Here is a 53,867-nt window from a genome sequence, read left to right on the forward strand (position 1 = left end):
CGTCGCAATCGGTGTGGCGGACGTCCAGTAGAGGTCCCTCGGGGCCGAGCGCGTATGCCTCGCCCCACTGAGTCAGTGCCATCAGGACGGGCCACAGGTCCCAACCCTTGCGGGTCAGGCGGTATTCGTTGCGGGAGCGGCTGCCGGGCTCCTGATAGGGGACGGTCCTGAGGATGCCGGCCGCGGTCAGCTTGCGGAGACGGTCGCTGAGGACGGCCTCCGACAGGCCGATGTGGCGGCGGAAGTCGTCGAAGCGACGGACGCCGTTGACGGCGTCACGCAGGATCAGCAGTGTCCATTTCTCGCCGATCACGTCGAGCGTGCGCTGGACGGGGCAGTTCTCGGTGCTCGCCTCAAGCCACTCCATGCGGCCATCGTAAAGCTCTGGCTTCGCCATTGACAGTCAGGTGCGCAAAAGTCTAGCTTCATTTGAAAAAGTCAGCTGACGGGCAGAGGGAAGGGCACTGGACCGTGGGGCGAACACGTACGTATCAATGGGACGATCCCGCGATCTTGGCGGAGGCGGCCGGGCGCATGGCCGGCATCGACTTCCTGCGCGAGCTGATGGCGGGGCGCCTCCCGGGTCCGCCGATCAACTACACCATCGACTTCACACTGGACGAGGTGGAGCCGGGCAGGGCGGTGTTCTCGCTGACGCCGGGGGAGGAGCACTACAACCCGATCGGTAGCGTGCACGGCGGCATTTTCGCCACCCTGCTGGACTCGGCGGCGGGGTGCGCCGTCCAGTCCACCCTCCCGCAGGGTGTGGCGTACACCTCGCTCGACCTGACGGTGAAGTTCCTGCGGCGGATCACCGTGGACACGGGCCCGGTGCGCGCCATCGGCACGGTCGTCAACAAGGGCCGCCAAACCGCCCTCGCCCAGGCCCAGTTGGTCGACGCGACGGACCGACTGCTGGCCCACGCCACCAGCAGCTGCATGCTCTTCCCGGTACCCGCCCCTCAGCGATGACTCCGCAGGCGGAGCCTCGGTTCGTGGGGCGGTCGGGACAACCGGGAGCGCATCGATGTTCCGCCCGGCGGCGGCCCGCTCTCCCTTGGTGACGTGTGAGGCGCCCGGGCGCAGATGTCAGTGAGGGCCCGGCACACTGGACGAGTCGCCGCCCGGCGCTCGCTCCGCCCCCCGGGCCGAGGAGGAACGCGGCCAGGCCGGCGACCTCGTCGGGAGGGGAGACCCGGTCGAGGGGCGGGTGCGCCGGGTGCGGACAGCGTCGGTGTGCCGAGTACGTGACCGGCCCGGCCCGCGCCTTCGTCCCCAAGCCTGGTAGGCGGTCAGGGCGGCGAGCGGGAGAGCGCCGCCCTGGATGTGGTCGATACCGGCGGGGTCCTCATCCATGCGGCGGCCGGCGGCGTCGGACATCTCACCGTGCAGATCGCGAAGTTCCGTGGCGCGTACGTCATCGGCACCGCCTGCTGCCAAGCCCGACTTCCTGCGTTCCCTGGGCGTGGACGAGGCCATCGACTACCGCACGGTCGACATCGCCGAACGGGGCGTCCCCTACGAGGCCCTCCTCGTCGAGGCCGACCGCGTCGGCATGCAGGCCATCGCCGTCCTCGTCGCAACCGACGCCCTGCGCTCGGCTGAGTATCGGAAAGTAAACTTAAATCGGTTAGAATCGCTCCCATGGATGCGTGGACCGAAGTTCTTCAAGGCACCGGCATGGACCCCCGACTCGACCGGGACACGTCCAACTGCTCGATCGCGCGGACTCTCGAGATCGTGGGTGAGAAGTGGACGATCCTGATCCTGCGCGAGGTCTGGTACGGCTCGTCCCGCTTCAGCGACTTCGAACGCGTCCTCGGCTGCCCCCGCAACCTCCTCGCGACACGGCTTCGGATGCTGGTGGAGCAGGGGATCCTGGCGACCGAGACGTACAAGGAGCCCGGTGCGCGGAGTCGGCCGAAGTATGTGATCACTGCGAAGGGCATGGATCTGGTGCCGGCCGTGATGGGGCTGCTCCAGTGGGGCGACCGTTACCGCGCCGACCCGGAGGGGCCGGCGGTACTGGCGCGACACCACGAGTGCGGGGCACACGTCGATGTCCAGATCCGCTGCGAACTGGGCCACCCGGTGCAGGCGCAGGACATCGAGAGCGTCCCCGGCCCAGCGTTTCGTATGAAGTCGTCCGAGTGAGCTGGGGCTCCTCCGTCAGCTTTCCGGGTGGGGTCGGCGGCGAGCAGAAGAGCCTGACCGTCCGGGCGGTTGGCTCACGTGATGTCAGGAAGGCCTATCCATGGGACAGCCGACGGTAAAGACCGGAGTGACGCAGGTGGACGGGGTCCGTCTGCACTACGTCCGAGCCGGGTCCGGACCCCTGCTCGTCCTGCTTCACGGCTGGCCGCAGACCTCCGAATGCTGGCGGCCGGTCCTGGCGGATCTCGCCGCCGACCACACCGTTGTGACGCCGGACCTGCGCGGGTACGGACTGAGCGACAAGCCCACCCACGGTTACGACAAGCGGCGTATGGCCGCCGACATGGCAGGCCTCGTCGAGGCGCTCGGCTTCGAGCGGGCCATGGTGGTGGGCCACGATCGCGGCGCTCGCGTGGGGCACCGCTGGGCGCTGGACCGCCCGGACCAGGTGGAGCGGCTGGCCGTGCTCGACATCGTTCCCACCCGGGAGATGTTCCGCCGCCTGGACGCCTCACTCGCCTCCGGGTACTGGCACTGGCTGTTCCACATGCAGCCCGATCTGCCCGAGCGCCTGGTGGGGCAGGACATCCGTGGGTATCTCGAGTACTTCTTCGAGCGGTGGACCTACAACCGCCACGGCCTGACCGCCGACGCGGTCGACGGCTACGTCCGTGCCTTCTCCCGCCCGGGCGCCCTGCGCGCGAGCCTCGACGCCTACCGCGCCATGGAGGAGGACACCGCGCTCGACGACGTCGACGCCGCCGAAGGCCTCCGCCTCAGCATGCCGCTGCTGGCGCTGTGGGGTTCCGTGGGACTCCCTGCCCGCCTGCCGACACTGGAGATCTGGCGTGGCTACGCGGACGACGTCACCGGTGCCGAGATCCCGGAGTGCGGCCACTTCATCCCGGAGGAGCAGCCGGAGGCGATGTTGGCGCACCTGCGGCCCTTCCTGGCCGGCAGGGCCGGCCCGTGATCTCCCCAGCGTGACCGAAGCGGTGCCGGCCCGAGGGGCCGGGCCGGGCCGCCCCTCGGTACGGGCTTCAGAGGGCCGGGGCGCTGGCCGGAGTGCCACCCGAGAGGGCGGGGGCCGGGCCGTCGGCCTTGCGTCGGCGGGGCATCAGGAGCGCCAGGGCCGCCGCCAGGGCGACCGCTCCGGCACCGACCCAGAGCGCCGGGATCAGCCCGTCCACGAACAGCGAGGCGGACCCGTACCCGCCCTGCGCGGAGAAGACCGCCGCCAGCGACGCGACGCCGATGGCGCCGCCGACCTCTCGGATGGCGTTGTTCGCGCCGGAGGCGATGCCCTGCTCCTGCGGGCGGACCGTGCTCATGACGAGGTTCGCGGACGGGGCGAAGAACATGCCCATACCGATTCCGCAGACGATCAGCGCCGGCAGCAGGGCGGTGTACGACACCTGCGGCTCGACCGTCAGTGCCCAGAGCCCGAGGCCCACCGCGTTGAGGGCCATACCCACGGTGACGACGGGTGCGCCGCCGATGCGGTCGGAGAGCGCGCCTGCGAGCGGTCCGGCGATCATGGGCATGGCGGTCCAGGGCAGCATGCGCACGCCGGCTTCCATCGGTGAGTAGCCGCCGACGGTCTGCAGGTACTGGCTGAGCAGGAAGATGGCCCCGAACATGCCCAGCAGCATCAGCAGGCTGGCGGCGTTGATGGCACTGAAGGAACGGTTGCGGAACAGGCGCATCGGCAACATCGGGTGCTGGGCGCGCAGTTCGTAGAAGACGAAGCCGACGAGGAGGGCCGTACCCGCGAGGAAACCGCCCAGCACCGTTGTGCTGGTCCAGCCGTCGGCGTTGCCGCGTATCAGGGAGTAGACGATGCCGAACAGGCCGCCGCTGGCCAGGACCGTTCCGACGAGGTCGAGGCTCGGGTTGGGGCCGTGGCTCTCGTCGAGCCGCAGCAGGGCGAGCGGGATCAGTGCCAGGCCGAGCGGGACGTTGACCCAGAAGATCCACTGCCAGGAGAGGTGCTCGGCGAGCGCGCCGCCGATGAGCGGTCCCATGGCGACGGCGATGCCGCTGGCCGCGCCCCAGACCCCCAGGGCCGCGCCGCGCCGTTCGACGGGGACGGCGGCCGACAGCAGGGTGAGTGTCAGGGGTGTCACGATGGCGGCGCCGACGCCCTGCGCAGCTCGGGCGGCGATCAGCTCACTCATGCCCGGGGCGAGTGCGGCCGCGGCGGAGGAGGCGGTGAAGATCGCGAGCCCGATGGCGAACAGTCTCCGGCGGCCGAAGCGGTCCCCGAGGGAGGCGCCGAACATGAGCAGGACCGCGAAGGTGAGCGTGTAGGCGCTCACCGTCCACTCAAGGTCTTCGAGGCCGCCGCCGAGGTCCTCGCGGATGGAGGGGAGGGCGGTGGTGACGATCAGGTTGTCGAGCGCGGTGATGAATCCGGCCATGCTGGTGATGGCCACGGCCCAGAAGGCGCCGCCGCCCCGGGCCGGTTGCTTGCGTTGCCCCGGTTGGCTCCGGTGACGAGGGCGGTGCTGGCGGAGAGGTCCATGGAGGGTCCAAGTGCAGCAGGTAATTAAATTACGAACGTAATTCTAAGCAGGTGGAGTCGGTGCGCGCAAACACTTGGCGCGGCCGACGGTGTGCAGGACCAACGCGAGAGGGGCCTGCCGCACGGGCGGCAGGCCCCTCTCGCGGTCCGTCGAAGGTGGACTCAGAGCTTGACGACCATCTTTCCGACGCCCTCGCCCCGCAGCATCGCGAGGAAGGCGTCCGAGGTGTGGCGGTGCAGCTCAGGAAGCCGCTGCGCCCTGCTGGGTCTCATGACCGGACGAACCTATGCTGGGGTTCATGAGGCGGACATCCTTTGCGCAGTGGCCCTGCTCGATCGCCCGGACGATGGACCTGCTCGGGGACTGGTGGACGCCCCTGGTGCTGCGCGAGGCGTTCTACGGGATCCGGCGGTTCGACGCGTTCCAGGAGTCGCTGGGAATCGCCCGCAACACGCTGACGGACCGGCTGCGCCGGCTCGTGGATGAGGGGTTGCTGGAGAAGCGGCCCTACCAGACGGAGCCGGTTCGCTACGACTACGTGCTCACCGAGAAGGGTCGGGACTTCTACGACGTCCTGCTGGTGATGAACCGGTGGGGGGACCGCTGGCTGGCCGGTGAAGCGGGCCCGCCGGTGACCATGCGCCACGAGGTGTGCGGGCAGGAGACCCATGCCGAGGTGGTGTGTGCCTCCTGCGGCGAGCCGATGACCGCGGAGAACACCCGCCCCCGGATGGGGCCCGGTTATCCGCCGCACCTGGCCGTCCGGCCGGACGTGCGGGAGCGATTCGCGGACTGACCCGACGTCTGGGCCGGACCTGTGTGTGCCCTTGACATGTAAGTCTATCTACGCAACTTTACTGGTCAGGTCTGGTCAGAAGAGTTCTCGGGTGAGGCAGGGAGGCCACGGGATCGTGGAGTGGACGGGTGCGCGCTATGCGGACAAGCCGACGGTTGAGGTCCACACCTGGATCGCCGCTCCGCCGGGGCGGGTGTGGGCGCTGGCGTCCGACGTCGAGTTGATGCCGCGTATGAGTGCGGAGCTGCGGTCCGTCGAATGGCTGGACGGCAGAACCGGCCCTGCTCTGGGAGCCCGGTTCATCGGCCGGAGCAAGCACGAGTCGCTGGGGGAGTGGGCCACCACGTCCCACATCGTCGAGTACGAGCCCCCGAGGGCGATCGCCTGGGCGGTCGAGGATCCGCTCAACCCGACGGCGATCTGGCGGTTCGCGCTGGAGCCGCAGGACGGCGGCACCCTGCTGCGGGAGTGGATGCAGATGGGGCCGGCCCGCTCGGGCCTCTCCTTCGCCATCGACCGTATGCCGGACAAGGAACAGAAGATCGTCTTCGTACGCATGCGGGAGTTTGAGACGAACATGACCGCCACCCTCGAAGCGATCAAGAAGCTGGCCGAGGGCGCCCCGACCGCGAGTGAGGCGAGTCTGTGATGCGTACCTCCACCACGATCGAAGCCTCCGGTGGCGACTGGCGGGAGATCGTCGACTACGTCACCGAGGCGGAGAAGCTCGGGCTGGACATCTGCTGGGTGGCGGAGGCATGGGGCTCCGAAGCGCCCTCGCCGCTGGGCTACCTCGCCGCGAAGACCGAGCGCATGCTTCTCGGATCCGGAATCATCCAGCTCGGCACCCGCACACCGATGGCCATCGCCCGCGCCGCGATCACCCTCTCTCAGATCTCCCAGGGGCGCTTCCTCCTCGGACTGGGCCCCTCGGGGCCGCAGGTGATCGAAGGACTGCACGGCGTGCCCTTCGATCGGCCGCTGTCACGGATGCGGGAGACCGTCGAGATCGTGCGCCAGGCCGCCTCGGGCGCCAAAGTCTCCTATTCCGGGCGGGAGTTCAGCATTCCGCTGCCGGGCCGGGAGGTGAAACCCATGCGTCTGTCGATGCGCGCCGAGCATGACATTCCGGTCTACCTCGCCACCCTCTCACCGAAGATGCTGCACCTGACCGGTGAGATCGCCGACGGCTGGCTGGGTACCAGTTTCGTGCCCGAGGGCGCCAAGGAGGCGTACTTCGACCATCTGGACCAGGGCCTGGCCGCCGCCGGTCGCGCCCGCACCGACCTTGACATCTGCCAGGGCGCCGAAGTCGCCTTCGCGGACGACGAGGACGCGCTGCGCCAGATGGTGGCGGGTCGCAAGAAGGAACTGGCCTTCAGTCTCGGCGGCATGGGCTCCGCGACCACGAACTTCTACAACAACGCCTACAGCCGCCAGGGTTGGGCTGACGTGGCGGCCGAGGTCCGCACGCGTTGGCAGGCCGGCGACCGGGACGGTGCGGCCGCGCTGGTCACCGACGAGATGGTGCTGGCGACCACTCTGATCGGCACCGAGGACATGGTGCGCGAGCGGCTGCGGGTGTGGCGCGACGCCGGTGTCGACACCGTGCGGTTCTATCCCGCCGGCGAGACCCTCGACGTCCGGCTCGCCACCCTGGGCCGGGCCATCGGCCTGGTCCGTGACATCGAGGACGAGGTGGCACGGTAGCGAGACGGTCGGGCCCGGTCGCGGAGAGCCGTCGCGAGGTGTGGCCCGAAGGCGTCGGCCGACCTCGGCCATGGGCGCCGACGCAGTCCGCCGCGGCGATGATCCGGTTGCCCTGGCACGGGCCGGCCAGCAGTAGCCGCGCGACGGTGGTGACGGGAACGTCCGATTGCAGGTCGCCGTGTTCGGTCGGCGCGGTCAGCAGCAGTTCGATCGGCGGCCGGGCCACGGCGTCGGGGTACCGCTCTCTTGGGACCTGGGGCGCCTGGGCCGTCAGTTCTCGATGCAGTGGATCGTCGAGGAGGCGCCGCAGCAAGGCGTGCGTGAGGTTCGGCACGGCGTTCTGACGGGCCCGTCGCCGGCGTGGGGCGCAGTGAACGCGGCGGCGCCGGACGCCGTTTCCAAGCCGGGCGTCCACGGTCCAGTCGCGGCCATCGGGCTGGACATCTTCGGCCTGGGTGACACCGAGGCCGAAGTACGCGGAGTCGACGAGCCGTCGTCCCGCCGTCCATGATTGCCGCGCGGGCATAGATCACGGCATCGCGACGCTGAAGCGAGCGTCTGGGTGACTGCCGCCGAGCTGGTGACCCTGTGGGCGACGTTCACTCGCTCCGGTGGTCTCCTTGCGGCAGGCGGTGGCACAGGCCGCCGCTGCTCAGTCGGTGAGCAGGAACAGGTTGTTCGATCGGGAGCACGTCGGCCCCTCGCGGGAATCGGCCGCCCCAACGGAAAGGAACCGTCCATGGATGAGCAGGGTGAGCGCTTCGACGTCGTGGTACTCGGCGCGGGCCCCGGCGGATACGTTGCCGCCATCCGGGCCGCCCAACTGGGAAAGCGCGTAGCGGTCGTCGAGGAGAAGTACTGGGGCGGCGTCTGTCTGAACGTGGGCTGCATCCCCACCAAGGCCCTGTTGCGCAACGCCGAACTCGCGCACGTCTTCACCCGCGAGGCGAAGACCTTCGGCATCAAGGTCGACGGGCAGGTCTCCTTCGACTACGGGGAGGCGTTCCGCCGTAGCCGCAAGGTCGCGGACGGCCGGGTCAAGGGCGTCCACTACCTGATGAAGAAGAACAAGATCACGGAAGTCAGCGGCCGGGGTACGTTCCTGGACGCCCACACGCTTCAGGTGACCGATTACGAAGGCAACACCCGCACCATCGGCTTCGATCACTGCATCATCGCCGCCGGGGCGACCCCGAAGCTGCTGCCCGGTACCCGCCGTACGTCGCGCGTGGTGACGTTCGAGGAGCAGATCCTCGCCGAGGACCTGCCGCAGTCGATCGTGATCGCGGGCGCCGGTGCCATCGGTATCGAGTTCGCCTATGTCCTGCACAACTACGGCGTGAAGGTGACGGTCGTCGAGTTCCTGGACCGGATCGCGCCGCTGGAGGACGTCGAGGTCTCCGCCGAACTCGCCAAGCAGTACCGCAAGTTGGGCATCGACGTCCTCACCTCGACCCGCGTCGAATCGATCGACGAGTCCGGCCCGCAGGTGCGGGTCACGGTCACCGGCAAGGACGGCACCCAGCAGGTACTGGAGGCGGACAAGGTCCTTCAGGCGATCGGCTTCGCGCCGAACGTCACCGGCTACGGCCTGGAGAACACGGGCGTCACGGTCACCGAGCGCGGCGCGATCGACGTCGACGGACGGTGCCGCACCTCTGTCCCGCACATCTACGCCATCGGTGACGTCACCGCGAAGCTGATGCTCGCGCACGCCGCCGAGGCGATGGGCGTGGTCGCCGCGGAGACCCTCGCGGGCGCGGAGACGATGGAGTTGGACTACGTGATGATCCCGCGGTCCACCTTCTGCCAGCCCCAGATCGCCAGCTTCGGCTACACCGAGGCGCAGGCGAGGGAGAAGGGCTTCGACGTCCAGGTGGCCAAGTTCCCGTTCACCGCGAACGCCAAGGCCCACGGTCTCGGTGACGCGACCGGGTTCGTGAAGCTGATCAGCGACGCCAAGTACGGTGAACTCCTCGGCGGCCACCTCATCGGCCCCGACGTCACCGAACTCCTGCCCGAGCTGACCCTGGCCCAGCAGTGGGACCTGACAGTCCACGAGGTCGCCCGCAACGTCCACGCCCACCCCACCTTGGGAGAGGCAGTCAAGGAAGCCGTCCACGGCCTCGCCGGCCACATGATCAACATGTAGCGGTGCGGCAGGGGCCCCTGGTGATCGGGTCGGTTTCGCGTCCTGGAGCTGCCAAGGGGTCCTGCCGTCACACGTTCGGGTGCGCGGCGGTTCCCTCGGTGATGAACCGGACGCCTTGCGGTCGCGGGGAGGGCTCGGTCTGCCCTTTGTTCCGTGCGTCAGTTGAAGCCGAGCATGGAGCAACGCAGGGGCGTGATCAGGCGGAGTGCGACGTTTCCTGGCCGGCAGCGTCGCCCGGCGTCCGTCGAGCAGGCGTGATTCAGCCGCGCGGACCGGCGCCGCGCGGCAATGTGTCGACGATGCGCGTTGCCGGTGCGTCCGGGTTCTGGCGCGGAATCGCTCCATGCGAGGGCGGCTGCGACGGCCGGGTGGAACGGGTCTCGACCAGGAAGACGACTCTGCCGTCCTGCGGCGTGCGCACGGCCCGTGACGGAAGGGCGTCGACGGCACGAGGCCGCCGACGGCAAAGGGGCGCTGCTCAGGCTGTGGGTACGGCGGGCTGGGTGATGAGGGAGGCGTCGCCGCCCTGGACGGAGTCCCGGGCGCCGGCGGAGGCCTCGTGGGGCACTCCGAGGGGGACCGCACTGACGTCGGACAGGCGCGCGAACTGCTCAGGGGTGAGCTGGACGTCCAGGGCGCCCAGGTAGTCGTCGAGCTGGTTGAGGTTGCGCGGGCCGATGATCGGGACGAACGAGGTGGATGCCTGCGCGGCACGCTCACGTACCCAGGCCACCGACACCTGGGCAGGCGTCGCGCCGGTCTCCTCGGCGACGGCCAGGACGGTGTCGACGACGGCCGTCTTCTGTTCGGTGCTCTCGGTGTGGATGACCGCCTTGAGATCGGTCAGCCGTCCCTCGGCGCTGCGGCGGTACTTGCCGGTGAGCAGTCCGCCGCCGAGCGGCGACCACAGGGCGGCGCCCAGCCCCAGACTCTCGGCCATCGGCAGCAGCTCGCGGTCGGCGGTCCTCTCGACGAGGCTGTACTCGATCTGGATGCCCGCGACCGGTGCCCAGTTCTTGAGGTCCGCGAGGGTCGCGGCGCGGGAGACGCGCCAGGCCGGGAAGTTGGACAGGGCGGCGTGGAGGATCTTGCCGGAGCTGACCAGGTCGTCGAGCCCGCGCAGGATCTCCTCCATGGGCGTGAGGTCGTCGGGGAAGTGGACCCAGTACAGGTCGACGTAGTCGGTACCGAGGCGCTTGAGGCTCGCTTCCAGTGAAGCGACCATGTTCTTGCGGCTGTTGCCCGTCCTGGAGATGCCGGGCTGCGGACTGGCCCCGTTGGTGAACTTGGTCGCCAGGACGAAGTGGTCTCGGTCGGCGGCGACGAACTTGCCCACCAGTTCTTCCGACTCGCCGAACTGGTAGCCGTCGGCGGTATCGAGGAACGTTCCGCCGGCCTCGGCGAACCGGTCGAACATCCGGCGTGCCTCGTCCGGTTCGGCGCCGGCACCCCAGCCGGTGCCGAAGTTCCCTGTGCCGAGCGCGTACTCCGAAACGCGCAGTCCTGTGCGTCGTCCGAAGGTCGTGTAACGCATCAGGTCTCCTTGGTGCTGATTTCGCATCGGCGCAAGCGGCGGCCGGCGCGCCCGCCGACCGGCTATGCCCTCCGGCGCACCATCGCGCCCGCGGTCCCGTCGGTGGGACCAGGCAGGGCGGGCGGTCTCCGGTCAGGCGCGACTCCGGACGATGGCGCGGCGCCGTGGTCGGGGGCGTCGACCGCGCCCGGATCCGGTGCGCGGCGCCGACGAACCACCCAACCGTTGCGATGCGATGCCGGGTGCGGCTAAGTAAGACGATCTGTCTACTTAAGGTTTCACCGTAGCTGGCTCGCCGCCTTATGTAAAACGATCGGTATCCTTAACGCTGTGATCGAAACTCAGCCCGTACGTCGGCGTCGTGGGCGTGGCGCCCGGGAGCGGATCCTCAAGGCGGCAACCGAGCTGTTCATCGCGCAAGGGATCAATGCCACCGGGATGGATCAGTTGTCGACCGTCGCCGAGGTCTCGAAGCGCACCCTCTACGCGCACTTCCCCAGCAAGGACGAGCTCGTCGGGGCATACCTGGAGTCGCTGGTGGAGCCTCTCCTGCCCGTAGCCCCGTCATCCACCCAGCCGACTCTCAGCCCGCGCGAGCAGCTCCTCGCCATCTTCGACCGGAAGCCGGCGGAAACCATCGCCCCGTTCCGGGGGTGCCCGTTCCTCAACGTCAGCGTCGAGGTGCCTGACCCCGAGCACTCCGCCCACCAGCTGGCTGTGGCATACAAAAGGGAGTTCGCCCACCGCCTCACAGACATCGCACGGCAGGCCGGGGCCGCCGACCCGGAGAAGCTCGGGGAGCAACTCGCGCTGCTCTTCGACGGCGCGGCCGCACGCGGCACCGCACTCAACGACAACCGCACCGGCGCGTGTGCGCGATCCATCGCGGAGTTGGTGGTCGATGCCGCCCTCGCCGAGGCCGGTCCGCCGTCCTGATCTGGTCGCGAAGGTGACAGGACGCCGACGTGGAGCGGTTTACTGAAGGTCTGTGCTCGGTTGGCGACGCCAGTCCCATCCAGGGTGCCGGTCCATCAGGGTGAGGAACTCACTCGCCCGCAGGATCTCGTAGTGGTTGGTGTCGAGAAGACCGTCGACACCGGGCAGGACGTCGCGGAGGAAGGGCCGGGCCGCGTCCATGGACTGGCACGACAGGTAGACCGCGTACGGTTCGCCGATCTGGGTCCTCACCTGCTCGAGCTCCTCCGGCTCGTAGTCGGCCAGGATCCCACCCGAGAGGTCGATGTAGTACGAGTACCCGTGCTGGTGCAGCTTTTCGTCGCCCGTCACGGGATCCGGCACGAGCCCAAGGGAACGGATTCGCCCTTCAATCGACGGGCGTCGCTCCGCGGGGACCAGAATGATCACAGATGGCCAGGACACGCGGTCACCTCCCCGGCGACCGTAGTCGAGCGGCCCCCTCGGAGCGCCAGGTTTTCCGTTCGCCGGAGCCTGGCAGATCTCAACGTCGCGCGGCGGTGCCGCTCAGGTCGCCGAAGGCCGTGGCTGCTCCGGCGGAACCGAGCTCTCGGCAGCCGCCATCCACTGGTCGAGGTCGGTCTGGGTGAACTCTGTCCAGGGTGGGACTCCGGGGAGCTGGCGGAGGAGGTCGTAGGCCTCGGGGATCTGGGCTCCGCGCAGGACCGGGCAGTGGCAGCCGGCGATGACCTCGGCGTCCAACTGTTGGAAGCCGGTGACGACCTTCCCGAACTTTTGGGCGTCCAGCAGGGCGACCCAGGGGGATACCAGGCGTCCGCCGAACAACTGGCCGTCGCGGAACTCGTCCGGCGACAGCGCGGCCATTTCGGGCACAGGGGTCGGCACGTTCGTGGCGAAGGTGTCGACGGCCCACAGGACGTTGGCCTTCGAATCGAAGAGGGCTCGGGTGGTGGGGTTGTCGTACAGGGGCGGTCGCTTGGCGACCAGGGTGCGATCGCCCGCGTCGATCGTGTCGCCGTCGGTCATGAAGCGGCACCGGTTGATGGGAATCTCCCACTCCTCGGCCATGCGGCCGATGGAGAACCATGTCGTCAGCAGGGTCGCGCTCGGGCATTCCGCGAGGACCGCCAGGAGGTTGCCGGCGTGGTCGCGGTCGTCGTGGGTGAGAAAGATCCACCGTACGTCCAGGGGATCCACGACGGACCAGGCCGCCTCCAGCCACTGCGAGCGCACTGCGGGCGCCCCGGTGTCCACAAGGACCGGTTCGGCTCCCCGAATCACCATCGAGTTCATCGGGAAGTGGCCGACCGGCGGTGCCTCAAGGGCCCACGGGATGACGAACGTCTCCTCGGCGATCTTGTACGGCTGCAGAAGGTCGAAACTCTCGATGGTTGTCATCGCTGCTCTCCCCAGGACGGAGTCGCCCCCTAGGACGGAGTCGCCGCAGCCTCCATGAATCAAGTGCAGCCCCGTGCGGGGCTGTCGTCAAACGCAGAGGTCGTGACGGTGGGGTTCGGTGAGCGACGAGGGGTGCGCGGTCGGCGCCGGACGGTCCCGGGCCGTGCTCAGGCGGGCGGTCGACTGCCGCCGCACCGGACTGGCCGCTTGCCATCGACCGGCGCTCGGCATATGGTCGTACGAACGTAAGGCATACGACCGTAATGTAAATGCAAGGAGCTCATAATGACGACAACCCGGCCCGTCGCGCTCGTGACAGGTGCCTCATCGGGGATCGGCAAGGAGACGGCCCGCGCCTTCGTGGAGGCAGGTTTCGAGGTGATCGGAACCGGCCGCAAGACCTCAGGACTCACCCCGCCCCCCGGCGTGACGTACCTCGACCTCGACGTCGGCAGTGACGAGTCGGCCGGCGTCGCGGTCGGAGAGGTGATCGACCGGTTCGGGCGTATCGACGTGCTGGTCAACAACGCGGGCATCGGCTCGTCGGGCGCCGTCGAGGAGAACTCCGTCGCCCAAGCCCAGAACCTCCTGAACATCAACGTCCTCGGTGTCATCCGCATGACGAAGGCCGTCCTGCCGCACATGCGCGCCCAGGGCGGCGGACGCGTCATCAACATCTCGTCCGTCCTCGGGATCGCCCCCCAGCCCTTCATGGCCCTCTACGTCGCGTCGAAGCACGCCATCGAGGGCTACTCCGAGTCGCTGGACCATGAGGTCCGCGAGCACGGCGTCCGGGTCCTGATCGTCCAGCCCGCCTACACCAAGACCAGCTTCGACACCAACGCCGCGCAGCCCGACACCCCGCTGCCCCTGTACGCCGAGCGGCGGCGCGTCTTCGACGAGGTCATGGCGGAGGCGATGAAGGCCGGCGACGATCCCGCCGTCGTCGCCAAGGTGATCGTCACCGCGGCCACCGACAGGAAGCCGAAGCTGCGCTACACCGCCGGTCCGCTGGCCTCCCGTGTCACCACGGCGCGCCGCCTCGTCCCCGCCGGAGCCTTCGACAAGCAGATCCGCAAGAACAACCGCCTACCTGCCTGACAACCCGCGGACCTGGCCAGCGGCAGCTTGGAGGCAGGCCCCGGCTGCGACGGAGGAACACACAAGTGCGGTACGCGAAGGAATACAAGCAGGAGACACGGCAGCGGATCATCGCGACGGCGGGCCGCCGACTCAAACGGGACGGCATCGACGGCTCCGGGGTCGCCACCCTCATGAAGGACGCGGGCCTGACCGGCGGCACCTTCTACGCCTACTTCGACTCCAAGGACCACCTCGTCGCCACCGCCATCGCCGACCAGATGCGCGCCCAGCACGCGACCATCGTCGCCCAGGCCGCACCCGGCCGTGCCGGCCTCGAACAGATCATCCGCTGGTACTTCTCACCCCAGCAGCGCGACAACATCGAGGACGGCTGCCCCAACGCCGCCCTCCTCGACGAGATCGCCCGCGCCACCGACCCCACCCGACAGGCCTACACCCACGGCGCCCTCGTCCTCATCGACGGCTTCGCCGCCCGCCTGGCCCCCCACGATCCACCCTCGGCACGCCTGACGTCACTCAGCCTCCTCGCCATGATGGCCGGAACCCTCCAACTCTCCCGCGCCCTGACCGACCGCCAACTCGCCGACCAACTCCTCGAACAAGGCATCCGTAACGCCCTCGCACTGATAGACACCGAACACCACAACTGACGAGTGCCATCTCCATGAGGCCCGTCCCGACGCTGATGACCTACCATTAATCATCCATGGAAGATAATTCTCCGGAAGATGAGTGATGGCTGACCTGAAGCTGCTGTACCGGGAGCTGGTCTCGCTGGAGATCGAGCTGTGGAACGGCATCGAGGGGCGGTTGAAAGCCGAGTACGACCTGCCGCTGACCTCGTTCGAGGTGCTGCACCTGCTGTCGCATCGGCCCGGGCCGCGGATCCAGGACATCGCGGAGGAGTTCTCCATCACGGTGGGCGGCACGAGCAAGGTGGTCGACCGTCTGGAGTCGGCGGGCTTCTGTGCGCGGCGGGCCAATCCGAACGACCGCCGTTCCTCGATCGTCGAGTTGACGCCTGAAGGACGGAAGCTGGTGGACGGGGCGCTGAAGGTCTTCGAGGACGAGCTGGAGCTGCGGATCGGGTCGGTGATTCCCGCGGAGTCCGTGCGCGAGGTGACGGCGGTCCTCAGCATGCTGCGGGCAGCCGGAAGGGCCCTGGACTCGGAGCGGAAGGCCGCCGGGCAGACGTCGGCGCCGGGCGCGCGGGCGCCGAAGTAGCCTGGCCGGCCTGCGTTGTGAGCCACGACGGCCGCGCGGTGCCCCTGGGCTGACAGACCGCCGACGGGAGACCGTGTTTCCCCGACCCCGCCCCGTCAGCCCACCGTCAGTCGGCTATGCCGTCGAACGCGATGACTTTGTCGATGTGGCCGTGGACGAGGAGGTTTCCGGGGCCGCCATTGCGGGCGGCGTACTCCTCGGTGCGATCGGCACCCATGTAGCGGGCGCCGAGCAGGCCGCCCCAGCGCAGCGTGTCGTCGGGGTCCTCGGAGATATCCGCGCGTCCTTGGAGCAGGACGAAGGCATACGGTGGCCGGTCCTCGTCGACGCAGAGGGCGAACCGTCCATCGCGGGCGAGGTTGCGGCCCTTGACCCCGTTCTTCTCGGTGGTGAGCACGATGTCGTCACCATCGAGGAGGAACCAGACCGGTGTCACATGGGGGCTGCCGTCGGCGCGGACGGTGGACAGCTTCCCGGTGCGGGTTCCGTGCGTGACGGACGTACGCCACTGCTGCTCGGTCATCTTCCGCATGCGGGTGCCTTTCGTGTGCGTACGGATCGACTCACATGTGCCCGAGGCCGAGTTCGGCCTCGGGCACCGCGGGTTCTAGCCCCAGAAGGCGTCCTCGGCGGCCGGATCGGCGGAGAAGAGCCACATTTCGGTGATCTTGCCGCTCTCGACGCGCAGGAGGTCTACGCCGTCCATGCTCATCGATGTGTCGCCGCGGCGGCCGGTGAAGTGGATGGTTGCGGTGACCAGGTCGCCGTTGCCCATGAGGGTGTGGACCTTGTCGATGGCGAAGGTGCCCTGGCTGGTCTCCATCATGCTGCCGAGCATCTGGAAGACGGCGGCCTGTCCCTTGTGCTCGCCGGAGAACTGGTTGGCGCCGGGCTGGTGCCAGACGATGTCGGCGTCGAGGAGTTCGCCGAGAGCGGCCATGTCTCCGTTCTGGACGGCCTGGAAGTAAGTGCGGGCGATGTCGATGTTCGTGCTGGTCATGCCGTTTGCTCCTGGGTTCTTGTGCGGGGGATGGGTGGCTAGCGGGCGAAGTGGAGGCGGTCGGCGAGGCCGGCTTCGGCGAACGCGGCCTCGATCTCGTTTCGTCCTTCCTTGAAGTGGGCCCAGCTGTCGAAGTGGGCGGGGACGACCCGGCGGGCGCCGAGTATGCGCGCGGCCTCGGCGCCCTGGGCGCTGTCGAGGGTGAGCAGGGCGCCGTCGAAGGCGAACGCCATGCGGGCGCCGCCGAGGAAGAGGACCGCGGTGTCGACGGGAGCGAACTTCTGGGCGATCTCCTTGACGTGCTCCAGGGCTGCGTTGTCGCCGCTGACGTAGACCGAGGGCAGGTCGTCGGAGGTGAGGACGAAGCCGATGACGTCGCCGGTGACCGGTTCACAGCCGATGGGACCGTGCCGAGCGGGCACACCCGTGACGGTCACGGTGGTGCCGTCGGGGCGCTGGATCTCTGCGGTCTCCCAGAAGGCCAGTCCTCGTGCGTTGCCTCCGAGGCGGCCGGCGCCGCTGTCGGTGGTGAGGACGACGGGGACCTCGGGCAGGAAGGCGCGGCCGGCGTAGTCGAGGTTGTCGTCGTGGGTGTCGTGGGAGAGCAGGACGGCGTCGACGCGGCCCAGGCCGGCGGCGGTGACAGGTGACGGCTCGGTCTTGACGAGCTTGTGGTCGCCGGGGAGGGGCATGGGGTAGTCGCCCGGCGGGTCGAAGGTCGGATCGGTGACGAACCTCAGCCCGCCGTATTCGATCACGGTGGTCGGACCGCCGTAGACGCGGACGGGGATCTTTTCGCTGGTGGCGCTGGCGCCGGACATCGGGAACCTCCAGGCGGTGAACAGTGCGGACGCGGCCCTGCGGAACCGGTCAGGCGGCGGGTGCGGAGAACACTCCGAAGTGGTTGCCGGTGGTGTCCTGCAGCCGGGCGAAGGTGAAGCCCGCGGAGTCGGAGACCGGTTCCATGAGGACCTTGGCGCCGAGCCCTGGCCACGCTTGACGGTCTCGGCGACGCCCTGGACGTGGACGTAGAAGACCGCGTAGTTCGGGAAGGTGCCCTGGGATTCCCATACGCCGCCGGCCGGTTGCGGGGCTTCCGGCGTCATTACGGAGTGGAGGCTGGTCGGTGCCGAACTCGAACCAGGCGACCGAGTTGAACGGGGGAACGGTCATGACACTCACTCCTTATATCCCATAAGGGGATAAATCTGACTCTCCGAAGCGGCCTGAGCCCAGGTGGGTGACCACCGCCGACCTGTGTCCAGCAAAGCATTTACATTCCATGGAAGCAACTTCCATAGATTATTGTTCCATGGATGTGGGTTTGGTCGTCATCGGCCACTCGGCCCTTGGGCAGCAGAAGAACCCGGCGTCCCGGATGCGGACGGTCGGGTCGGCAGGGGCGCCAGTTCGGCCGGTCGGTGAAGGAGTGGGGCGACTACCTGTACGTGAAGAAGAACGCGGTCGAGCTCGCCCGCGAGGAGCTGGCGAAGATGCCGGAACACAAGCGGCGGGAGCCGGCCTGCCCCGCGCCGAGGTCGGCATCACCGTGACCACCACCGATGACAAGGTCAGCCGCTGGCTGGGGGTACGCGCCCCACTCGCCTCCCGCCGCCTGCGCACCCTTGCCGAACTCACCGAGGCAGGCATCCCCGCCTATGCCTTCGTCGGCCCGCTCCTGCCCCACTTCGCCACCCAGCCCGAGCTTCCGGACGACCTCTTCGGCCGACTCGTCGACGCGGTCGTCTTCCCTGTCAAGTCGTCGAGTTCGGCCATCGAAGAAGGCGCAGGCATACCCCGAAGCCGCCCAGGCGGCCCACGCCGACTTCGTCGCCCTCCAGTCCGACGGCGCCACTGCCGAACCCACTGGACGGGAAGGCTGATCAACAAGCCAGGCCACATCTGTGCCGTTCAGGGAGGTCCGGTGTTTTCGGCGATTACTACGGGGACACTAAGGGTTTGCGGGGATCCAAGGTGTTGCTTCCCGTCCTGGGAATCGTTGGTGTGGTATGCGCATTTCGGAGGAGACTCGTGACCAACTCGCTGTGAAGTTCGCGGTGTTGCTCCCACATCTGGATGAGCGGCAGCGACGGCTGCTGATGGCTGCGGAGGCCCGGGTGCTGGGGCACGGCGGTGTCCGGGCCGTGGCGCAGGCCGCTGCGGTCAGCGAGACGACGGTCCGCAAGGGTGTGTTCGAACTTGAGGCGGGTGAGGAACCTCTGGGGCGGGTGCGTCGTCCGGGCGGGGGCCGCCAACGGGTCGTGGATCTGGATCCGGGGCTGCGGCCGGCACTGTTGGCGCTGGTCGAGCCGGATGTGCGGGGGGATCCGATGTCGCCGCTGCGGTGGACGGTCAAGTCCACCCGCACGCTGGCGCAGGAGCTGACCCGGGCCGGGCACCGTGTCAGTGCCGACACCGTGGCCGACCTGCTGCGGGCAGAAGGCTTCAGCCTGCAGGCAGGCGCCAAGACGATCGAGGGCAGCCAGCACCCGGACCGCGATGCCCAGTTCCGCTATCTCAACGAGCAGGCCTGCGAGCACCGGGACGCCGGCCAGCCGGTCATCAGCGTGGATACCAGGAAGGTGGCCCGTGCTGTACCGCGCCGCGTGGTGATGCGTGCTGCCGCGCCGTCGGCCAGGCCGAGCCGCTCGGCGTCGTGCGGACTGATCCGGAGCGCGCCGCCTGCGTCAAGCTTGCGCCAGGTGGTGTCACGGAAGATCACGTTCGCGGTGAACGCCCGGCGCTGTCCGGCGGCCAGGACGAAGGGGAACTCCGGCGTGGTGTGCACGGAGGGCGTCTTGTCCAGGGCGTCGATGAGGTCGAGCAGTTCGGGAATGGGCAGCGGGATGCGCTGGTCGGCGTGCGGCACGTACTGCCAGGCGTCCTCGTACTCGTCCTCGGTGAAGGTGACGCCGGAGCGGCCGGCCAGCATCGCGTCGAACAGGGCATCGGCATTCGCGTGACCGGCCCGGCGCACGGCCTTGGGGTACGCCCACCCGATGCGCTGCGCGAGCCCCCACAGGACGGCGGCCGACCGGCCGCCGTTCGGGAGCGTCGGGCCCAGGGTCTCGTACAGCAGGTAGGGCGCCAGGCCGAAGACCTTCTTGTCGACCGCCGCGAGGGCCGCGAAGGCGAACTTGAAAGAGGTCCGGCCCAACCGTGCCGCCGTGCGGAGCACCGCCAGGTGGGTACGGGGAACCCCGTCGAGTTCCCGGATCAGGCGTGCGTGGATCTCGGAACAAGCAGGGGTGGTTGACCGTCCATCTGTCTGTGGCTGCGGAGGGGACAGTGTCCCCGGGCCTCACCTACAGCCCGTGGGGACGATCGTCCGGCTGAAGCCCCACGGAGCCTTCCGCCGAGAGGCGACCGCCCTCCGGCCGCCACCGCCACGGTCCCGGCTGGTCTCCCCCGACCAGCCGGGGCTTCGCGTTGTCGCCCGGCAGCCTGTCCCGCCGCCGAACGGCCAGCGCTACTGGGCGAACGTATCCGTGACGGGCTCGTTCGGGCAGCGGCTGAGATCCTCGAAGAGCGCGGCTTCCTCGCTCGGGTCCACCGCGAGCCGGTAGCGAGTCTTGTCGGCGACTCAGTCGCCGACATACCCGCGCGGACGACGCCGAGGTCGGCCCGGGCCTGGTTTCCCAGCCACGCGTACCCGGACCAGGAGAACCACACCAGGGCCAGGAGCAGCACGCCGTGCAGCACGCCCGTGGCAGTGTGCTCGTGGGCCATGTACTCGGTGATCTGAGTGAGCGTGAAGACGTAGACCAGGTCGGAGAACAGCTCGAAGGTGGTCACGCGGCTGCTCGTCAGCGCGGTACACACTCCGGTCGCCGGGCTGCCTCGCGACGGTCCGGACTGCTCGTTCTCCAACTAGTAGGGCTCCGTTAGGTCTTTCCGTTGGGCCTGATCAAGAGCATGTTGGGTGTGTGGACGCACATGAAGTGAACCGAGCTCGGGCGAAGTTGGCGTTATTCGTCGCTGATGTGTTTGCGTCGGTGTCGCGCAAGGATCAGCGGGCGAAGGGTGACTGCTATCTGCGGGGGCTGATGCTGGACGGGCGGCGCAAGTCGATCCAGCCGATGGCGGAGCGGCTGCCGGATGGCAACGAGCAGAACCTGCAGCAGTTCGTGAACCAGTCGACCTGGGATCCGGTGCCGGTGCGGCGCCGGATCGCGCAGCGGATGGTGCCGAGAATCGGGCCGGATGCCTGGGTGGTCGATGACGTGTCGTTTCCCAAGGACGGGAAGATGTCGGTGGCGGTCGCCCGCCAGTACTGCGGGGCGCTGGGCAAGCGGGCCAATTGTCAGGTCGCGGTGAGTGTGCACGCGGTCTCCGATGCTGCGTCCTGTCCGCTGCAGTGGCGGTTGTTCGTGCCCCAGGAGTGGGCGGACGATGCCGGACGGCGGCAGAAGACCGGGATACCGCAGGAGGTCGGGCACCGGGAGAAGTGGCGCCTGGCCCTGGACAGCATCGACGAGTTGGCCACGTGGAATCTGGTGCCGCCGGTGGTGGTGGCGGATGCCGGCTACGGGCAGAACGCCGACTTCCGCGACGGCCTGGAGGGCCGGGGCATCGGCTATGTCGTGGCGATCCGTTCGGATGTGAGCGTCCACCCGCACGATGCGCGGCCCGCCGCCCCGGCATGGTCCGGCAACGGCCCCAGGCCGCAGTCTCGTTACCGGGACAAGCCGTCCTCGGTGGCCGCGCTGGCGGCCGGCCGCGGGCGGCAGGCCTTCTCCGAGGTGACCTGGCGGGAAGGCTCCCGCGGACCGATGCGTTCGCGCTTTTCGGCACTGCGGGTGCGGCCGGCCGGGGTGCGGGCCCGCCGTCTGGCCCAGGCCGCCGCCATGGCCGAACACGGCCACTGGGACGGCGTCCTGCCCGAGGTGACGCTGCTGGCCGAATGGCCCGAAGGCGCCGAAGCACCCACCGACTACTGGCTGTCCAACCTGCCCGCCGACACCCCGATCGCCGAACTCGTCCGTCTGGCCAAGATCCGCTGGCGCATCGAGCACGACTACCGCGAACTCAAGCACGGCCTGGGCCTGGACCATTTCGAGGGACGTTCCTGGAACGGCTGGCATCACCACGTCACCCTGGTCACCGCCGCCCACGCCTTCCTCACCGAACAGCGCCTGGCCCCAAAAGCCGATACAGCGGACTCACCCTCTATCAGATCCTCGACGCCATCCAGGACCTGCTGAACTGCTGGACCGGCACCTGCACCACCTGCCACCGGCCGCTGCCCAGCAGGACCACACCAAGATCCAGAACGACCTAACGGAGTCCTACTAGGCGTCCTCGGAACGGGGCACGAGCCGCATGGTCGTTGAGCTCGCCTCGGGGCTGGCGATGGCCTTGATGATGTTGACGGCGTACTGGCCGGATTTCGTGCGGTAGGCGGCGTCAACGGCGTCGTCGATCTCGTCGTCGGCGTGGTTGCGGGTTGTGCCCCGTTTGGCCCAGCGTGCGAGGGAGAGCGCCCGTCACGAGCACGCCAGTGAGCTCCCCCGGACGGGGGCGTAGCCGCTGAACCGGGGCGGGTCGTCCGGCCGGGGCGACTGTCCACGAGGGATCAGCGGACGGTCGTCGCGCAGCTTCCCGAACTCCTGGTCCACCTTCTTGTCGTCCCAGCGCAGCGTCGAACCGACGCCCGCGATGAGCGGGTTGAACCCGGCGACCGGCACCGTGGCGAACTCCGTCGACGACAGGGGGATCCGGCTCAGCGACGACGCCAGGTCCACCAGTTCCCCGACACCGAAGCCGGGGTCCGCCTGCGCGGAATCGAGCAGCGCGTGGGCCACGCGCGCCATCGCCACCGGATCCCTGGTCAGGTGCTTCAGCTCGCGCATCACCGACACCAGGAACCGTTGCTGGCGCTGGATCCTGCCGAGGTCGGCGCTGCCGTCGACGTGCCGCGAGCGGACGTACTGCAACGACTGTCCGCCGCCCAGCCGATGCTTCCCGGGCGGGAGGTCGAGCTTGGTGGCGGAATCCTTCAGCGGCCGCGCGGTGCACACCTCGACCCCGCCGATCGCGTCGACGGCGTCCATGAAGCGCCGGAAATCGACCTGCAGATAGCGGTCGATGTTCACATGCGTCATGGCCTCGACGGTGCGTACGGTGAGGGGGGCACCGCCCTCCGCGAACGCGTTGTTGAGTTTCGCCGGACGCGCCGGGAACTCCTGTCCGGAGGAATCGTCGCGATACTCGGGAATGTCGGCGAGGGAATCCCGCGGCAGGCTGACGACGCTGATCCGGTCCCGGCGTGCCGACACGTGGACGAGCATCATGACGTCCGTGCAGTCGCAGGCGACACCGCCCGCGTGGAATCTCTCTTTTTCCTCGGGGCTGATGGTGTCGCGACCGTCGGTTCCCATCAGCAGGATATTCATCGCGTGCGGCGCTCGTGAGGGCGCCTGGAACGCGGAGATGCCGAGCACCGATCCGGTGACCAGCATGACGACTCCCGGAATCATCGAACGGCGAAGCCATTTCCGGGGGCGGGGGGATGTGGAGCAGGAAGAAGGGGGGCTTTTCTCCATGGGGAGAAGGTAAGCCAGCGGGCTGCCGAGAATTCGGCGGCCCGCTGTGCGTGTCGGCAGATCAGCTGCCGCTGGCGGCGTTGCCCGAAAGGACCGGGATGTTGTCCAGGATGTGCGAGAGTGGCTCGTCGCCCTTTTAGGCCGTCCTGGTCCTGCGTCACGCACGACCTGAGGAAAAGACTCCGGTCAAGCATCTCCTGAGACGCACGCCAGTACGTCAAGCGCCACCTGATGACGAACTGTCAGCCATGCCCCAAGACCTCGCGCAGCCAGTGCAGATCGACGCGATGTCGAAAGTCAGCCGGTCACCTCTCTGGCCGGTACCGGTTCTCGCGATGCCGGGTGGGTCCTGGGCTGCGGCGGCCGTCACTGTTGCTCTTCCTCCCTTTCCCCGGCCGCCCCGCGCCAGCTGGTGGCGCCCGCGATCGCCCTGGCCGTCACCCTCGGCCTGCACCACTGGCGGCACAACGCTGTGCTGAGCATCTTCGGCGGCACCGCCGTCCACGTAGCCCTCGCCACCACCCTCACCCCCCACTGACCTCACCGGGTCGGCCGCGAACGCCGGTACCCCGGTGTCCGTCGCGGCATCCAGCAGCGTCGCGGCCCTCCTTCCGGCGAGGCGACACGCGGGCAGATCGTCGCCACCACCGTAGGCGGCGAACCCGGGGAAAGCGACGATGAAGGCCGGCCAACAGCTGCCCCACCGCCCGGCAGAAAACGGGGCCGTCCCGGGCAAGCAGCTTCTCGGCCACACCCACGACCGGAGCCAGGTTGGCCCGCTGGCTTCGGCAGACGGTCTGCGGTCGCCACCCACCGCAAGGGCCTGGTCGTAGCCTTTCGCCGTCAAGCAGTGGTCGGGGTGGTGGCAGACGTCATCCAACGAGGCCGCGGCGAGGCAACCGGATGCGCCCCGGCCGTCGTTCAGGCCCGGGTATAGCCACCGTCGGCGAAGAGTTCGGCGCCGGTGACGAACGACGAGGCGTCCGAGGCCAGGAAGAGGGCGGCCTCGGCGATTTCCTCGGCGTCGGCCAGCCGCCCCAGGGGTACGACGGCCTCGGCGAACCGGTCGACGTCCGGCCCCGCGGCGCCCAGCAGGCCGGGGGTCCGGGTGGGTCCCGGGCTGAGCACGTTGACCCGGAACCGGCGCTTCCGCGACTGCCGGGCCCAGTTGTGCACGAGGTTGCTCACCGCCGCCTTCGAGGCGCTGTACACCTCGAGTTGCTCATTGGGCCGCACGCTGTTGCTGGATCCGATGACCAGGATGGAGGCGTTCTCCGCCAGCAGGGGGAGCGCCTTCTGAACGGTGAACAGTGGGCCCTTGATGTTGACGGCGAGCGTCAGGTCGACGTTCGCCTCGGTGTGGGCGCCGAGCGCGGCGTCCGCGGCGATTCCCGCGTTGGCCACCAGCACGTCGATGTGGCCGGCCTCCTCGCGGACTCGTGCGTAGAGGGCGTCCAGGTCGGTCAGGACCGAGACGTCGGATCGTACGCCGGTGGCCGCGGGGCCCATCTCCTTGACTGCCGCTTCGAGGCGGTCGTTGTCCCGGCCGGTCACGAAGACCCGTGCGCCCTCCCGGATGAAGCGGTGGGCGATGGCCCGCCCGATCCCGCTGGTCCCTCCGGTGATCACGGCCACCTTGTTCTGCAACACGCCTGGCATGTCGAACTCCTTGAGTTATGGAATCGATCGTCCATAACGTAGGCAGTAATGGACGATCGAGTCAAGAATGGCTAGGGTGAAACCATGCCCAGACCACGCGCATTCGACGAACGCCAAGTCCTGGAGCGGGCCCGGGAACAGTTCTGGGCGACCGGCTACTCAGGAACCCGGATGGACGACATCGCCCAGGCGACCGGCCTGGGCAAGGGCAGCCTGTACGGCGCGTTCGGCGACAAGGGCAAGCTGTTCCACAGGGTGTTCGACGAGTGGTGCACCGCGGTCGTCGAGGTGGCCGAAGGGCGGCTGGCAGGTGGCCCGGACGCGGAGGCCTTGGCCCGGCTGTCGGGGTACGTGCACCTCATGGCGGAGAACACCGCCTCCGACACCGAGCGCCGCGGGTGCCTGCTGGCCAAGGGCGTGGCGGAACTGGCCCAGCACGATCCGACGGTCGCCGGGCGGTCGGCCGAGACCATGACGGCGCTGCTGACCCTGCTGCGGACGGAGATCAGCGCCGCACAGCGCCACGGCGACATCGCCAGCGCTGCGGATCCGCAGCAGCTGGCGGCACTGCTGCTGACGGTGGTCCGCGGTATCGAGGCGGTGGGCAAGGCCGGCCTGGACCCGGAGACACTGCGGAACATCGCAGACACCGCACTGGCGGTCCTGCCCATGCCCGAGGGGCGGAATCACCTCGCAACTGGGCGCGGTCCGGCCCGCGAGAACTGACTCGGTGCCCTCACGGTCACCTGACCCGCCGGGCAAAGCCTGGCCCTGCCTAGTCCGTGACGGCCACCATCGCGATCGACACCAGGATCCCTGGCCGGTCGACACCCAGCTTGCTCACGCAGCGAGGCGGCCGTACGTCAGGGAAGAACTCGTCGAAGACCTCGATGATGCCGTCGGCGTCCTCGGGGTGCATGAGCAGGGTGTGAACCATGACGGCGTCGCTCAGCTCGGCGCGGCCGGCGCGCAGGATCGCTTGGCAGTTGAGCAACGACTGGCGGGTCTGCTCCTGGATCGTGGGTCCCGCGAGTTCGCCGGTCGCCACGTCGACTCCGACTGTTCCCGCGACGTAGATCGTGTTGCCGACCTTGACCGCCTGGCTGTAGCCGGGATATTCCGGCGCTTCGGGGGTGGAGATGATCTCTCGGGGCATCGCACGGGCTCCTGCCTGGAGGGCTTCTGCTCGCTGAGTACAGATCGACCTTGGACTTCGGTGGCGCCGTCGCACCCTCATCCCGCAGGGCGCCTTCAGGCTCCCACCGCAGGACCCCGGGTGTTGCCAGAACCGCGATGACGGCACGTGTCCGGCGGGGCAGTCGGGGGTCGGACAGGTAGGGGAGGACCCAGGCGGGGCTGCCGTCCTGAACGCGGCTACCTGCCGGTGACTTATGGGGTATGGCATAGAACATGTAAGGGGAAGGGCAATCCTCGCGAGCGTCGTCTCCAGCGGTGGCTCATAGGACAAAAGTTGGCCTACACGCCACCTAACGTCAGACGGACCACACGCACTCAGGAGGCAGCGGATGACCGTGAGGCCGATCCCCGACGGCTATCACACCGTCACGCCGTGGATCATCTCGCGCGACACGGCTGGGCTCATCGACTACCTGAAGGAGGCGTTCGAGGCAGAGGAGATCGCCCGGGTCGTCGGGGACGACGGCCGGATCGGGCACGCGGAGGTACGGATCGGCGACTCGATCGTCATGCCGTTCGACGCGCCACCTGATTGGCCGCCGACGCCCGCCTTCCTGCGCCTCTACGTCGAGGACGCCGACGCCGCGCACCGCAGGGCCGTCGCGGCCGGCGGAACGTCCGTGACCGAAGTGACACACCTCTTCTTCGGCGACCGGGTCGGACGGGTACGCGATCCGCTGGGCAATCTGTGGTGGCTCCAGACACGGGTGGAGGACGTCAGCCCGGAGGAGATGGAACGCCGTCTGGGCGACCCGAAGTGGGCCGAGGCGATGGCGTACGTCCAGGGTGCCGACTTCTTCCCGGGGGCCTCCAACTCGGATGGTACGCAGGCCCCGAGGCCCGGTGCCTGAGTCGTGGGGGCGTCGATTCGTCAGTCGGTCAGGCCCGACCAGTACATCTCAACGAGATCGTGTGACGAACTCTGCCGGCTTGGGCGCGGGTTGCTCTCCCGAGCCTCGGATGATCAGCCGGGTGGGGACGGAGATGGTGCGAGCGCGGGAGCGGTCGCCGTCCAGGCGGGCCAGGGCGGTGGCCGCGGCGCTGCGGCCGAGTTCTTCGGGGTCCTGGGCTACGACGGTCAGGGCCGGTTCGAGGGCCTCGGCGAGTGACAGGTCGTCGAAGGCGGCGACTGCCACGTCCTTGCGCTTGCTGCGTGCGAGTTCGGCGACGATGCCGAGCGCCATGATGTTGTTGCCGGCGAACAGGGCGGTGGGGGGATCGGCCAGGTCGAGGAGTTGGGCGGTGGCGGCCTGGGCGCCCGGCTGGTCGTGGGCGTTGGCGACCAGCGAGCGGTCGTAGGGGATGTTGGCTTCCTGCAGCGCGGCGCGGTATCCGGCGAGGCGTTCGCGGCGCGTGTACAGCTTGACGGGCAGGTCGCCGACGAAGCCGACGCGGTGGTGCCCGTGGGCGATGAGATGGGCGATGCCGTCCCGGGCCCCGGCGCGGTTGGAACTGACGATGCTGTCGGCGGGCAGGCCGACTCCGGGGCGGTCGAGGAAGATGATGGGCAGCCCTGCGGTGCGGTGCGACTTGAGGTGGGAGTGTTCGGCGCCGACGGACGGTACGACGATGAGGATGCTGACGCGCCGGGCGAGGAACTTGTCCGTCAGGGCACGTTCGCGTTCGGGGTCGTCCGCGGAGGAGCCCATGAGCAGGGTCAGTCCGCGGTCGCCGACGACATCCTCTATGGCGCGGGCCACGGCTCCGAAGAAGGGGTTGGCGAGGTCGGGGATGACCAGGCCGACGGTGGTGTCCGGGCCGCCGACGCGGATGTTGCGGGCCATGAGGTTCGGCTGGAAGCCGAGCTTGGCGACGGCGGCGAGCACCTGTTCCCTGGTCTCGGCGGAGGCGGGCCCGTCCTCGTTGAGGACGCGGGAGACGGTCTTGGCGCTGACGCCCACTTCTCGGGCGACGTCTGCCAGGGTCGGGCGGCGGTTCGCTGCCATGGAGGAAACAGTCTCCTGTGCTCGTCGGTCCGGCCGCGGCCTCGGCCGGAACCTGTGAGTGCTTCAGTTGGCCTGGACTCCCGCGGCCTTCGCGGCCTTGGAATCCGCCACGACAGTACCTCCGGCCTCGTCCACGGTGAGCGCGCCGGTCATGATGGCGACGACCTCCGCCATGGAGTAGTCGGAGGGCTTGATCACGGCGGCGCGCCTGCCCAGACGGTGGACGTGGATCCGGTCGGCGATCTCGAAGACGTGGGGCATGTTGTGGCTGATCAGGACGACCGGCATGCCCTTGTCGCGAACCCGGCGGATGAGGTCGAGGACCTGGCCGGACTCCTTGACGCCGAGGGCGGCGGTGGGTTCGTCCATGACGACGACGGAGCGTGCCCAGGCGACGGCGCGGGCGACCGCGACGGCCTGCCGCTGTCCGCCGGAGAGGGTCTCGACCGACTGGGTCAGCGAGCGCAGGCCGATCTTCAGGTCGGCCATGTGCTCGGCGGCCTCCTGCCGCATCCGCTTCTTGTCGAGCATGCGGAAGGCGCTGCCGAGGATGCCGGAGCGGCGCAGTTCGCGGCCGAGGAACACGTTCGACGCGATGTCCATGGAGGCCGCCACCGCGAGGTCCTGATACACCGTCTCGATGCCGTGGGCGCGGGCGCTCTGCGGGCCGGAGAACGAGATGGGTTTGCCGTTGAGCCGTATCTCGCCCGCGTCGGGGGTCACCGCGCCGGTGAGGGCCTTGATGAGGCTGGTCTTGCCGGCGCCGTTGTCGCCGATGACGGCGAGGACCTCGCCGGGCAGCAGGTCGAAGTCGGCGCCGTCGATGGCGGTGACGTGGCCGTAGCGCTTGACCAGGCCGCGGGCCTGAAGGACAGGCGTGGGGGAGGAGGTGGCGGTCATCGGGCCTTCTTCCGGGAGAGCTGGTCGACGGTCACCGCGAGGATCACCAGGACGCCGGTGATCAGGGTCTGGTAGATGGAGGCGACGCCCATCAGCTGCAGGCCGTTGCGGAAGACGCCGACGATGAGGACGCCGATGAACGTGCCCAGGACCGAGCCGCGGCCGCCGAAGAGGCTGGTGCCGCCGAGGACCACGGCGGTGATGCTGTCGAGGTTGTCGGTCTGCCCGGCCTGCGGGTCGCCGACGCCGGTGCGGGAGATGAGCAGCAGGGCGGCGATGCCGTAGAGGATCCCGGCCACGGTGTAGACGCCGATGGTCAGCCGGGAGGTGCGGATGCCGTTCAGCCGGGCCGCTTCCGGGCTGTTGCCCAGGGCGTAGACGTGCCTGCCCCAGCCGGTGTTGCTCAGCGCGTAGGCGAGGAGGAGGAACAGGGCGATGGTGACCAGGGAGCCGTAGGTGATGTCGGTGTGGCCGAGTGGGAAGGTCTCACCGAGTGCCGTCAGCGGGCCTGGCAGATTGGTGACCGTCTGCTCCTCGGAGTAGATGTGCGTCAGCGCGAACGCCACATTGAGCATGCCGAGGGTGACGATGAACGGCGGCAGCGGGATCTTCTGCACCAGGGTCCCGTTGAGCAGGCCGAAGCCGCCGCAGACGACCAGGCCCAGCGCGATCGCGACCAGCGGGGGCAGGGAGCCCTCGGCCGCCATCTTGGCGATCACGATGCTGCCGAACGCCATCACCGCACCGCAGGACAGGTCGATACCCGCGGTGAGGATGATCAGGGTCTGGCCGATGGCGAGGGTGCCGACGACCATGACCTGCTGCACGATCAGGGAGAAGTTCCCGCCGGTGAGGAACTGGTCGGTCGAGACGGAGAAGAAGACACAGGCCAGAAGGAGGGCGGCCAGCGGCCCGGTGGTCGGTGCCGTGAGCAGCCGGCGGGCCGTGGTCGGCGCTTTGAGATCGGCGTACGGCGAGGACGTGTCCGGGGGTGTGGTCGTGGCTGTCATGCGAAGTCCTTGTCGGAAGACAGAAGTCGTTGTCCCCTCCGGCCGCCGGGAGAAGCGGACAAGCGGGCGGCCGCCCCCGGTCAGGGAGGAAGGGACGGCCGCCCCGCTGAGGGGACGGGCTGAGTCGTACGGTCCTCAGGGGCCGGCTCAGCCCCAGCAGTTCTCCAGGCCGTAGGCGGTGTCCTTGGACGTGACCCCGTCCTGTGCCTTGTCGGTGATCAGGGTGACGCCGGTGTCGGTGTAACCGGACGCCTTCTTCCCGTCCTTGGCGTAGGTCGCGACCGCCTTGACGCCCTCGGCGGCCATCTTCAGCGGGTACTGCTGCGAGGTCGCGGCGATCTTGCCGTCCTTGACGGCCTGTGTGCCGGTGCAGCCGCCGTCGACGGAGACGATGAGCACGTCCTTCTCCCGGCCCTTGGCCTTGAGCGCGGTGTACGCGCCCAGCGCGGCCGGCTCGTTGATCGTGTAGACGACGTTGATGTCCGGCTCCTTCTGGAGGCAGTTCTCCATCGCCGTCTGGCCCTTGGCCTGGTCGCCGCCGGTGTCCTGGGCGCAGGCGACGTCCTTCTCGGTGGCGCCGAAGCCCTTCAGGAAGCCTTCGTGCCGCTGGACGCCGACGGAGACGCCCGGCGCGAGGTCGAGGGCGGCTATCTTCGCCGTCTTGCCCTTCATGGCGGCCTTGGCGTACTCGCCGATCAGCTCGCCCGCCTTGACGTTGTCAGTGGCGAAAAGGGCGTCGACGGCGCTCTCCGGCTCGGTCGGGGTGTCCAGGGCGATGACCAGAACGCCCTTGGCCTTGGCCTTCTCGATGGCTGGCACGATCGCCTTGGAGTCGCTGGGCGTGATCAGGATGCCCTTCACCCCGGCGGCGACCATGTTCTCGATGGCGGTGACCTGACCGGCGTTGTCCCCGTCGAACTTGCCCGCCGCGGTGGACAGTTCGACACCGTTCTCCTTGGCGGCCTTCTCCGCGCCCTCCTTCATCTTCACGAAGAACGGGTTGGTGTCGGTCTTCGTGATCAGTCCGACCTTGACGGTGCCCGAACCGGAGCTCGCGGAGTCCGATCCGGATCCGGATCCACAGGCGGTCAGGGTGAGGGCCGCGACACCCGTGCAAGCGGCGACTCTGAGCAAGGAGGACGGCAGACGAGAGATGCGTGACATGAACAACTCCTGCGGGATTGCGGACGAGCGGTCGGCATCGGGCATGCCGTCCCGAAGTGTCATCGTTGACTTATGTCATCGTTGACACTGCTTGGCCAGGATGATGGACTCCGCTTCCGGGCAACGTCAATGCCTTGTGCCCGTCACAAATCGGCAACGCTCGTGGCCGTCGCCGCCCGAAGCGGTTCGGCGAACGCCCGCGACGTGCCCGTTTCTGTCCGCGCGTTCCCAGAGTTCCGAGAGTGAGCAGCCCATGAGCCCGCGCCAGATCACCGTCCTGGGCGAGTGCGTCGCCGACGCGTTCACCGAACCCGCAGCCTCCCGGAACGAACTCGCCCTGCGGGTGCTGCCCGGCGGTGGACCCGCCAACACGGCGGCGGCCCTGGCCCGGCTGGGAACCCCGGCCCGCTTCCTCGCACGGCTGTCCGGCGACGTGTTCGGCCGCCTGTTCCGGGCCCACCTGGAGGCGTCCGGGGTCGACCTCTCGTGCGCCGTGGACGCCGCCGAGCCCAGCACGCTGGCCGTGGCCGAGCTGGACGCCCAGGGACAGGCCACGTTCTCCTTCCACGCGCAGGCCACCGCGGACTGGCAGTGGACGGGCGCGGAACTGGCCGGGGTGGACCTGACCGACACCGCCTGCGTGCACACCGGATCACTGGCCCTGGTCAAGGAACCCGGGGCGGCGGTGGTGGAGGACTTCCTGGCCGCGGCCGCCTCCCGGGCCACCATCAGCATCGACCCCAACGTCCGCCCGCTCCTGGTGCGCCCGGAGGTCTACCGCGCCCGGCTGGCACACTGGTGCGGCCTCGCGGACGTGCTGCGGCTGAGCGAGGACGACCTGGATCTCCTGCTGCCCGGAACACCGCCCGAGCAGGCCTGCGACACCTGGCATGCGGCAGGGGCACGGCTCGTCGTGATCACGCGCGGTGCCGACGGCGCCCTGGCCTCACTCGACGGGGAACGGGTCACGGTGCCCGCGGTGGCCACGCAGGTCGTCGACACGGTCGGCGCCGGGGACTCCTTCACCGCCGGCCTGCTCCACCACCTCGGCGCCCAGGGGCTTCTGGGCGGCCGGCTGACGGACCTGCGCCTCGACGATGTCGAGGCAGCCTGCCGCTTCGGCACCCGCGTCGCGGCCCTGACCTGCTCGGTCGCCGGCCCCAACCCGCCGTGGCAGAGCCAGCTGACCCAGATGGCCACGGCCGACCGCGCGTGACCGGCCGGCATGCCCCCCAACACGACATCGCGGCAACACCGTTGACGCACCGGCCGGATTGCCTACATCATCGGGCCACTCGATGTCATCGATGACACAAGTCAACGATGACACCCCCTGCCCATGCCATGGACGACGGCGCCGAGAAGGGCGTCACTTTCCGCCGGACCCGCGCCGGGCAGCTTCGTCGCGCGGACGGCCGGCACAGGAGACCTCATGAGCTCTGGACGTGTATCCCGGCATGCCCGCATACGGATGATCGCGGCGGTCGCGACCGTCTGCGCCCTGTCGGCGGCCCCGCTCGCCCCCCAGGCCGTCGCCGCCGACACCCCGCCGTACTCCGAGACCTACCGCCCCCAGTTCCACTTCACGCCCGACAAGAACTGGATGAACGACCCCAACGGCCTCGTGTACTACAAGGGCGAATACCACCTCTTCTACCAGTACAACCCGGGCGGCAACTCGTGGGGAGACATGTCCTGGGGGCACGCCGTGAGCGAGGACCTCGTGCACTGGAAGGACCTGCCGCTCGCCCTGTCGCACGACGACAACGAGATGGTGTTCTCCGGCAGCGCGGTCATCGACCGGGACAACACCACCGGCTTCGGCACGAAGAAGAACCCGGCCATGGTGGCGATCTACACCAGCCACCACAAGGCGACGGGCACCCAGGCGCAGTCCCTCGCCTACAGCACCGACCGCGGCCGTACCTGGACGAAGTACCAGGGCAATCCCGTCATCGACATCGGCTCCAAGGACTTCCGCGATCCCAAGGTCCAGTGGTACGCGCCCACGAAAAGCTGGGTGATGACGGTGTCGATGTCCGCCGAACACAAGGTGCGCTTCTACTCGTCCAAGAACCTCAAGGACTGGACGCTGCAGAGCGAGTTCGGGCCGGCGGGCGCGACGGGCGGCGTGTGGGAGTGCCCGGATCTGTTCCCCCTCGCGGTCGACGGTGACAAGAAGAAGATCAAGTGGGTCCTGGTCGTCAACATCAACCCCGGTGGTATCGCGGGCGGTTCGGCCGCCCAGTACTTCGTCGGCGACTTCGACGGCAAGAAGTTCACCGCCGATGACAAGGGCACGTACACCCCGCCCACCGGCACGGTGACGCAGGACTTCGAGGGTCCCGACTTCGGTACGTGGACGACCACGGGCACCGCGTTCGGACAGGCGCCGGCAGCCGGGGCGGTGGACGGTCAGGGCACGGTCGACGGCTTCGACGGCAAGGGCCTCGCCAACAGCTTCCACTCGGGTGACGCCACCACCGGCACCCTGACCTCGCCCCCCTTCACCGTCGACAGCAAGTACCTGAACTTCAAGGTCGGTGGCGGTCGCCACCCGCACGTGGACGGCACCGTCATGGAGCAGGGAGATCCGCCCGCGGGCACGGTCCTCGCCGACTTCGAGGGCGGCACCTACGGCGACTGGACGACGACCGGGGACGCCTTCGGTTCCGCACCGGCCACCGGCACTCTCGGCAGCCAGCAGGAGGTCTCCGGTTTCCTGGGCGACGGCCTGGCCAACAGCTTCCTGGGCGGCGACGCCACCACCGGCACGCTCACCTCGCCCGAGTTCACCATCGACAAGAACTACGTCAACTTCCTTGTGGGCGGCGGCAACCATCCCGCCGGCTCCGACAACCCGACCGCGATCGAGCTGCTGGTCGACGGCAAGGTGGTCCGCAGCGCCACCGGACGCGATGGCGAGGCACTCAACTGGGCCTCCTGGGACGTCAAGGACCTCGCCGGCAAGAAGGCACAGATCAAGATCGTCGACGACAACAGCGGCGGCTGGGGCCACCTCAACGTCGACCACATCATGCTCTCCGACACCCGGGCCCAGCCGGTCTCGCAGGAAACGTCCGTCAACCTGATCGTCGACGGCAAGGTCGTCCAAAGCGCCACCGGCTCCAACAGCGAGACCCTGGACTGGGCCTCCTTCGACACGCGCTCCTACGCCGGCAAGCAGGCGCGGATCCAGCTCGTCGACATGAACACCGCCGGCTGGGGCCATCTCCTCGCCGATCGGTTCACCGCCGCCGACACCGCCGCGAAGTCCGTCGTCCAGCGCGCCGACTGGGCCGACTACGGCAAGGACTACTACGCGGCGGTGTCCTGGGAGGGCGCGCCGGACGGCAAGCGGTACATGATCGGCTGGATGAACAACTGGGACTACAGCGGCGCGATCCCCACCTCGCCCTGGCGCGGTGCGCAGAGCATCCCCCGGGAGATGACCCTGCGTACGGTCGACGGCCGCATCCGGCTGACCAGCAGGCCCGTCGACAGCGTGACGTCCCTGCGGCAGAAACAACCGGCGACCGCGGCCGGTGTCACCGTGAAGAACACTTCCAAGACCCTGATCGGCCCCGCGGCCCAAGGCAAGGCCCTCGACATCGAGGCGACCTTCTCCCTCCAGGACGCCGCCCGGTTCGGCCTGAAGGTGCGCACCGGCGCCGGGGGAGAGGAGACCGTCATCGGCTACGACACCACGACACAGGAGCTGTACGTCGACCGCACCCACTCCGGTGCTGTCGACTTCAACAGCACCTTCCCCGGCATCCAGACCGCGCCTCTGAAGGCCAAGAACGGCAAGGTGAAGCTGCGGATCCTCGTCGACTGGTCGTCCGTCGAGGTCTTCGGCGGCAGCGGCGAGGCCGTCATCACCGACCAGATCTTCCCCGACCCCGCCAGCCAGGGAGTGCAGGTCTTCGCCGAGAACGGCTCGGTGAAGCTGGACCAGGCCGTCGTCTGGCACCTCGACTCCTACCGCGACTGACGCCGACGGATCCCGACTTTCCCCGACCGACTTCGACCACGGAGGACACCACACCGTGAACAAGACCCTGCTCGCCGAGTTCACCGCCCGAGAGGGAGCACAGGACGAGGTATCCCGCCTGCTCCTGGAGTACGCCAAGAAGGTGCGCGAGGAAGAAGGCAACATCGCCTTCGACGTCTACACCAAGGCGGCCGCCCCACGCGCCTTCTGGATCTTCGAGGTGTACCGCGACGAGGACGCCTTCCAAGCGCACTTGAAGGCGCCGTACGGCGGCCCGTTCAATGCGGCGCTCGTCCCGCTGATCGAGGAAGACGCCTCGGTGCTGACGTTCCTCGATCCGGTGGCCTGACGCGCTGACCGCGCCCTCACCCCTTGGACTCATGCATGGGAAGGGGAAGGATGGTCGCATGACATTGCCTGCGCTACCCGAGGAGTCCTTCCAGCGCGTGCTCTGTGTCGTCGCGCACCCGGACGACATGGAGTACGGCGTGTCCGCGGCCGTCGCCCGCTGGACCGCGCGCGGCATCGAGGTCGGTTATCTCCTGCTTACCCGCGGTGAGGCCGGCATGCCGAATCCTCCCGAGGAGACGGCACGCCTGCGTGTCGCCGAGCAGCAGGCCGCCTGCGCCGTCGTCGGCGTCAAGCACCTGACCGTCCTCGAACATCCGGACGGAGTCCTCGTCTACGGCCTCGACCTGCGCAGGGACATCTGTCGGGAGATCCGCCGGTTCAAGCCGGATGTCGTGCTCGGCAGTGGTTACGACATTGAGACGCCCTTCGGCTTCGACCAGGCCGACCACCGCGCGGCCGGGCTCGCGACGCTCGACGCGGTGCGCGACGCGGGCAACCGGTGGGTCTTCCCGGAGCAGGTCGACGACGAGGACCTCCACCCGCACTCCGTGCGCTGGCTCATCCTCCCCGGCCTCCCGGGCTCCGGTGCGACCCACGGCGTCGACGTGACGGGTGAGCCGCTGCGCCGCGGCGTCGCCTCGCTCGAGGCGCACGCCGCGTACCTGGCCGCGCTCCCGGACCACCCGGCTCCCGCGGACTTCATCCCGAAGTTCGCCGCGCTGAGCGGCAAGGCCATGGGCGTCGAGCACGCCGTCCTGTTCCGCGCCCACGACCTACAGGCGCCACCGGAGTTCTTCACCGAAGCCGAACAGGACTGACCCGGGGCTGCCCGGCGAGGATGTGCCTGTCCCATCCCTGAGTCCGGCCTGAGCCGGGGTCAGTTCTGCGGAGTGAGCAGGACGATGGGGATTTCGCGGCTCGTCTTCTGCGCGTACTCGTCGTACAGCGGGAAGATGCGCGCCATCCGGGGCCAGAGGACCTCACGTTCGGCCGGGGATGCGACGCGGGCGCGCGCGGTGAACCTACGGCTGCCGACCTGCACCCCGACGCTCGGATCCGCCCGGAGGTTCTTGAACCACGCCGGATCGTCGTCGGCGCCGCCTTTGGAGGCGACGACGACGAAGTCCTCGCCCGCGGTGCCGTAGATCAGGCACGTGCGGCGCGGGATACCGGTCCTGCGTCCGGTGGTGGCGAGCAGCAGCGTGTAGACGCCGTTCGACTCGTGGCCCTCGGTGCCGCCCGAGGCGAGATACGTACGAGTCTGCTCAGCGACCCAGTCCCACTGCGAGTCGGTGGCGTGGTCGAGGTCATCTGCGACAGCCATGACGGACGGTCCCTTCTGATGGCACGCGGCCCGTCGTGGCCGCTCGTGTCCCTGGGACGGAGCGGGCACCGTGTTCTCGACACAGCGACGTCCGTGATGGCGGTCACGGCAGCGCGGTCCCCAGTACGCGCTTGAGGTTGCCGTCGGCCGCTCGGATTCGCCCCGACTTGTTCATGCCTGCGGACCTGTTCAGTCCTGGGCACAGCCGATCCATGAGGCCGTTGCCCGTCTCAGCGAGAATGATCTCCGTGGCTGTTCAGCCGACACCGGGGGTCACGTTCAGTTCCTGCCGACGGTCACTGACCTTGTCGACTTCGCGGTCACAAGGCGCGGGCTGGAGCCAGCCCTCGAGGGTCGGGCAAACCAACGCTGGACAAGGCATCTCCGGTGTGGGCGTGCGTTGCTGTACGGCCGTCGGTCACGAGGTCGTTGCGGGTCAGTCGCGGTTACGGCGCTGATCTTCGCTGCGTCGGCGGAGTCGGCCGGTGTGGTGGGTGAGGTCGTCGACGCGGGCGGCGAGGCCGGGGTGGCCTGCGAGGTAGGGGTGCGCGTCCGTCAGAGGGGCGACGAGGGCAGCCGGATCGTTGTCGGCGAGAGCCGCGTTGAGTGCGGCCAGGGGGGTCCGGGCAGCGGCGGGGAGGTCGGTGAGTGCCGTGATCTGGCCGGCGAGTTGGCGCAGGGTGGCGGCGTTGGCGCGGGCCCAGGCGGTGACGGTGCGGTCGGCGGCGCGGCGGTCGCGGGTGGCGGTCACCCGCTGCTCGCCCGTGGACCCCGGCGTTCCCGGGCGGACGCGCAGGTAGCGGCGTTCGGCAGCCTGGCGGCTGGAGACGCCGAGAGGGTGGGCGAGGTCGGCCCAGCTGGCGCCTGCCTCCCGTGCGGCTTCGATCAGGCCCGGCTCCCACTCGGCGAGTTGCTCGCGTGCCTCGCGCAGCAGCAGGAGCACGGCGAGTGCCCGCTCGGAACTGCTCTGATCGGGCTCGGGGGGCGTGCCGTCCTGTGTGGTCTGGGCGGTGTGCAGGGCCTCGTGGATCGTGTCCAGCGCTGTTGCGGCGGCGAGGAACGATGCCGACGAGAGGCCGTGGGAGCGGGGGGTGGGCGCGTCATCCCTGGTCATCGGGCCTCCACAGTGATGTCATCTTTTCGATGACTCGGAACTTGTCATCGCTTGGATGACATGTTACAACGATGGCAGGTGAACGCATTGGCACAGTGCCTGATCCGAACGCTGGAGGTGTTTGACGATGTTGATGCGTACCGACCCCTTCCGTGAGCTCGACCGGCTCACCCAGCAACTCCTGAACACGAACGGCACCTGGTCGCGGCCGTCGGCGATGCCGATGGACGCCTACCGTGAGGGCGAGGAGTACGTGATCGCCTTCGACCTGCCCGGTGTGGACTCGGACGCGATCGACATCGACGTCGAGCGGAACATGCTGACCGTCAAGGCTGAGCGCCGTCCCGCCACCAAGGCGGACGACGTGCAGATGGAGCTCTCCGAGCGGCCGCTGGGCGTCTTCTCCCGCCAGGTCGTACTCGCCGACAGCCTGGACACCGAGCACATCAAGGCGGATTACGACGCAGGGGTGCTGACCCTGCGTATCCCGATCGCAGAGCGCGCCAAGCCCCGCAAGATCGCCATCGGTGGCGGGTCCGCGCGCAAGGAGATCAGCGGCTGAGTCCCCTTCCGGCCGCTCACGGGGAGGACGGGGACGGCCTCCCTGTGAGCGGCCCCGTCCTCCGCTCGCCGCCACACACAGGCACGGGAGCAGCAATGGTGATGCGATGGGAGGCGTTCCTTGACCACGTCAAGGAACGCGGCGGATACGAGAGCACAGAGGAAGCCGCGCGGGCGGCCCGCACAGTGTTGGCGCTGCTGGGTGCGCACGTGGTGGGCGAGGTGAGGGCGGAACTGGCCGCACGGCTGCCGGAGGAGCTGGCGCTCATCCTGGTCAATCCGCTCCAGGCGCGCGAGCCGCTGTCCCCCGAGCGGTTCGTGAGGGCCACCGCGGCATGGATCGAGGGAGCGACCGAACAGACCGCCGCCTGGGACGTGAGCGCCGTGCTCAGCGTGGCCGCCGATGCGGCGGGCGAGGAGCTGACTCGCCGCATACTGCTCCAACTCCCGGCGGGCTATGACCTGCTGTTCGGCCACTCTCGGCGCGTCTAGCACTGGCAGCCGCACTCCTGCGCCCCGGGCGTCGCCGTGACCGGGGGCGGGGGGATACTGCGCCGGTCACCGGCGAACCATCTTCGACGAGAAAGGCAACCGCGTCAGCGATGATCGACCAGCAACTACCGGGCATCACGGGCCTCACGTTCGAGCAGATGCTGGAACAAGTGCGCTACGAAGGCGCCTATGCCACCCGCGCCCAGGCTGAACGGGCCGTGTGCGCCGTGCTGGACGCCTTCGGACGTCAGCTCACGGGCGATGAGCGCGTGGAACTCGCGGCCCGACTGCCGTACGAGGCCGCTGTCACCTTCACCTCTCAGATCCCCGCCACCGAACCCCTCACGGGCTGGGGCTTCGTCAAGGAGCTGGCATCACGCACCGGCGGCAGCCTGGCCACCACACGCTGGGACACCGGCACCGTCCTGCGCATCGTGGCCCAGCTCGCCGGCGAGGAACTCCTCAACCGCATCCTCGACCAACTCCCGTCCGGATACGCCCTGTTGTTCGGCCGTGCAGAGCTGACCGCCTGCGTCCCGTCCCGCAGAGCTGTGGGCACGTGACCGGCTGACCGATCGGGCAGACCGTGTGGGTTGCCCGTCAAGGGTGGGGCTATGGAGAAGGGATCCGGCTTCCCGTACGAGGAACGTCGGCTCGGCACCGCGGAAGAGGTCGTTGAGGCTCTTCGTGATGGCGATCCGGACTTCCCCCTGCTGCTGAAGAGCTTCGTCCTGGTGGCTGATGGCCCCGCCCTGATGGCTCTGCGGGACGAACTCGCGGTGGTCGCTTTGGCGGTGCTGCCGGATTTCCGCTGAGCGGCTGCCGTGTTGGTGTGAGGGAACGTTCGGTTCCCATCGCTTGCTCAAGTCGGCTGAAATCGTGATTTCGGGTGGGCATACTGCTGTTGTGCCCTGAGACGGCACTTCTGCAGACGCAACGGCAGTGCGGAGGCGGTCCTCATGACGCTTCGAACATCCAGCCGTCAGGGCTGTCTGATCGTGGAGATGCCCCGGAGGTGGACATCGGCAACGCCGAACTGCTCCGGCGGGACCTGCGGTCGTTGTGCCGCACCCTCTTCAGCCCCTCCTCGCCGGACGGCGTGGCCGCGGTGGTCGTGGCGGGTGAGCAGGGGATCGCGGTGCGGGTGGAGGTGTCGCGCAGGTGGCCTCGCGCGGTGTCGCGCATCGTGGGTCTGACCGGGGTGCTGGCGGTCCATGGCAGCGTTGAGCAGGCTCTGACCGTCGGCGGGCCTTCCAGCGAGGGGCGGGGCCGGCCCGAGCTCGGGAAGAGCTCGTGACGCCGGGATGGTGCGGACATGACTAATGGCGAGCGACGGCGGAGCCGTGGGACGCCGTCGAGTCATCTGAGTGACCACCTGGGCCTGATCTCGCAGTTCACCGAGCAGGCCCCGGTCCGTCTGGAGAAGGAGTCCGACACCGCGCGCATCTTCATGGCGGTCTATTCGGGTTTCCTTGTGGAGGCCGGGGCCGGGATTCGGTGGCTGCTGGAGCCGTCCCTGATCGAGCAGGCGACCGTCGCCGTCCGTCGTCAGGCTCCCACGGCCACGGGAGCGGAGCGCGCTCTGGCCACCCGCCTGCTGGCGACCCTGTGGACAGCCGGGGTGGTGGCCGGCGTCGACACCGAGGACTGGATCCGCGACGCCCCCGAACTCCCTGTCATCTGCCTGCGCATGGCCGCTCAGGTGGTGAACGAGGTGGAGTCCTGACCGCCAGGGTGAGCAGTCCCGACGCGGTCGCCTCTGCTGCGCGGCCTTCGCCCTGGCCCGATCCCTGAGCGGGCCAGGGGCGGGCCGGCGGGGTCCGGATCCGGTTTGCCGGCATGGCAGACATGGCGCGGCGGTGGTGTGAGGCTTTCAGTATCCGGCCGCCCTCGCTCCTGCGGCGGCCGAAGTGCGAGGACCGAGCTCCTCTGGCAAAGGTCCACGTCCAGGATGCCATCCGGCGTCGGCGCCGCGGGAGTCGCGCCGCACCGGAGGGCAGAGGCTGGAGCCTGCCCTGTGTCGGGGGTAGAGCGGTGCAGGTTCGGAAATGGCGGGCGGATCGCCCACTGGACCGGCATCAGTTCAGGGTCTGGGCGGCGTACAGGGCGCCGAGGCCTGCGGCGAGGGCGCCGAGCAGGAGCCGTAGAGCCTGTTCGGGCAGACGGGGTTGGAGGCGGGCGCCGAAGTAGCCGCCGATCAGTCCGCCGGTGCCGCAGGCGAGTCCGAGCCACCAGTCGGGGGCGACGTCTCCGGAGCTGACGAGGGAGAGCAGTGCGTAGGCGGTGGCGCCGACGAGGGAGGTGGCGAACGTGGCGGCGAGTGCGGCCGGGGCGACGCGGGTGACGGGCAGGCCGCGTCCGGCGAGGATCGGTCCGAGGAGGGAACCGCCGCCGATGCCGTAGATGCCGCCGACCACTCCGACCGCCAGGGCGAGGCCGGTGAGTGTGCGTGGGCTCAACTCGCCTGCGGGCGGCGGCCGGTGACGAGCCGGCGTGAGGGCGCGCAGGCACAGCCACAGGCCGAGCGGCAGCAGCAGGGCGGCGATCAGGAGCCGGAAGACGCTCGGGCCGGGGAAGGCGAAGACGCGGATGGCGGCGCCGAGGACGACACCGGGCAGGGTGCCCAGCACCAGGCGCCGGGCGAGGTCGCCGCGCAAGGACCCGTCCCGGCGGTAACGCCACAGGGCTCCTGGTCCGGCGACGACGTTGTACAGCAGGTTGGTCGGGGTGACCGCGGGATTGGGCACACCGAAGACACTGAGCTGGATGGGGAGGAGGAACACCGCTCCGGACACACCGACTGGGGCGGTCACGGTCGCGATCAGCAGGCCGGCGGCCAGCCCTCCCGCCCATGTCCAGTCCACCGTTGCTCCTGGTGATCGATTGCCTGGCCAGTATCAGTGCCCCGGAAGGTGCTGAGGGCGGTCTGCAACGAGATGTTCATGAACAGCATGCGCAGTCGGCCCCGCAGCCGCACGCGTCCGCGTCGTCGCTCGGCGTTGCGGCCGCGGGTGCGGTTGCCGGGGCGCAACAGCCTTTGCCCTGCCAGGCGTCGCGGCCTTCCTTGACGGCGAGGGCGGCGATGGCGAGGGCGGCGAGGGGGTCGGCCCAGGACCAGCCGAGAGCGGCGTTGAGGACCAGGCCCGCCAGGAGCACCGCCGAGAGGTAGGTGCACAGCAGGGTCTGCTGGGAGTCGGCGACGGCGGAGGCGGAGCCGAGTTCCCGTCCGGCACGCCGCTGGGCGGCGGACAGGAACGGCATCACCGCCAGGGAGAGGGCGGCGAGCACGATGCCCGGCAGGGAACGCTCTGCCTCGCCGGTGCCGGTCAGCGCGCGGACGGCGTCGATGGTCACGTATACGGCGAGCACGAAGAAGGAGACCGCGATGATCCGCAGCGTCGTGTGCTCGCGGGCTTCACGGACCGTGTGGTCGCGGGAAGAGAACTGCCAGGCGACCGCGGCGGCGGAGGAGACCTCGATGACGGAGTCCAGGCCGAAGCCGATCAGTGCGGTGGACGAGGCGATCGTGCCCGCCGTCAGGGCCGCGACGGCCTCGATGACGTTGTAGATGATCGTCGCGGTGACCAGCAGACGTATGCGCCGGGCGAGCGTCTCGCGGCGGGCCGGGGAGGGATCGAGGGATATCGCGGTCATCAGCAGCAGCCGCTCGTGTCCGCGTCGGGGCAGGTCTTGTCCGCCTCCACCGCGACGACCGCGGCGCGCAGGTTGTCCAGGGCGTGGCCGAGGCGTTCGTCGGCGAGTTCGTAGCGGGTGCGCCGACCGTCGGGCACGGTGACGACCAGGCCGCAGTCGCGCAGACAGGCCAGATGGTTGGAGAGCCGGGTGCGGGAGATGCCGAGCTGGTCGGCGAGGTCGGCCGGGTAGGCCGGTGCCTGGCGCAGTGAGAGCAGGACGCGGCAGCGGATCGGATCGGCGAGCGCGCGGCCGAAGCGGGCCAGCACGTCGATGTCGGAGGAAACGGTCAGCACATCACGACAGTACAGCTAATCCTGAATTCAGGAAATCCTGGATGGTTGATGGCGGACATCCGTCCCTCCACTGTGAATGTGAAGGACGAGAAGCGTTCAAGCGGCAGGCCCGACGTCGACGGCGACCGGAAGTGTGCCGCTCACCGTCGCTCCTATCGGCGCAGTGGCGAAACCCGACGCTCCTGGCCGCGCCGGCCAGGAGCGCAGGAAGCGTCACGCGATCAGGGCCACCATCATGGCGATCAGCCCGACGGCCACCAGCGCCACCACCACCATGATCAAGGTGAGCGGCATCGCTCCCCATCCCTTGCGTAGCTCAGGCGGCTCCGGATGGGAGATGCCGTGGGTGCCGCCCTCGGCGGGTGGAGTCTCGCCGGGTGACACTCCGCCGCCTGGTTCGAGCCCTGGGGTTCGCCTCGGTTCGGGGTCGGGAGTCGCCATGGCGCATGTCCTCTCGGCTCGAGGCCGGCTACGTCCGGTTGGCCTTGGGCTTGGCCGGCTGATCAGGTGTGCCGTGCGGCGGCGGGTGCAGGGGCGGAGCGGCCGTCTGCGGGGTGACCTTCGACCCGCCTCGGGGCGGATCCGGGGTCATGGGGCCGCCGCGTCCTCCGTCCGAGGACGCGGCGGTGTCGGCGGACGGCCGGTCGAGCCTGGCCTCCAGAAGCCGCATCACCAGGGCACGGTTGGCGTGTTCGCTCTCATAGCGTCGCAGCGCATCCAACTCGTCGGTGGTCAGGGAGCCGATGCGCTGCTCGAGCGCCCCCAGCGACAAGTGGTCGTAGTCGGGGATCGGCAGTTCGTCGTGCTGTCCGGTCACTGTCCTCACCTTCGCAACGAACGAGGAAGATCCGGGTTTCCCGGCCGCTCCGTGGCGAAACGGTCCATCTCTGCATCTCTTCGGATCGGCCCGCCACCGGCGTTACGTGTTGGGCCTGGCGGCGCTGATGTCGCCGAGCGCCGATTCCGGATCGCGTTCGATGGCCAGGTCGGCGAGGGAGACGATGCCCACCGCGTGCTGTCCTTGGTCCACGACCGGTATCCGGCGTACGGCGTGCTCACGCATCATTTCCACGGCTCGGCTCAGGTCGTCGTCGGGCCCCACGGTGACCAGATCGTCGCTGCAGGCGTCCGCCACGGTCGTGTTGTTCGGATCGCTGCCGTCGGCCACCGCGCGCACCACCAGGTCGCGGTCGCTGACCAGGCCGCGCAGTCGTTCGCCGTCGGTGACCAGTACGGCACCGATGTTCTCGTCCCGCATCATCCGGGCCACGGCCGTCACCGAGGTCTGCGGTTCCACGGTCACCGGTGCGCTCGTCATCACGTCGCTGACATGCTGGGTCATGGAAACACTCCATCCCTTAGTGGTTCGGGCGGCGCGTTCACCGCCACCGGCCCCGAGTACCCGCGTGCGACCGGTCTCCACGCCGTCACGGGTGAGAGGGACGGGGCGCCGACGGACGCATCTGTCACCAATGGCGTACTCGGACACGGCCGCCGTGTCCGCACCTCCACCCGCGCGATCGACCGGCGAGGTTGAGTGAAATGGCGGTCGGCGGGTGCGTTTCGTTCCTGGTGTGGCACTTGCTGTGTCATGGAGTGGATGCGTAGGGCGGGCCAGGCGGGCCGCCGCGGTGCGGAGGCCGCCGTAGCAGCTGTGCGGCGGGCATGGGCGGGTCCGGGCCGTGAGCGGGATCTGGTGGTGCAGGCGGGCAAGGCGGCGCTGGCCGCCTGGGTGGCCTGGGCGGTCGTGGGCTGGTGGCTCGAGGCACCGATGGCGTTCGTGGCACCGTGGGTCGCGGTCGTGCTGGTGGAGTCGACGGTCTACCGGTCGGTCGCGCACGGGCTGCAGCAGGTCGCGGCGATCGCGGTGGGTACGGTGCTGGCGACAGCGGTGGCGCTGCTGCTGAACAGCGCGATGGCCACGATGGCTCTGGTCCTTCCGGTGGTGCTGTTGCTGGGGCAGTGGCGGCGTCTGGGAAGCCAGGGAATCTATGCCGCCACCGGTGCGCTCTTCGTGCTGACCGGTGGCCCGGTCAGCATTGCGTCGGCGGGTGCCCGTATCGCGGAGGCGCTCTTCGGGGCGTTGGTCGGCGTCGTGGTCAACGCGCTGATTCGGCCCCCCGTGTACCTGCGGGACGCCAGGGCGGCGCTTCAGGACGCGGCCTGTGAGGCTCAGGAGATCCTGGAGGCGGTCGCCGACGGGTTGGCCTCCGGTGAGTGGGACGACCATCAGGCCGGCGAGTGGCACGAGCGTGCGCTACGTCTGGGCCGCCTGGTCGACCAGGCCCGGTCGGCCATCGGCTGGGGCCGCGAAAGCGTGCGCGTCAACCCGCGTGCGCGCCAAGGGGAGCGGCCTCCTTCCCCCGACGACACGGTGTACTCGGATGTGCTCGCGGTGCTCGACTACGTCGCTGTCCATACCGCGGGCGTGACCCGGACGGTGGGGGAGACCGCAGCCGACGGGAAGGCGGCTCTGCCGGTCACGGAGCTCACCCGCACCTACGCGCATTTCCTACGGCACACGGCCCGCGCCGTCCGGCTCTACAGTCAGGCCCGGTTCGCCCCGAGCGGCCGTGAGGACTTCGCCGTGGAGCAGCTGCGCGAGGCGGTCGGGGAACTCCACCGCCGGCTCGGCGAATTCCGCATGCGGCTGCCGGGAGCCGTGTCCGACGATCCGGACGCGTTGGTGACGTACGGAACGCTGCTGGCCCAGGCGCATCGCCTCGCCGATCAACTTGTCCAGGACTGATGTCTCCGTCTCGTCAGCCGGAGTGGGATTCGCCCCGGTATGGAGGTCTTCATGCCTCGTGCCCGGGTACCCGGCGTCGTGCGGACGCGTGGTGGCCGCCGGGCTCCGCGCGCGATGAACGCCAGTGAGGAGGAACGATGAGCACGGTGAAGGAAGCAGTCGACGTCGAGGTGCCGCTCCACACGGCTTACAACCAGTGGACGCAGTTCGAGGAGTTCCCGCGCTTCATGGAGGGCGTCGAGGAGGTCAGGCAGCTCGACGACCGGCACAACCACTGGATCACGAGCATCGGCGGGGTGCGGCGCGAGTTCGACACCGAGATCGTCGACCAGATGCCGGACGACCGGATCACCTGGCGGACCGTCGACGGCGAGACCCGGCAGCGTGGATCGGTCAGGTTCGAGCGGCTGGACGACACCCACACCCGCGTCGAACTCAGCATGGACGTCGAGCCCACCGGAGTCGCCGAGAAGGGCGCGGACGCGCTGGGCATGATCGACCGCCGGGTCAAGGGAGACCTGCACCGCTTCAAGGACTACATCGAACAGCACGGAGGAGAGACGGGCGCCTGGCGAGGACGCATCCGGCCCGAGAACCCCGGTTCGGCCTTCTGACCCGGGACGCCAGAGTCGGGAGACCGTGCCAAGGGGTGAACGGGCGGTCTGCGCCAGGGAGATGGAGTGCCAGGCACGGCCCCCGGCCACCGCCGGATCTGCCGCGGGGCCTGCGGGCCGTTCTCGGAGTAACCACCATCACTTGGAGTCGCTATGGAACCGCAGCACCCCGCTCCCGGCTCTCATGCCGCCCCCGTGGCACTGATCACCGGATCCGACTCCGGGATCGGCCGTGCCACCGCTGTCCAACTGGCCGAAGCCGGCATGGACATCGGTGTCACCTGGCACAGCGATCACGAAGGGGCACAGCGGACGGCTGACGAGGTACGTGCGGCAGGGCGCCGGGCCGAGATCGAGCAGCTGGACCTCACCCGGCTGCCCGAGGCCGCCGACGTCATAGACCGGCTGGCCGAGCGGCTCGGCAGGATCGACGTGCTGGTCAACAACTCGGGGACCGGGACCATGACTCCGTTCCTCGACCTGGATCTGAGCACCGTGCGCCAGGTCGTCGACGTCGATCTGGTGGGGCCCTGCCTGTGCGCTCAGCGCGCCGCCCACCGCATGATCGCCCAGGGCGGCGGCGGCAGGATCATCAACGTCACCAGCGTCCACGAGCACCAGCCACGTGTCGGCGCGGCGCCGTACTGCGCGGCCAAGGGCGGCCTCGGACTGCTCACGCAGGTCATGGCGCTGGAACTGGCCGAACACGGGATCACCGTGAACGCCGTGGCTCCAGGCGAGATCGCCACTCCCATGACCGGACAGGAGGACACGGACGTCACCGCCGAGCGACGGCCGGGCGTGCCGCTGGGGCGCCCCGGCGATGCCCGGGAGGTCGCGGCCGTGATCGCCTTCCTCGCCGGCCCAGGAGCGTCGTACGTCACGGGCGCCTCCTGGGCGGTGGACGGCGGCATGCTGCGGATGGGACCGCAGGCCGGCAGCCATCTCACCGACGACTCCTGGCGGCGCCCCTGACATCCGCCTGGCAGGTGTTCAGGCCAGGGAAGGCTGACGAGGGGGTTGGGGTTGCGTTTCCACCACAGCCGGCCTACCGAGCCCGGATATCGACGTCGACGCCATGGCCGCGGCTTCCGCTTCGGGCATTGGTCATTCCGCCGGCCTGGCGGGATGTGTGGATCTGCCGCCGGGCCAACGGACATCTGCAGGCTGTCGGTACGGACGTCTCCGGGCGCCGCCAGTACCTCTACCACCCGCAGTTCCGCGCCGAACAGGAGCAGGCCAAGCACGGGCATGTGCTGGACGTCGCAGAGGCCCTGCCCGCCCTACGGGCCGTGGTCGAGGGGCACTTGAGCGAGCGGGGACTGACGCGCCGAAGGGTCCTCGCCGCCGCTGTACGCCTGCTCGACCTCGGGTGCTTCCGCATCGGCAGCGACCGCTACACCGAACTGAACCACAGCTACGGCCTGACGAGGCTGCTGCGGGAGCACTCTCGCTGCCTGGCCGGCGCCGTCGTGTTCACCTACACCGGCAAGGCCGGCCAAGAACTCGTTCAGAGCGTCATTGACCCCGCCACCTGCCGGAGCCTGACGGCGCTGATGCGGCGCCGGGACGGCGGTGACCGGCTGCTGGCCTACTGGGATCGGCGTGCCTGGCACGACGTGAGCGGCGACGAGGTCAACGCGTACCTCAAGGACGTGTCCGGCCTGGACATCTCCGCCAAGGACTTCCGTACCTGGCACGCCACCGTCATGGCGGCCGTGGCCCTGGCGGTCTCCCAGCCTGTCGCACGCAGTGAGACCGCGTGCCGCCGCGCTGCCACACCTGGGTGAGGAGTGCCCGTACGGCATCCCCGCCACCCACGGGCCCATCGAACAAGCTGTTGTGCGCATGCTCCGTGACGGGACCCACACCCGGGCCGATCCCGCGGCCGGCCGCGCTGTGTCGCTGCTGTCGACGTGACCAGGACGAGGTCAGCTCCGGGGCTGGGCCTCGACCACGGCGGCGGGGGCCATACTGCGCGTGACCAGGGCGTGGACGGTCTCGGTGAGACGGACCTGGCGCCCATTCGCATAGGCGGTGAGCAGCCGGGCCGCTTCGCCGATGGTGGTGTCCGCGTACTGCGCGACCATGCCCTTGGCGATCTCCAGCGTGGCCTTCGCCGCGATCGCGCTCTGCACGCGGGTGATGACGTCGTCGGCGGGGGAGGGCTCGGCGGACCAGTGCATCAGGGCCAGCACCGAGGAGTCCGCGAGGGCCTGCGCCAGAAGCACGTCGTCATCGTTGAGACGGCCCGGACGGCGGCGTAGCAGCGTGAGGGCTCCCAGCGAGCGCTCCCGCAGACGCATCGGGATCGCCTGCAGGGAGTCGTACCCGGCTTCGATCATGGCGGTGGCCAGTTGCGGCCAGCGCTCGTACTCCGCGGCGATGTCGGGAACGCTCACCAGCTCCCCGTTGTGGTAGCTGTCCGTGCAGGGGCCGTCGCCGTTCTGCAGGCGCAGCAATTCGGCGAAGACAGCGTCCTCGTCGGTCGTCGCCATGGTCCGCAGCCTGCCGTGGGCGTCGGCCATCATCACGCCTGCCGCGTCCACGTCCAGCAGGTCCTGGCACGTGAGGACCAGGCGATGGAAGAGATGCAGTGGGTCGAACTCCGCTGCGTAAGTGTCCGACAGGGCGAGGAATGCCTGCGCCAACTGTCGCTCGCGGTTCATGATTGCCTCCACGGCGCTGTCGTTACGTGCACCGGCACGTGTACCGGCACGTGTACCGGCACGTGTACCGGCACGTGTACCGGCACGTGTACCGGCACGTGTACCAGCCGTTCAGTCATCGCGGAGGTCCATGGTGCGGTCGATGATCGCCCGAGCCACCTCGGTGGAGGTACGGCCCTGAGCGAAAGCCCGCGCACGCAGGCGCAGCAGCGCTTCCTCGGCGCTCACGCCCAGCTGCATCATGATCATCCCGGTGGCCTGGTGCACCTCCTCCCGGTCCGTTTCCGCTCCTGCCAGCCACGTTACGACTCCTTCGAAGTCCGGGGAAACCCGATCAAGGGCGAGAACCGCCAGAGTGACCGCGTCGGCGACCAACAGCGCCGTCCGCAGGTGATCGCCGCTCAACGAACCCCGAGCCTTCTGATACAGGTCAAGGGTGCCGAGCGATCCTCCGGCGGCCGCCAACGGCAGCGAACAAACCGTCTCCACCCCCGCCCTGGCGGCCTGGACCGAGAACAGCGGCCAACGGCGCGCGTCCGGAACGCGTGTCAGGTCCGTCGCGAACACGGGCGAGCCCAGGCGGACCGCCTCCCTGCACGGCCCTTCGCCGAGGGTGTACTGGATCTCCGCCAGTCGCGCGGCGACTCCGTCGCTGGCACACAGCACGACACCCATGTCCGCGCCGTCCCCCAGCACCGAGATGGACAGTCCCGACACCGCCGGAAGCAGCCTGACACAGGTACGGCACAGAGCGGCAGGGACCTCGGGCGGCGGCAGACCGCTCAGTCCGGCGACGAGTTCTTGGGCGATACGCGCACGCTCGACGTCCGTCCCCTGCCAGGCGTCTCCGTCCCCCGGGCCGTCACCCGGCATACCCATCACCTCCCCGTCCGGACCGCGCAACCGTTCCACCCGATCTTGGCACAATCAAGTAGACGCGGCCCGAAGCCCGGACATGCGAGGGGGCGACCTCAGAGCGAGCCGTCGCGCGGCAGAGAACGCAGGCTTCGAGAGAGAACCGGAGGCTGGATGGCGGGGGTTCAGTCCTCGCCCCGCACGACGTTCCCGTCGGCCCCGTCCCGCAGCTGCCCCGTGTCGTCGTCGATCGTCGCGGGCACGTAGGTGCGTATCCCCCGCCCGCGCAGTCGGCGAGCCCTCGCCCAGCCCGTCTCAGGTCGGCTGGCAGCGATCGTCTTCCTGACTTCCACGGTCACAGCGGTTCATCTTCTTTCTGCGTCCGGCCCGTTCGCGGTCCGGTTTGTCCTTCACCCCGTAACGTCAAGGATTTCCGAGTGTCCGTTCGGAGCCACAGGAAACACCGTGGGCGTGGGAGACACGGGCCGTCACGTCACGCAGTACCGCCCCCCGCCGACGTCGGCTCAGCGCTCGGTCCAGCCACACAACAGCCTGAACCCCGCGTACAGCGTCACGGGCCACACAGCAGCGAAGGCCCAGATCACCGCCGGCTCCGAGGTGTCGATGCCTGCCGCCACGAGCCCGACCGAGATCACCAGCAGCACTGCGACGGTCCACGGGTGCGGCCGGTAGTGGGCAATGCGGCCCAACAGGGGACGCCGAGGCCGGCCCAGCCCGCGCATCCGCCGATCGAGACGGCGGTCGCGGCGCAGGGCGCGTTCCAGCTCGTCGAGTTTGTGTCGCTCGTCATCGTGGAGTGGGCCGGTCGTCACTGTCTCTCCTCGTCCCCTCGCCGCGGTCGCCGGGGATATGACCCGGGTGCCCGGGCGGCCGCCCGACTAACCGACAGGGGCGCCATGGGCGTAGCGTCCTCGTAGGGGCAGTTTCGGGTACGCCCGGCGCGCTCATGCCGTGTCCCGAGGGCACGCAGGACCGACCCAGCCGTCCCGGATCCCCGCCACGATGCTGGAGGTGCCTCGTGACCAGCGCGGGTTGTCCGGCCGCCGTCGACAGCGACGATCTGGATGCCGTGTTCGCGGAGACGGTGCGTCGAACCGGCGCGTCCATCGGCGCTCTGTACCTGCTCACATCGGACGAGCGGCTGTTGCGGCTGGACGTGCTGTGCGGGGCGCCGGCCGAGTTCGCCGAACCGTGGGCGAGGGTACCGATGGCTGCTCCGGCACCGGTGGCTGTCGCGGCGCGTGAGAACCGCCTGGTGTGGGTGGGCAGCCAGGAGGAGATGGCCCGCTCCTATCCCCGCACCGCGGCCGTGCTTCCCTACCCGCTGGCGCTGGTCGCCGCGCCGGTCACCGGCGTCCGGCACTGGGGAGCGCTGCTGCTCATGTGGCCGGCCTCCCGTCCGCCGTACATGACCGGACGCGAGCGGGGCCACATCGCGTCCAGTTGCCTGCGTCTGGCGCGGCTGTTGGAGGAAGCCGTCGAGCGTGGAAAGTTCCCGTCCGACGACGGCCGACCGCGCGTCGTCCCCGCCGCTCGACCGCCCGGCAGCCCGGTGATGGCCGCCGCCGACTTCGCGGAGCGCCTGCCCGGCGGAAGCTGCGCGCTGAGCCTCGAGGGGCGGTTCACCTATCTCAGTTCCGGCGCCTGTGAGCTGCTGGGCTGCGAAGCCGGTCGGCTGCTGGGCACCCTGCCGTGGCAGTCCTTGCGCTGGCTGGACGACCCCACCTACGAGGACCGCTACCGTGCCGCGGTGATCAGCCGCGAGCCCGTGTCGTTCACCGCGTGCCGCCCACCGGACCAGTGGCTGGAGTTCCACCTCTACCCGGACGCCAGCGGCATCAGCGTCCGCATCGTTCCCAGCGGTGCGCAGCCCCAGCCGTCACCGGCGCCGAGTCGGTCCACGCACGAAGGCGCACTCGCCGGCGCGGGCCGGCTTTACCAGCTCACGCACCTGGCCGCCGGACTGACCGAGGTCGTCGGAGTCCAGGACGTCATCGCCCTGGTCGCCGATCAGATCATGCCCGCCTTCGGCGCCCAGGGACTGGTCCTGTCCACCGCCGACGCCGGCCGGCTGCGGATCACCGGATACCGCGGCTACGCCCCCCACGTCATCGAGCGCCTCGACGGCCTGCCCCTCGACACCGACTTCACCCCGGCCGGGCAGGCCCTCAGCAGCGGCATCCCCGCGTTCTTCGCCGACGCGGAGGAGATGCGCCGTATCTACCCACAGGCCCCGCAGGTCAGCGGCAAGCAGGCGTGGGCCTTCCTGCCGCTGATCATCTCCGGCCGGCCCGTCGGCTGCTGTGTCCTGTCCTACGACCGCCCCCACGCGTTCCCGGCCGAGGAGCGCGCCGTCCTGACGTCGCTCGCCGGACTCATCGCCCAGGCCCTCGACCGCGCCCGCCTCTACGACACCAAACACGAGCTCGCCCACGGCCTCCAGCAGGCACTGCTGCCTCGCACCCTTCCCCAGATCGACCGTCTGCGCGTCGCCGCCCGCTACCTTCCCGCGACCCGGGGCATGGACATCGGCGGAGACTTCTACGACCTGATCCGGCTCGACGACACCGCCGCCGCGGCCGTCATCGGCGACGTCCAGGGACACAACGTCGCCGCCGCCGCCCTGATGGGCCAGGTCCGCACCGGCATCTACGCCCACGCGACCCTCGGCACGCCCCCCGACCAGGTCCTCGCCAGAACCAACCGGCTCCTCGCCGACCTCGCCCCCGAGCTCTTCACCAGCTGCCTCTACGCCCACTTCGACTTCACGCGCCGACGCGTGTGCCTGGCCAGCGCCGGCCATCCGCCACCCCTCCTGCGGCTGCCCGATCGCGTCACCCGGCCCGCCGTCGTCCCGCCCGGACCGCTCCTCGGAATCGACCCCGACGCCGACTTCCCGCTGACCGAGATCCCGCTCAGCCCGGGCCTGATGCTCGCCTTCTACACCGACGGCCTCATCGAGACACCGGGGGTCGACCTCGACGACTCCATCGCCGGCCTCGCGCGCCACCTCGCCGACGCCGACGACCGGGACCTGGACCTGCTCATCGACGACCTGCTCAGGAAGACCGGCACGGCCGGCCCGCGCACCGACGACGTCGCGCTCCTGGTACTGCACGACCGAACGGGCGCCTGACGGTCACCGTTGCGTCGCCAGCCGGTGACCGTCCTGGTGTCGCCGACCTCAGCACCAGGCTGCCGTATGCGTGCTCGTGGCCGCCGGAGTCGTCGCCGCGAGGGTGGCGGTCTGCTCGTCCTGGGCGATGCGGCGACGCAACATGGTCTCCACGATCTTCACGAAGCGCTGTGCTTCCGAGGTGCCCACGACGAACGGGTTCTCGCGACCGTGCGGCCACTGCGCAATTCCACCACTCCCTCGTCCTGCGCCGGGGCGAGCTCGCCGCCCTCGACCACCTCGCCTACCGGGTCCGCACCCCCGAGGACGTCGACAAGGCGGACAAGTTCTTCACCGGCCTCGGTCGGCCGGTTCGGCGCGTCCGTAAGGGCGAAGGCACGACCGGTGTCGGCGACGCCGTCCGCGTCATCGACCGGCGTCCTCCTCGAAGCGGGTCAGGAGAGGGGTGTACCTGACGACGCCTTCGCCGAGGACGGCGGGAACACCGCGCCGGCGGGCGAACTCGGTCACCGAGTCGACCCAGGAGGTCAGCGTGTCCCGCATGGCCTGGCGGTGTGCCGCGTAGTTCTCGTAGAGCCACAGGTCCCAGCGGTCGGGGTCCACCCAGTCGTGCGCGTAGAACAGTTCGCGCGGGACCCCGGTGTCCGCCAGCCGCCAGGGTTCGTCCGGCTGGTAGTCGGCGAAGGCGGGCGCATCGGGGCGCAGCATGGCGGCCAGTTCGGGGGTCGGCCAGGCAGCCGTCTCGGGCGCCGCCTCGGTGCCGTGCCCGAGTCCGACCGCCTCGTACAGCGCGCCGAGCACGTCGTAGACGTAGAAGTGGAAGTGTGCGATCTGCGCCTGCTCGGGCAGGTCCTGGAGCTCGTCGGGCCACGGCTTTCCCAGCAAGTAGGTGACGGGGACGGCGGGGTGGCGTGCCTGCAAGAGCTTCACGGCGCGTTCGAGGGGGCCGCGCAGCCGGGCGTAGTGGCCAAGGGGGCCGTGGGCCGGTACCAGGTCGCAGTTGTCGACCTCGTTGTGCACCTCGACGTAGGCGACGGCGTTGGA

Annotated in this window: 63 protein-coding genes and 4 pseudogenes (2 of these 67 running past the window's edge); 33 read left to right on the plus strand and 34 right to left on the minus strand. The window is 69.3% G+C overall.

Annotation, left to right across the window (positions count from 1 at the left end; genetic code table 11):
* A protein-coding gene (locus tag QF037_RS44405) for a winged helix-turn-helix transcriptional regulator (RefSeq protein ID WP_307035427.1) crosses the window boundary here: on the minus strand, positions 1-367 show its 5' portion. The gene continues 101 nt to the left of window position 1, outside the view; 367 of the gene's 468 nt are visible here — the first part of the coding sequence; it begins with the start codon at positions 365-367; its stop codon lies beyond the left edge, outside the window.
* Positions 368-471: 104 nt separating this feature from the next.
* Here QF037_RS44405 and QF037_RS44410 point away from each other — a divergent pair, with 104 nt between their 5' ends.
* The 4 genes and pseudogenes from QF037_RS44410 (at position 472) to QF037_RS44425 (ending at position 3,127) form a co-directional block, all read left to right on the plus strand.
* Complete coding sequence (locus tag QF037_RS44410) at positions 472-972, plus strand: PaaI family thioesterase (protein ID WP_307035429.1); 501 nt, start codon at positions 472-474, stop codon at positions 970-972.
* A gap of 266 nt (positions 973-1,238) precedes the next feature.
* Positions 1,239-1,597, plus strand: a pseudogene (locus QF037_RS44415) (zinc-binding dehydrogenase); the annotation flags it as partial.
* A gap of 83 nt (positions 1,598-1,680) precedes the next feature.
* On the plus strand, positions 1,681-2,154 hold the full coding sequence (locus tag QF037_RS44420; protein ID WP_307035431.1) for a winged helix-turn-helix transcriptional regulator: 474 nt from the start codon (positions 1,681-1,683) through the stop codon (positions 2,152-2,154).
* A gap of 100 nt (positions 2,155-2,254) precedes the next feature.
* Positions 2,255-3,127 carry an alpha/beta fold hydrolase gene (locus tag QF037_RS44425; RefSeq protein ID WP_307035433.1) on the plus strand — a complete coding sequence of 291 codons (873 nt, stop codon included), beginning with the start codon at positions 2,255-2,257 and terminating at the stop codon, positions 3,125-3,127.
* Between the two features lie 67 nt (positions 3,128-3,194).
* On the opposite strand, the gene QF037_RS44430 is transcribed toward QF037_RS44425, so the two are convergent.
* Positions 3,195-4,574, minus strand: a complete 1,380-nt coding sequence (locus tag QF037_RS44430; protein ID WP_307037698.1) for a DHA2 family efflux MFS transporter permease subunit — start codon at positions 4,572-4,574, stop codon at positions 3,195-3,197.
* A 403-nt stretch (positions 4,575-4,977) separates the two neighbouring features.
* Between QF037_RS44430 and QF037_RS44435 the strand changes: the two genes are divergently transcribed.
* The 5 genes from QF037_RS44435 (at position 4,978) to lpdA (ending at position 9,337) form a co-directional block, all read left to right on the plus strand.
* Positions 4,978-5,475: a winged helix-turn-helix transcriptional regulator gene (locus QF037_RS44435; RefSeq protein ID WP_307035435.1), complete on the plus strand. Its 498-nt coding sequence runs from the start codon at positions 4,978-4,980 to the stop codon at positions 5,473-5,475.
* Positions 5,476-5,590: 115 nt separating this feature from the next.
* The gene (locus QF037_RS44440; RefSeq protein ID WP_307037700.1) at positions 5,591-6,124 is read left to right on the plus strand and encodes an SRPBCC family protein; all 534 of its coding nucleotides are present in this window, start codon (positions 5,591-5,593) and stop codon (positions 6,122-6,124) included.
* The gene (locus QF037_RS44445; protein WP_307035437.1) at positions 6,124-7,185 is read left to right on the plus strand and encodes an LLM class flavin-dependent oxidoreductase; all 1,062 of its coding nucleotides are present in this window, start codon (positions 6,124-6,126) and stop codon (positions 7,183-7,185) included. Before QF037_RS44440 ends, QF037_RS44445 begins: the two co-directional genes overlap by 1 nt.
* A gap of 166 nt (positions 7,186-7,351) precedes the next feature.
* On the plus strand, positions 7,352-7,696 hold the full coding sequence (locus QF037_RS44450) for a hypothetical protein (protein WP_307035439.1): 345 nt from the start codon (positions 7,352-7,354) through the stop codon (positions 7,694-7,696).
* A gap of 228 nt (positions 7,697-7,924) precedes the next feature.
* Positions 7,925-9,337, plus strand: a complete 1,413-nt coding sequence (gene lpdA / locus QF037_RS44455) for a dihydrolipoyl dehydrogenase (RefSeq protein ID WP_307035441.1) — start codon at positions 7,925-7,927, stop codon at positions 9,335-9,337.
* Between the two features lie 478 nt (positions 9,338-9,815).
* Here the strand turns inward: lpdA and QF037_RS44460 are convergent, their stop codons facing one another.
* On the minus strand, positions 9,816-10,871 hold the full coding sequence (locus QF037_RS44460) for an aldo/keto reductase (protein WP_307035443.1): 1,056 nt from the start codon (positions 10,869-10,871) through the stop codon (positions 9,816-9,818).
* A gap of 330 nt (positions 10,872-11,201) precedes the next feature.
* Between QF037_RS44460 and QF037_RS44465 the strand changes: the two genes are divergently transcribed.
* Positions 11,202-11,807 (plus strand): TetR/AcrR family transcriptional regulator, encoded by a 606-nt coding sequence (locus QF037_RS44465; protein WP_307035445.1) that lies wholly within the window; start codon positions 11,202-11,204, stop codon positions 11,805-11,807.
* Between the two features lie 39 nt (positions 11,808-11,846).
* Here QF037_RS44465 and QF037_RS44470 read toward each other — a convergent pair whose 3' ends face one another.
* Positions 11,847-12,170 carry a hypothetical protein gene (locus QF037_RS44470; RefSeq protein WP_307035447.1) on the minus strand — a complete coding sequence of 108 codons (324 nt, stop codon included), beginning with the start codon at positions 12,168-12,170 and terminating at the stop codon, positions 11,847-11,849.
* Between the two features lie 183 nt (positions 12,171-12,353).
* Entirely contained in the window at positions 12,354-13,205 is an 852-nt protein-coding gene (locus tag QF037_RS44475; RefSeq protein WP_307035449.1) for an MBL fold metallo-hydrolase, read from the minus strand.
* Positions 13,206-13,490: 285 nt separating this feature from the next.
* Between QF037_RS44475 and QF037_RS44480 the strand changes: the two genes are divergently transcribed.
* The 3 genes from QF037_RS44480 to QF037_RS44490 all read left to right on the plus strand — a co-directional run bounded on the left by QF037_RS44480 (position 13,491) and on the right by QF037_RS44490 (position 15,533).
* Entirely contained in the window at positions 13,491-14,306 is an 816-nt protein-coding gene (locus QF037_RS44480) for an oxidoreductase (RefSeq protein WP_307035451.1), read from the plus strand.
* 65 nt (positions 14,307-14,371) lie between these two features.
* On the plus strand, positions 14,372-14,959 hold the full coding sequence (locus tag QF037_RS44485; RefSeq protein ID WP_307035454.1) for a TetR/AcrR family transcriptional regulator: 588 nt from the start codon (positions 14,372-14,374) through the stop codon (positions 14,957-14,959).
* Positions 14,960-15,044: 85 nt separating this feature from the next.
* Positions 15,045-15,533, plus strand: a complete 489-nt coding sequence (locus QF037_RS44490; protein ID WP_307035455.1) for a MarR family winged helix-turn-helix transcriptional regulator — start codon at positions 15,045-15,047, stop codon at positions 15,531-15,533.
* Between the two features lie 106 nt (positions 15,534-15,639).
* On the opposite strand, the gene QF037_RS44495 is transcribed toward QF037_RS44490, so the two are convergent.
* From QF037_RS44495 to QF037_RS44510, 4 genes are all read right to left on the minus strand, one after another.
* Positions 15,640-16,065, minus strand: a complete 426-nt coding sequence (locus QF037_RS44495) for a PPOX class F420-dependent oxidoreductase (RefSeq protein ID WP_307035457.1) — start codon at positions 16,063-16,065, stop codon at positions 15,640-15,642.
* 75 nt (positions 16,066-16,140) lie between these two features.
* The gene (locus QF037_RS44500) at positions 16,141-16,533 is read right to left on the minus strand and encodes a nuclear transport factor 2 family protein (protein WP_307035459.1); all 393 of its coding nucleotides are present in this window, start codon (positions 16,531-16,533) and stop codon (positions 16,141-16,143) included.
* 38 nt (positions 16,534-16,571) lie between these two features.
* Entirely contained in the window at positions 16,572-17,354 is a 783-nt protein-coding gene (locus QF037_RS44505; RefSeq protein ID WP_307035461.1) for an MBL fold metallo-hydrolase, read from the minus strand.
* 617 nt (positions 17,355-17,971) lie between these two features.
* Positions 17,972-18,388, minus strand: coding sequence for a hypothetical protein (locus QF037_RS44510; protein WP_307035463.1), 417 nt, complete (start codon positions 18,386-18,388; stop codon positions 17,972-17,974).
* Positions 18,389-18,542: 154 nt separating this feature from the next.
* Here QF037_RS44510 and QF037_RS44515 point away from each other — a divergent pair.
* Positions 18,543-19,115 (plus strand): annotated as a pseudogene (locus tag QF037_RS44515) (ISAzo13 family transposase); the annotation flags it as partial.
* On the opposite strand, the gene QF037_RS44520 reads toward QF037_RS44515, so the two are convergent.
* The gene (locus QF037_RS44520; protein ID WP_307037702.1) at positions 19,046-19,465 is read right to left on the minus strand and encodes a molybdopterin dinucleotide binding domain-containing protein; all 420 of its coding nucleotides are present in this window, start codon (positions 19,463-19,465) and stop codon (positions 19,046-19,048) included. The pseudogene QF037_RS44515 and the gene QF037_RS44520 overlap by 70 nt on opposite strands.
* Positions 19,466-19,749: 284 nt before the next feature.
* Complete coding sequence (locus QF037_RS44525) at positions 19,750-20,355, minus strand: low temperature requirement protein A (RefSeq protein ID WP_307037704.1); 606 nt, start codon at positions 20,353-20,355, stop codon at positions 19,750-19,752.
* 104 nt (positions 20,356-20,459) lie between these two features.
* Between QF037_RS44525 and QF037_RS44530 the strand changes: the two genes are divergently transcribed.
* Positions 20,460-21,737: an IS701 family transposase gene (locus QF037_RS44530; protein ID WP_307034582.1), complete on the plus strand. Its 1,278-nt coding sequence runs from the start codon at positions 20,460-20,462 to the stop codon at positions 21,735-21,737.
* 87 nt (positions 21,738-21,824) lie between these two features.
* Here QF037_RS44530 and QF037_RS51170 read toward each other — a convergent pair.
* The 3 genes and pseudogenes from QF037_RS51170 to QF037_RS44540 all read right to left on the minus strand — a co-directional run.
* Positions 21,825-21,965 (minus strand): annotated as a pseudogene (locus tag QF037_RS51170) (DUF2255 family protein); the annotation flags it as partial.
* 54 nt (positions 21,966-22,019) lie between these two features.
* The gene (locus tag QF037_RS44535) at positions 22,020-22,994 is read right to left on the minus strand and encodes an LCP family protein (protein ID WP_307035464.1); all 975 of its coding nucleotides are present in this window, start codon (positions 22,992-22,994) and stop codon (positions 22,020-22,022) included.
* Positions 22,995-23,139: 145 nt separating this feature from the next.
* A pseudogene (locus QF037_RS44540) lies at positions 23,140-23,214 on the minus strand (rodlin); the annotation flags it as partial.
* Between the two features lie 276 nt (positions 23,215-23,490).
* Here QF037_RS44540 and QF037_RS44545 point away from each other — a divergent pair.
* On the plus strand, positions 23,491-23,616 hold the full coding sequence (locus tag QF037_RS44545; protein ID WP_307035466.1) for a hypothetical protein: 126 nt from the start codon (positions 23,491-23,493) through the stop codon (positions 23,614-23,616).
* Between the two features lie 383 nt (positions 23,617-23,999).
* On the opposite strand, the gene QF037_RS44550 is transcribed toward QF037_RS44545, so the two are convergent.
* Entirely contained in the window at positions 24,000-24,737 is a 738-nt protein-coding gene (locus QF037_RS44550; protein ID WP_307035467.1) for an SDR family NAD(P)-dependent oxidoreductase, read from the minus strand.
* Positions 24,738-24,821: 84 nt separating this feature from the next.
* On the opposite strand from QF037_RS44550, the gene QF037_RS44555 reads away from it, so the two are divergent.
* Positions 24,822-25,463, plus strand: coding sequence for a TetR/AcrR family transcriptional regulator (locus QF037_RS44555; RefSeq protein WP_307035470.1), 642 nt, complete (start codon positions 24,822-24,824; stop codon positions 25,461-25,463).
* 49 nt (positions 25,464-25,512) lie between these two features.
* Here the strand turns inward: QF037_RS44555 and QF037_RS44560 are convergent, their stop codons facing one another.
* A complete protein-coding gene (locus tag QF037_RS44560) occupies positions 25,513-25,893 on the minus strand; it encodes a RidA family protein (RefSeq protein WP_307035472.1) in 381 nt (126 codons plus the stop codon).
* Positions 25,894-26,263: 370 nt separating this feature from the next.
* Between QF037_RS44560 and QF037_RS44565 the strand changes: the two genes are divergently transcribed.
* Positions 26,264-26,785: a VOC family protein gene (locus tag QF037_RS44565; RefSeq protein WP_307035474.1), complete on the plus strand. Its 522-nt coding sequence runs from the start codon at positions 26,264-26,266 to the stop codon at positions 26,783-26,785.
* A 48-nt stretch (positions 26,786-26,833) separates the two neighbouring features.
* Here the strand turns inward: QF037_RS44565 and QF037_RS44570 are convergent, their stop codons facing one another.
* The 4 genes from QF037_RS44570 to QF037_RS44585 all read right to left on the minus strand — a co-directional run bounded on the left by QF037_RS44570 (position 26,834) and on the right by QF037_RS44585 (position 30,954).
* Positions 26,834-27,880 (minus strand): LacI family DNA-binding transcriptional regulator, encoded by a 1,047-nt coding sequence (locus tag QF037_RS44570; protein ID WP_307035476.1) that lies wholly within the window; start codon positions 27,878-27,880, stop codon positions 26,834-26,836.
* 63 nt (positions 27,881-27,943) lie between these two features.
* Positions 27,944-28,780: an ATP-binding cassette domain-containing protein gene (locus tag QF037_RS44575; RefSeq protein ID WP_307035478.1), complete on the minus strand. Its 837-nt coding sequence runs from the start codon at positions 28,778-28,780 to the stop codon at positions 27,944-27,946.
* Positions 28,777-29,790, minus strand: a complete 1,014-nt coding sequence (locus QF037_RS44580; RefSeq protein WP_307035480.1) for an ABC transporter permease — start codon at positions 29,788-29,790, stop codon at positions 28,777-28,779. The genes QF037_RS44575 and QF037_RS44580 overlap by 4 nt, the downstream gene beginning before the upstream one ends.
* A gap of 147 nt (positions 29,791-29,937) precedes the next feature.
* The gene (locus QF037_RS44585) at positions 29,938-30,954 is read right to left on the minus strand and encodes a sugar ABC transporter substrate-binding protein (protein ID WP_266897907.1); all 1,017 of its coding nucleotides are present in this window, start codon (positions 30,952-30,954) and stop codon (positions 29,938-29,940) included.
* Positions 30,955-31,207: 253 nt separating this feature from the next.
* On the opposite strand from QF037_RS44585, the gene QF037_RS44590 reads away from it, so the two are divergent.
* The 4 genes from QF037_RS44590 to QF037_RS44605 all read left to right on the plus strand — a co-directional run bounded on the left by QF037_RS44590 (position 31,208) and on the right by QF037_RS44605 (position 36,117).
* Positions 31,208-32,170 (plus strand): carbohydrate kinase family protein, encoded by a 963-nt coding sequence (locus tag QF037_RS44590; protein ID WP_307035484.1) that lies wholly within the window; start codon positions 31,208-31,210, stop codon positions 32,168-32,170.
* A 216-nt stretch (positions 32,171-32,386) separates the two neighbouring features.
* Complete coding sequence (locus QF037_RS44595; RefSeq protein WP_307035486.1) at positions 32,387-34,948, plus strand: GH32 C-terminal domain-containing protein; 2,562 nt, start codon at positions 32,387-32,389, stop codon at positions 34,946-34,948.
* A gap of 55 nt (positions 34,949-35,003) precedes the next feature.
* Positions 35,004-35,297, plus strand: coding sequence for a putative quinol monooxygenase (locus QF037_RS44600; protein WP_307035488.1), 294 nt, complete (start codon positions 35,004-35,006; stop codon positions 35,295-35,297).
* 58 nt (positions 35,298-35,355) lie between these two features.
* A complete protein-coding gene (locus QF037_RS44605; RefSeq protein ID WP_307035490.1) occupies positions 35,356-36,117 on the plus strand; it encodes a PIG-L deacetylase family protein in 762 nt (253 codons plus the stop codon).
* Positions 36,118-36,176: 59 nt separating this feature from the next.
* Here QF037_RS44605 and QF037_RS44610 read toward each other — a convergent pair whose 3' ends face one another.
* Both QF037_RS44610 and QF037_RS44615 read right to left on the minus strand, forming a co-directional pair.
* Positions 36,177-36,623, minus strand: coding sequence for a nitroreductase family deazaflavin-dependent oxidoreductase (locus tag QF037_RS44610; RefSeq protein ID WP_307035492.1), 447 nt, complete (start codon positions 36,621-36,623; stop codon positions 36,177-36,179).
* A gap of 436 nt (positions 36,624-37,059) precedes the next feature.
* A complete protein-coding gene (locus QF037_RS44615; protein ID WP_307035494.1) occupies positions 37,060-37,737 on the minus strand; it encodes a type III effector protein in 678 nt (225 codons plus the stop codon).
* Positions 37,738-37,864: 127 nt separating this feature from the next.
* Here QF037_RS44615 and QF037_RS44620 point away from each other — a divergent pair, with 127 nt between their 5' ends.
* The 6 genes from QF037_RS44620 (at position 37,865) to QF037_RS44645 (ending at position 40,516) form a co-directional block, all read left to right on the plus strand.
* A complete protein-coding gene (locus QF037_RS44620) occupies positions 37,865-38,299 on the plus strand; it encodes an Hsp20/alpha crystallin family protein (protein WP_307035496.1) in 435 nt (144 codons plus the stop codon).
* Positions 38,300-38,394: 95 nt separating this feature from the next.
* Entirely contained in the window at positions 38,395-38,790 is a 396-nt protein-coding gene (locus QF037_RS44625) for a DUF2267 domain-containing protein (protein ID WP_307035498.1), read from the plus strand.
* 110 nt (positions 38,791-38,900) lie between these two features.
* Entirely contained in the window at positions 38,901-39,353 is a 453-nt protein-coding gene (locus QF037_RS44630) for a DUF2267 domain-containing protein (protein WP_307035500.1), read from the plus strand.
* Between the two features lie 51 nt (positions 39,354-39,404).
* On the plus strand, positions 39,405-39,605 hold the full coding sequence (locus QF037_RS44635; protein ID WP_307035503.1) for a hypothetical protein: 201 nt from the start codon (positions 39,405-39,407) through the stop codon (positions 39,603-39,605).
* Between the two features lie 200 nt (positions 39,606-39,805).
* A complete protein-coding gene (locus QF037_RS44640) occupies positions 39,806-40,087 on the plus strand; it encodes a hypothetical protein (protein WP_307035505.1) in 282 nt (93 codons plus the stop codon).
* An 18-nt stretch (positions 40,088-40,105) separates the two neighbouring features.
* Positions 40,106-40,516 (plus strand): hypothetical protein, encoded by a 411-nt coding sequence (locus tag QF037_RS44645; protein WP_307035507.1) that lies wholly within the window; start codon positions 40,106-40,108, stop codon positions 40,514-40,516.
* Between the two features lie 352 nt (positions 40,517-40,868).
* Here the strand turns inward: QF037_RS44645 and QF037_RS44650 are convergent, their stop codons facing one another.
* From QF037_RS44650 to QF037_RS44675, 6 genes are all read right to left on the minus strand, one after another.
* Positions 40,869-41,654 (minus strand): sulfite exporter TauE/SafE family protein, encoded by a 786-nt coding sequence (locus QF037_RS44650; protein WP_307035509.1) that lies wholly within the window; start codon positions 41,652-41,654, stop codon positions 40,869-40,871.
* 76 nt (positions 41,655-41,730) lie between these two features.
* On the minus strand, positions 41,731-42,444 hold the full coding sequence (locus QF037_RS44655; protein ID WP_307035511.1) for a cation transporter: 714 nt from the start codon (positions 42,442-42,444) through the stop codon (positions 41,731-41,733).
* Positions 42,444-42,779 carry an ArsR/SmtB family transcription factor gene (locus tag QF037_RS44660; RefSeq protein ID WP_307035513.1) on the minus strand — a complete coding sequence of 112 codons (336 nt, stop codon included), beginning with the start codon at positions 42,777-42,779 and terminating at the stop codon, positions 42,444-42,446. The genes QF037_RS44655 and QF037_RS44660 overlap by 1 nt, the downstream gene beginning before the upstream one ends.
* Positions 42,780-42,992: 213 nt before the next feature.
* The gene (locus QF037_RS44665) at positions 42,993-43,220 is read right to left on the minus strand and encodes a DUF6480 family protein (RefSeq protein WP_307035515.1); all 228 of its coding nucleotides are present in this window, start codon (positions 43,218-43,220) and stop codon (positions 42,993-42,995) included.
* A gap of 28 nt (positions 43,221-43,248) precedes the next feature.
* The gene (locus QF037_RS44670; RefSeq protein ID WP_307035517.1) at positions 43,249-43,596 is read right to left on the minus strand and encodes a hypothetical protein; all 348 of its coding nucleotides are present in this window, start codon (positions 43,594-43,596) and stop codon (positions 43,249-43,251) included.
* Between the two features lie 102 nt (positions 43,597-43,698).
* Positions 43,699-44,121 (minus strand): CBS domain-containing protein, encoded by a 423-nt coding sequence (locus QF037_RS44675; RefSeq protein WP_307035519.1) that lies wholly within the window; start codon positions 44,119-44,121, stop codon positions 43,699-43,701.
* A gap of 249 nt (positions 44,122-44,370) precedes the next feature.
* Between QF037_RS44675 and QF037_RS44680 the strand changes: the two genes are divergently transcribed.
* The 4 genes from QF037_RS44680 (at position 44,371) to QF037_RS44695 (ending at position 47,932) form a co-directional block, all read left to right on the plus strand.
* A complete protein-coding gene (locus QF037_RS44680) occupies positions 44,371-45,528 on the plus strand; it encodes an FUSC family protein (RefSeq protein ID WP_307035521.1) in 1,158 nt (385 codons plus the stop codon).
* Between the two features lie 137 nt (positions 45,529-45,665).
* Complete coding sequence (locus QF037_RS44685) at positions 45,666-46,142, plus strand: SRPBCC family protein (protein ID WP_307035523.1); 477 nt, start codon at positions 45,666-45,668, stop codon at positions 46,140-46,142.
* A gap of 153 nt (positions 46,143-46,295) precedes the next feature.
* Entirely contained in the window at positions 46,296-47,117 is an 822-nt protein-coding gene (locus QF037_RS44690; RefSeq protein WP_307035525.1) for an SDR family oxidoreductase, read from the plus strand.
* Between the two features lie 128 nt (positions 47,118-47,245).
* Positions 47,246-47,932, plus strand: coding sequence for a DNA topoisomerase IB (locus QF037_RS44695; protein WP_307035527.1), 687 nt, complete (start codon positions 47,246-47,248; stop codon positions 47,930-47,932).
* Between the two features lie 141 nt (positions 47,933-48,073).
* Here the strand turns inward: QF037_RS44695 and QF037_RS44700 are convergent, their stop codons facing one another.
* From QF037_RS44700 to QF037_RS44715, 4 genes are all read right to left on the minus strand, one after another.
* Positions 48,074-48,811 (minus strand): GAF domain-containing protein, encoded by a 738-nt coding sequence (locus QF037_RS44700; protein ID WP_307035529.1) that lies wholly within the window; start codon positions 48,809-48,811, stop codon positions 48,074-48,076.
* Between the two features lie 111 nt (positions 48,812-48,922).
* Positions 48,923-49,684 carry a GAF and ANTAR domain-containing protein gene (locus QF037_RS44705; RefSeq protein WP_307035531.1) on the minus strand — a complete coding sequence of 254 codons (762 nt, stop codon included), beginning with the start codon at positions 49,682-49,684 and terminating at the stop codon, positions 48,923-48,925.
* A 167-nt stretch (positions 49,685-49,851) separates the two neighbouring features.
* Positions 49,852-50,025, minus strand: coding sequence for a hypothetical protein (locus QF037_RS44710; protein ID WP_307035533.1), 174 nt, complete (start codon positions 50,023-50,025; stop codon positions 49,852-49,854).
* A 165-nt stretch (positions 50,026-50,190) separates the two neighbouring features.
* Positions 50,191-50,499, minus strand: coding sequence for a DUF3040 domain-containing protein (locus QF037_RS44715; RefSeq protein WP_307035535.1), 309 nt, complete (start codon positions 50,497-50,499; stop codon positions 50,191-50,193).
* A gap of 206 nt (positions 50,500-50,705) precedes the next feature.
* On the opposite strand from QF037_RS44715, the gene QF037_RS44720 reads away from it, so the two are divergent.
* Positions 50,706-52,823: a SpoIIE family protein phosphatase gene (locus tag QF037_RS44720; protein ID WP_307035537.1), complete on the plus strand. Its 2,118-nt coding sequence runs from the start codon at positions 50,706-50,708 to the stop codon at positions 52,821-52,823.
* Between the two features lie 48 nt (positions 52,824-52,871).
* Here QF037_RS44720 and QF037_RS44725 read toward each other — a convergent pair whose 3' ends face one another.
* Both QF037_RS44725 and QF037_RS44730 read right to left on the minus strand, forming a co-directional pair.
* On the minus strand, positions 52,872-53,012 hold the full coding sequence (locus tag QF037_RS44725) for a hypothetical protein (RefSeq protein ID WP_307035539.1): 141 nt from the start codon (positions 53,010-53,012) through the stop codon (positions 52,872-52,874).
* A 216-nt stretch (positions 53,013-53,228) separates the two neighbouring features.
* A protein-coding gene (locus QF037_RS44730) for a hypothetical protein (RefSeq protein ID WP_307037842.1) crosses the window boundary here: on the minus strand, positions 53,229-53,867 show its 3' portion. 51 nt of this gene lie beyond the right edge of the window; the window shows 639 of its 690 coding nt (coding positions 52-690); its start codon lies off the right edge, out of view; it ends in the stop codon at positions 53,229-53,231.

The organism is Streptomyces canus (assembly GCF_030815415.1).
Lineage (GTDB): Bacteria > Actinomycetota > Actinomycetes > Streptomycetales > Streptomycetaceae > Streptomyces > Streptomyces canus_F.

What these genes read in the sequence shown, in the direction of transcription:
- QF037_RS44535 (WP_307035464.1), bottom strand. Translation starts at nt 22,994, where the DNA reads ATGCTGGTCACCGGATCGGTGCTCGGCATCTCCGCGTTCCAGGCGCCC.
- QF037_RS44655 (WP_307035511.1), bottom strand. Translation starts at nt 42,444, where the DNA reads ATGACCGCGATATCCCTCGATCCCTCCCCGGCCCGCCGCGAGACGCTC.
- QF037_RS44700 (WP_307035529.1), bottom strand. Translation starts at nt 48,811, where the DNA reads ATGAACCGCGAGCGACAGTTGGCGCAGGCATTCCTCGCCCTGTCGGAC.
- QF037_RS44685 (WP_307035523.1), top strand. Translation starts at nt 45,666, where the DNA reads ATGAGCACGGTGAAGGAAGCAGTCGACGTCGAGGTGCCGCTCCACACG.
- QF037_RS44705 (WP_307035531.1), bottom strand. Translation starts at nt 49,684, where the DNA reads ATGCCGGGTGACGGCCCGGGGGACGGAGACGCCTGGCAGGGGACGGAC.
- QF037_RS44555 (WP_307035470.1), top strand. Translation starts at nt 24,822, where the DNA reads ATGCCCAGACCACGCGCATTCGACGAACGCCAAGTCCTGGAGCGGGCC.
- QF037_RS44480 (WP_307035451.1), top strand. Translation starts at nt 13,491, where the DNA reads ATGACGACAACCCGGCCCGTCGCGCTCGTGACAGGTGCCTCATCGGGG.
- QF037_RS44425 (WP_307035433.1), top strand. Translation starts at nt 2,255, where the DNA reads ATGGGACAGCCGACGGTAAAGACCGGAGTGACGCAGGTGGACGGGGTC.
- QF037_RS44565 (WP_307035474.1), top strand. Translation starts at nt 26,264, where the DNA reads ATGACCGTGAGGCCGATCCCCGACGGCTATCACACCGTCACGCCGTGG.
- QF037_RS44590 (WP_307035484.1), top strand. Translation starts at nt 31,208, where the DNA reads ATGAGCCCGCGCCAGATCACCGTCCTGGGCGAGTGCGTCGCCGACGCG.
- lpdA (WP_307035441.1), top strand. Translation starts at nt 7,925, where the DNA reads ATGGATGAGCAGGGTGAGCGCTTCGACGTCGTGGTACTCGGCGCGGGC.
- QF037_RS44490 (WP_307035455.1), top strand. Translation starts at nt 15,045, where the DNA reads ATGGCTGACCTGAAGCTGCTGTACCGGGAGCTGGTCTCGCTGGAGATC.
- QF037_RS44570 (WP_307035476.1), bottom strand. Translation starts at nt 27,880, where the DNA reads ATGGCAGCGAACCGCCGCCCGACCCTGGCAGACGTCGCCCGAGAAGTG.
- QF037_RS44620 (WP_307035496.1), top strand. Translation starts at nt 37,865, where the DNA reads ATGTTGATGCGTACCGACCCCTTCCGTGAGCTCGACCGGCTCACCCAG.
- QF037_RS44445 (WP_307035437.1), top strand. Translation starts at nt 6,124, where the DNA reads ATGCGTACCTCCACCACGATCGAAGCCTCCGGTGGCGACTGGCGGGAG.
- QF037_RS44475 (WP_307035449.1), bottom strand. Translation starts at nt 13,205, where the DNA reads ATGACAACCATCGAGAGTTTCGACCTTCTGCAGCCGTACAAGATCGCC.
- QF037_RS44550 (WP_307035467.1), bottom strand. Translation starts at nt 24,737, where the DNA reads ATGCCAGGCGTGTTGCAGAACAAGGTGGCCGTGATCACCGGAGGGACC.
- QF037_RS44680 (WP_307035521.1), top strand. Translation starts at nt 44,371, where the DNA reads ATGGAGTGGATGCGTAGGGCGGGCCAGGCGGGCCGCCGCGGTGCGGAG.
- QF037_RS44420 (WP_307035431.1), top strand. Translation starts at nt 1,681, where the DNA reads ATGGACCCCCGACTCGACCGGGACACGTCCAACTGCTCGATCGCGCGG.
- QF037_RS44625 (WP_307035498.1), top strand. Translation starts at nt 38,395, where the DNA reads ATGGTGATGCGATGGGAGGCGTTCCTTGACCACGTCAAGGAACGCGGC.
- QF037_RS44435 (WP_307035435.1), top strand. Translation starts at nt 4,978, where the DNA reads ATGAGGCGGACATCCTTTGCGCAGTGGCCCTGCTCGATCGCCCGGACG.
- QF037_RS44505 (WP_307035461.1), bottom strand. Translation starts at nt 17,354, where the DNA reads ATGTCCGGCGCCAGCGCCACCAGCGAAAAGATCCCCGTCCGCGTCTAC.
- QF037_RS44580 (WP_307035480.1), bottom strand. Translation starts at nt 29,790, where the DNA reads ATGACAGCCACGACCACACCCCCGGACACGTCCTCGCCGTACGCCGAT.
- QF037_RS44500 (WP_307035459.1), bottom strand. Translation starts at nt 16,533, where the DNA reads ATGACCAGCACGAACATCGACATCGCCCGCACTTACTTCCAGGCCGTC.
- QF037_RS44665 (WP_307035515.1), bottom strand. Translation starts at nt 43,220, where the DNA reads ATGGCGACTCCCGACCCCGAACCGAGGCGAACCCCAGGGCTCGAACCA.
- QF037_RS44560 (WP_307035472.1), bottom strand. Translation starts at nt 25,893, where the DNA reads ATGCCCCGAGAGATCATCTCCACCCCCGAAGCGCCGGAATATCCCGGC.
- QF037_RS44430 (WP_307037698.1), bottom strand. Translation starts at nt 4,574, where the DNA reads ATGGCCGGATTCATCACCGCGCTCGACAACCTGATCGTCACCACCGCC.
- QF037_RS44615 (WP_307035494.1), bottom strand. Translation starts at nt 37,737, where the DNA reads ATGACCAGGGATGACGCGCCCACCCCCCGCTCCCACGGCCTCTCGTCG.
- QF037_RS44460 (WP_307035443.1), bottom strand. Translation starts at nt 10,871, where the DNA reads ATGCGTTACACGACCTTCGGACGACGCACAGGACTGCGCGTTTCGGAG.
- QF037_RS44495 (WP_307035457.1), bottom strand. Translation starts at nt 16,065, where the DNA reads ATGCGGAAGATGACCGAGCAGCAGTGGCGTACGTCCGTCACGCACGGA.
- QF037_RS44585 (WP_266897907.1), bottom strand. Translation starts at nt 30,954, where the DNA reads ATGTCACGCATCTCTCGTCTGCCGTCCTCCTTGCTCAGAGTCGCCGCT.
- QF037_RS44635 (WP_307035503.1), top strand. Translation starts at nt 39,405, where the DNA reads ATGGAGAAGGGATCCGGCTTCCCGTACGAGGAACGTCGGCTCGGCACC.
- QF037_RS44595 (WP_307035486.1), top strand. Translation starts at nt 32,387, where the DNA reads ATGAGCTCTGGACGTGTATCCCGGCATGCCCGCATACGGATGATCGCG.
- QF037_RS44675 (WP_307035519.1), bottom strand. Translation starts at nt 44,121, where the DNA reads ATGACCCAGCATGTCAGCGACGTGATGACGAGCGCACCGGTGACCGTG.
- QF037_RS44610 (WP_307035492.1), bottom strand. Translation starts at nt 36,623, where the DNA reads ATGGCTGTCGCAGATGACCTCGACCACGCCACCGACTCGCAGTGGGAC.
- QF037_RS44575 (WP_307035478.1), bottom strand. Translation starts at nt 28,780, where the DNA reads ATGACCGCCACCTCCTCCCCCACGCCTGTCCTTCAGGCCCGCGGCCTG.
- QF037_RS44690 (WP_307035525.1), top strand. Translation starts at nt 46,296, where the DNA reads ATGGAACCGCAGCACCCCGCTCCCGGCTCTCATGCCGCCCCCGTGGCA.
- QF037_RS44605 (WP_307035490.1), top strand. Translation starts at nt 35,356, where the DNA reads ATGACATTGCCTGCGCTACCCGAGGAGTCCTTCCAGCGCGTGCTCTGT.
- QF037_RS44520 (WP_307037702.1), bottom strand. Translation starts at nt 19,465, where the DNA reads ATGCTGGCCGGCCGCTCCGGCGTCACCTTCACCGAGGACGAGTACGAG.
- QF037_RS44630 (WP_307035500.1), top strand. Translation starts at nt 38,901, where the DNA reads ATGATCGACCAGCAACTACCGGGCATCACGGGCCTCACGTTCGAGCAG.
- QF037_RS44645 (WP_307035507.1), top strand. Translation starts at nt 40,106, where the DNA reads ATGACTAATGGCGAGCGACGGCGGAGCCGTGGGACGCCGTCGAGTCAT.